The 57,671-nt window shown below is 70.6% G+C and carries 52 protein-coding genes and 2 tRNA genes (2 of these 54 cut by a window edge); 36 read left to right on the top strand and 18 right to left on the bottom strand.

Going from position 1 to position 57,671, the window contains the following annotated elements:
- From EL493_RS09560 to EL493_RS09535, 6 genes are all read left to right on the top strand, one after another.
- Positions 1-45, top strand: the 3' portion of a protein-coding gene (locus EL493_RS09560) for a DUF305 domain-containing protein (RefSeq protein WP_019045389.1). 690 nt of this gene lie to the left of the window's left edge; only the last 45 of its 735 coding nucleotides appear in the window; the start codon falls outside the window, past its left edge; the stop codon is at positions 43-45.
- A gap of 112 nt (positions 46-157) precedes the next feature.
- Positions 158-230, top strand: a tRNA-Arg gene (locus tag EL493_RS09555).
- A 111-nt stretch (positions 231-341) separates the two neighbouring features.
- Positions 342-959, top strand: coding sequence for an Rv0361 family membrane protein (locus EL493_RS09550; RefSeq protein ID WP_022567392.1), 618 nt, complete (start codon positions 342-344; stop codon positions 957-959).
- Positions 960-1,080: 121 nt separating this feature from the next.
- A complete protein-coding gene (locus EL493_RS09545; RefSeq protein ID WP_030200271.1) occupies positions 1,081-2,100 on the top strand; it encodes an iron ABC transporter substrate-binding protein in 1,020 nt (339 codons plus the stop codon).
- On the top strand, positions 2,101-3,660 hold the full coding sequence (locus EL493_RS09540) for an ABC transporter permease (protein ID WP_019045386.1): 1,560 nt from the start codon (positions 2,101-2,103) through the stop codon (positions 3,658-3,660).
- Positions 3,657-4,742, top strand: coding sequence for an ABC transporter ATP-binding protein (locus EL493_RS09535; protein ID WP_019045385.1), 1,086 nt, complete (start codon positions 3,657-3,659; stop codon positions 4,740-4,742). Before EL493_RS09540 ends, EL493_RS09535 begins: the two co-directional genes overlap by 4 nt.
- Before the next feature lie 167 nt (positions 4,743-4,909).
- Here the strand turns inward: EL493_RS09535 and EL493_RS09530 are convergent.
- A tRNA-Cys gene (locus tag EL493_RS09530) sits at positions 4,910-4,981 on the bottom strand.
- Between the two features lie 117 nt (positions 4,982-5,098).
- Between EL493_RS09530 and EL493_RS09525 the strand changes: the two genes are divergently transcribed.
- On the top strand, positions 5,099-5,686 hold the full coding sequence (locus tag EL493_RS09525; RefSeq protein ID WP_051719385.1) for a MarR family winged helix-turn-helix transcriptional regulator: 588 nt from the start codon (positions 5,099-5,101) through the stop codon (positions 5,684-5,686).
- Positions 5,687-5,711: 25 nt separating this feature from the next.
- On the top strand, positions 5,712-6,776 hold the full coding sequence (locus EL493_RS09520; RefSeq protein WP_019045383.1) for an Hsp70 family protein: 1,065 nt from the start codon (positions 5,712-5,714) through the stop codon (positions 6,774-6,776).
- On the opposite strand, the gene EL493_RS09515 is transcribed toward EL493_RS09520, so the two are convergent.
- On the bottom strand, positions 6,773-7,567 hold the full coding sequence (locus EL493_RS09515; RefSeq protein WP_019045382.1) for an enoyl-CoA hydratase: 795 nt from the start codon (positions 7,565-7,567) through the stop codon (positions 6,773-6,775). The two genes, EL493_RS09520 and EL493_RS09515, sit on opposite strands and share 4 nt — an antisense overlap.
- Positions 7,568-7,634: 67 nt before the next feature.
- A complete protein-coding gene (locus tag EL493_RS09510) occupies positions 7,635-8,696 on the bottom strand; it encodes an enoyl-CoA hydratase/isomerase family protein (RefSeq protein ID WP_030200272.1) in 1,062 nt (353 codons plus the stop codon).
- Between the two features lie 93 nt (positions 8,697-8,789).
- Here EL493_RS09510 and EL493_RS09505 point away from each other — a divergent pair, with 93 nt between their 5' ends.
- Positions 8,790-9,341, top strand: a complete 552-nt coding sequence (locus EL493_RS09505) for a hypothetical protein (RefSeq protein WP_019045380.1) — start codon at positions 8,790-8,792, stop codon at positions 9,339-9,341.
- A gap of 1 nt (position 9,342) precedes the next feature.
- Here EL493_RS09505 and EL493_RS09500 read toward each other — a convergent pair whose 3' ends face one another.
- Positions 9,343-10,311: a DUF2157 domain-containing protein gene (locus EL493_RS09500; RefSeq protein ID WP_019045379.1), complete on the bottom strand. Its 969-nt coding sequence runs from the start codon at positions 10,309-10,311 to the stop codon at positions 9,343-9,345.
- A 135-nt stretch (positions 10,312-10,446) separates the two neighbouring features.
- Between EL493_RS09500 and icmF the strand changes: the two genes are divergently transcribed.
- The 3 genes from icmF (at position 10,447) to EL493_RS09485 (ending at position 15,289) form a co-directional block, all read left to right on the top strand.
- Entirely contained in the window at positions 10,447-13,668 is a 3,222-nt protein-coding gene (gene icmF, locus EL493_RS09495) for a fused isobutyryl-CoA mutase/GTPase IcmF (protein ID WP_019045378.1), read from the top strand.
- Positions 13,669-13,749: 81 nt separating this feature from the next.
- On the top strand, positions 13,750-14,832 hold the full coding sequence (locus EL493_RS09490) for an amidohydrolase family protein (protein ID WP_198040782.1): 1,083 nt from the start codon (positions 13,750-13,752) through the stop codon (positions 14,830-14,832).
- Between the two features lie 49 nt (positions 14,833-14,881).
- Positions 14,882-15,289 carry a DUF3224 domain-containing protein gene (locus tag EL493_RS09485; protein WP_019045376.1) on the top strand — a complete coding sequence of 136 codons (408 nt, stop codon included), beginning with the start codon at positions 14,882-14,884 and terminating at the stop codon, positions 15,287-15,289.
- Positions 15,290-15,291: 2 nt separating this feature from the next.
- Here EL493_RS09485 and EL493_RS09480 read toward each other — a convergent pair whose 3' ends face one another.
- A complete protein-coding gene (locus EL493_RS09480; protein WP_019045375.1) occupies positions 15,292-16,041 on the bottom strand; it encodes an SWIM zinc finger family protein in 750 nt (249 codons plus the stop codon).
- Complete coding sequence (locus tag EL493_RS09475) at positions 16,042-18,840, bottom strand: DEAD/DEAH box helicase (RefSeq protein WP_022567390.1); 2,799 nt, start codon at positions 18,838-18,840, stop codon at positions 16,042-16,044. It lies immediately after the preceding gene.
- A gap of 203 nt (positions 18,841-19,043) precedes the next feature.
- On the opposite strand from EL493_RS09475, the gene EL493_RS09470 reads away from it, so the two are divergent.
- Both EL493_RS09470 and EL493_RS09465 read left to right on the top strand, forming a co-directional pair.
- The gene (locus tag EL493_RS09470; protein ID WP_019045373.1) at positions 19,044-19,406 is read left to right on the top strand and encodes a hypothetical protein; all 363 of its coding nucleotides are present in this window, start codon (positions 19,044-19,046) and stop codon (positions 19,404-19,406) included.
- 45 nt (positions 19,407-19,451) lie between these two features.
- Positions 19,452-20,138 (top strand): HNH endonuclease family protein, encoded by a 687-nt coding sequence (locus tag EL493_RS09465; protein ID WP_019045372.1) that lies wholly within the window; start codon positions 19,452-19,454, stop codon positions 20,136-20,138.
- Positions 20,139-20,345: 207 nt separating this feature from the next.
- Here the strand turns inward: EL493_RS09465 and EL493_RS09455 are convergent, their stop codons facing one another.
- A complete protein-coding gene (locus EL493_RS09455) occupies positions 20,346-21,152 on the bottom strand; it encodes a sulfurtransferase (protein WP_197724382.1) in 807 nt (268 codons plus the stop codon).
- Between the two features lie 227 nt (positions 21,153-21,379).
- Here EL493_RS09455 and EL493_RS09450 point away from each other — a divergent pair, with 227 nt between their 5' ends.
- Complete coding sequence (locus EL493_RS09450; RefSeq protein WP_019045370.1) at positions 21,380-22,576, top strand: benzoate/H(+) symporter BenE family transporter; 1,197 nt, start codon at positions 21,380-21,382, stop codon at positions 22,574-22,576.
- Between the two features lie 3 nt (positions 22,577-22,579).
- Here the strand turns inward: EL493_RS09450 and EL493_RS09445 are convergent, their stop codons facing one another.
- A complete protein-coding gene (locus EL493_RS09445; protein WP_126405637.1) occupies positions 22,580-22,915 on the bottom strand; it encodes a hypothetical protein in 336 nt (111 codons plus the stop codon).
- A 10-nt stretch (positions 22,916-22,925) separates the two neighbouring features.
- On the opposite strand from EL493_RS09445, the gene EL493_RS09440 reads away from it, so the two are divergent.
- Complete coding sequence (locus tag EL493_RS09440) at positions 22,926-23,111, top strand: hypothetical protein (RefSeq protein ID WP_030200277.1); 186 nt, start codon at positions 22,926-22,928, stop codon at positions 23,109-23,111.
- A 131-nt stretch (positions 23,112-23,242) separates the two neighbouring features.
- Here EL493_RS09440 and EL493_RS09435 read toward each other — a convergent pair whose 3' ends face one another.
- The 4 genes from EL493_RS09435 to EL493_RS09420 form a co-directional block, all read right to left on the bottom strand.
- Positions 23,243-24,862 carry a restriction endonuclease gene (locus EL493_RS09435; RefSeq protein ID WP_019045367.1) on the bottom strand — a complete coding sequence of 540 codons (1,620 nt, stop codon included), beginning with the start codon at positions 24,860-24,862 and terminating at the stop codon, positions 23,243-23,245.
- Between the two features lie 141 nt (positions 24,863-25,003).
- Positions 25,004-25,297, bottom strand: coding sequence for a HigA family addiction module antitoxin (locus EL493_RS09430; protein WP_019045366.1), 294 nt, complete (start codon positions 25,295-25,297; stop codon positions 25,004-25,006).
- Between the two features lie 13 nt (positions 25,298-25,310).
- On the bottom strand, positions 25,311-25,592 hold the full coding sequence (locus EL493_RS09425; RefSeq protein ID WP_030200292.1) for a type II toxin-antitoxin system RelE/ParE family toxin: 282 nt from the start codon (positions 25,590-25,592) through the stop codon (positions 25,311-25,313).
- Positions 25,593-25,640: 48 nt separating this feature from the next.
- Complete coding sequence (locus EL493_RS09420; protein ID WP_019045364.1) at positions 25,641-26,132, bottom strand: Lrp/AsnC family transcriptional regulator; 492 nt, start codon at positions 26,130-26,132, stop codon at positions 25,641-25,643.
- Positions 26,133-26,302: 170 nt separating this feature from the next.
- Between EL493_RS09420 and pdhA the strand changes: the two genes are divergently transcribed.
- The 5 genes from pdhA (at position 26,303) to EL493_RS09395 (ending at position 32,026) form a co-directional block, all read left to right on the top strand.
- Positions 26,303-27,385, top strand: a complete 1,083-nt coding sequence (pdhA, locus tag EL493_RS09415) for a pyruvate dehydrogenase (acetyl-transferring) E1 component subunit alpha (protein ID WP_019045363.1) — start codon at positions 26,303-26,305, stop codon at positions 27,383-27,385.
- Complete coding sequence (locus EL493_RS09410; RefSeq protein WP_019045362.1) at positions 27,382-28,356, top strand: alpha-ketoacid dehydrogenase subunit beta; 975 nt, start codon at positions 27,382-27,384, stop codon at positions 28,354-28,356. Before pdhA ends, EL493_RS09410 begins: the two co-directional genes overlap by 4 nt.
- Before the next feature lie 15 nt (positions 28,357-28,371).
- On the top strand, positions 28,372-29,694 hold the full coding sequence (locus EL493_RS09405) for a dihydrolipoamide acetyltransferase family protein (protein ID WP_019045361.1): 1,323 nt from the start codon (positions 28,372-28,374) through the stop codon (positions 29,692-29,694).
- A gap of 79 nt (positions 29,695-29,773) precedes the next feature.
- On the top strand, positions 29,774-31,138 hold the full coding sequence (locus tag EL493_RS09400; protein ID WP_019045360.1) for a uracil-xanthine permease family protein: 1,365 nt from the start codon (positions 29,774-29,776) through the stop codon (positions 31,136-31,138).
- 84 nt (positions 31,139-31,222) lie between these two features.
- Positions 31,223-32,026 (top strand): SDR family oxidoreductase, encoded by an 804-nt coding sequence (locus EL493_RS09395; protein ID WP_019045359.1) that lies wholly within the window; start codon positions 31,223-31,225, stop codon positions 32,024-32,026.
- A gap of 4 nt (positions 32,027-32,030) precedes the next feature.
- Here the strand turns inward: EL493_RS09395 and EL493_RS09390 are convergent, their stop codons facing one another.
- Positions 32,031-32,456, bottom strand: a complete 426-nt coding sequence (locus EL493_RS09390; protein ID WP_030200294.1) for an acyl-CoA thioesterase — start codon at positions 32,454-32,456, stop codon at positions 32,031-32,033.
- Positions 32,456-33,406 (bottom strand): AraC family transcriptional regulator, encoded by a 951-nt coding sequence (locus tag EL493_RS09385; RefSeq protein ID WP_022567387.1) that lies wholly within the window; start codon positions 33,404-33,406, stop codon positions 32,456-32,458. Before EL493_RS09385 ends, EL493_RS09390 begins: the two co-directional genes overlap by 1 nt.
- A gap of 80 nt (positions 33,407-33,486) precedes the next feature.
- On the opposite strand from EL493_RS09385, the gene EL493_RS09380 reads away from it, so the two are divergent.
- Positions 33,487-34,332: an NAD(P)H-binding protein gene (locus tag EL493_RS09380; protein ID WP_019045356.1), complete on the top strand. Its 846-nt coding sequence runs from the start codon at positions 33,487-33,489 to the stop codon at positions 34,330-34,332.
- Positions 34,333-34,449: 117 nt separating this feature from the next.
- Positions 34,450-35,712, top strand: a complete 1,263-nt coding sequence (locus EL493_RS09375; RefSeq protein WP_198040784.1) for an MFS transporter — start codon at positions 34,450-34,452, stop codon at positions 35,710-35,712.
- On the opposite strand, the gene EL493_RS09370 is transcribed toward EL493_RS09375, so the two are convergent.
- Positions 35,702-37,402, bottom strand: a complete 1,701-nt coding sequence (locus tag EL493_RS09370) for a nitroreductase family deazaflavin-dependent oxidoreductase (RefSeq protein ID WP_019045354.1) — start codon at positions 37,400-37,402, stop codon at positions 35,702-35,704. The genes EL493_RS09375 and EL493_RS09370 overlap by 11 nt on opposite strands.
- 105 nt (positions 37,403-37,507) lie before the next feature.
- Between EL493_RS09370 and EL493_RS09365 the strand changes: the two genes are divergently transcribed.
- The gene (locus tag EL493_RS09365; RefSeq protein ID WP_019045353.1) at positions 37,508-38,071 is read left to right on the top strand and encodes a TetR/AcrR family transcriptional regulator; all 564 of its coding nucleotides are present in this window, start codon (positions 37,508-37,510) and stop codon (positions 38,069-38,071) included.
- Positions 38,072-38,077: 6 nt separating this feature from the next.
- On the opposite strand, the gene EL493_RS09360 is transcribed toward EL493_RS09365, so the two are convergent.
- Positions 38,078-39,232, bottom strand: a complete 1,155-nt coding sequence (locus tag EL493_RS09360) for a DUF5925 domain-containing protein (RefSeq protein WP_019045352.1) — start codon at positions 39,230-39,232, stop codon at positions 38,078-38,080.
- 97 nt (positions 39,233-39,329) lie between these two features.
- Here EL493_RS09360 and EL493_RS09355 point away from each other — a divergent pair, with 97 nt between their 5' ends.
- A complete protein-coding gene (locus EL493_RS09355) occupies positions 39,330-40,901 on the top strand; it encodes an MFS transporter (protein ID WP_019045351.1) in 1,572 nt (523 codons plus the stop codon).
- A gap of 85 nt (positions 40,902-40,986) precedes the next feature.
- Here the strand turns inward: EL493_RS09355 and EL493_RS09350 are convergent, their stop codons facing one another.
- Complete coding sequence (locus EL493_RS09350; protein WP_019045350.1) at positions 40,987-41,706, bottom strand: hypothetical protein; 720 nt, start codon at positions 41,704-41,706, stop codon at positions 40,987-40,989.
- Between the two features lie 211 nt (positions 41,707-41,917).
- Between EL493_RS09350 and EL493_RS09345 the strand changes: the two genes are divergently transcribed.
- Genes EL493_RS09345 through EL493_RS09315 form a run of 7 tightly spaced genes read left to right on the top strand, consistent with a single transcriptional unit; the run spans position 41,918 to position 48,101 of the window.
- Positions 41,918-42,916: a FecCD family ABC transporter permease gene (locus EL493_RS09345; RefSeq protein ID WP_030200299.1), complete on the top strand. Its 999-nt coding sequence runs from the start codon at positions 41,918-41,920 to the stop codon at positions 42,914-42,916.
- Positions 42,913-43,959, top strand: a complete 1,047-nt coding sequence (locus tag EL493_RS09340) for a FecCD family ABC transporter permease (protein WP_019045348.1) — start codon at positions 42,913-42,915, stop codon at positions 43,957-43,959. The genes EL493_RS09345 and EL493_RS09340 overlap by 4 nt, the downstream gene beginning before the upstream one ends.
- Positions 43,960-43,969: 10 nt before the next feature.
- On the top strand, positions 43,970-44,782 hold the full coding sequence (locus EL493_RS09335; protein ID WP_019045347.1) for an ABC transporter ATP-binding protein: 813 nt from the start codon (positions 43,970-43,972) through the stop codon (positions 44,780-44,782).
- A gap of 45 nt (positions 44,783-44,827) precedes the next feature.
- Positions 44,828-45,823 carry an ABC transporter substrate-binding protein gene (locus EL493_RS09330; protein ID WP_019045346.1) on the top strand — a complete coding sequence of 332 codons (996 nt, stop codon included), beginning with the start codon at positions 44,828-44,830 and terminating at the stop codon, positions 45,821-45,823.
- The gene (gene entS / locus EL493_RS09325; RefSeq protein WP_019045345.1) at positions 45,820-47,046 is read left to right on the top strand and encodes an enterobactin transporter EntS; all 1,227 of its coding nucleotides are present in this window, start codon (positions 45,820-45,822) and stop codon (positions 47,044-47,046) included. The genes EL493_RS09330 and entS overlap by 4 nt, the downstream gene beginning before the upstream one ends.
- Complete coding sequence (locus EL493_RS09320; protein ID WP_019045344.1) at positions 47,043-47,882, top strand: siderophore-interacting protein; 840 nt, start codon at positions 47,043-47,045, stop codon at positions 47,880-47,882. The genes entS and EL493_RS09320 overlap by 4 nt, the downstream gene beginning before the upstream one ends.
- 3 nt (positions 47,883-47,885) lie before the next feature.
- Positions 47,886-48,101: a phosphopantetheine-binding protein gene (locus tag EL493_RS09315; protein WP_019045343.1), complete on the top strand. Its 216-nt coding sequence runs from the start codon at positions 47,886-47,888 to the stop codon at positions 48,099-48,101.
- A 40-nt stretch (positions 48,102-48,141) separates the two neighbouring features.
- Here EL493_RS09315 and EL493_RS09310 read toward each other — a convergent pair whose 3' ends face one another.
- Positions 48,142-49,797, bottom strand: coding sequence for a (2,3-dihydroxybenzoyl)adenylate synthase (locus EL493_RS09310; protein ID WP_019045342.1), 1,656 nt, complete (start codon positions 49,795-49,797; stop codon positions 48,142-48,144).
- Positions 49,798-49,885: 88 nt separating this feature from the next.
- Between EL493_RS09310 and EL493_RS09305 the strand changes: the two genes are divergently transcribed.
- From EL493_RS09305 to EL493_RS09290, 4 genes are all read left to right on the top strand, one after another.
- A complete protein-coding gene (locus EL493_RS09305; protein ID WP_019045341.1) occupies positions 49,886-50,719 on the top strand; it encodes an SDR family oxidoreductase in 834 nt (277 codons plus the stop codon).
- A complete protein-coding gene (locus EL493_RS09300) occupies positions 50,716-51,864 on the top strand; it encodes an isochorismate synthase (protein ID WP_019045340.1) in 1,149 nt (382 codons plus the stop codon). The genes EL493_RS09305 and EL493_RS09300 overlap by 4 nt, the downstream gene beginning before the upstream one ends.
- Before the next feature lie 31 nt (positions 51,865-51,895).
- Positions 51,896-52,552, top strand: a complete 657-nt coding sequence (locus tag EL493_RS09295) for an isochorismatase family protein (protein ID WP_022567384.1) — start codon at positions 51,896-51,898, stop codon at positions 52,550-52,552.
- An 85-nt stretch (positions 52,553-52,637) separates the two neighbouring features.
- A protein-coding gene (locus EL493_RS09290; RefSeq protein WP_019045338.1) for an amino acid adenylation domain-containing protein crosses the window boundary here: on the top strand, positions 52,638-57,671 show its 5' portion. It continues 3,846 nt past the right edge of the window; only the first 5,034 of its 8,880 coding nucleotides appear in the window; it begins with the start codon at positions 52,638-52,640; the stop codon falls past the right edge of the window.

The following is a 57,671-nucleotide window of genomic DNA, read 5'->3' as shown; positions in this document are numbered from 1 at the left end:
AGCATGCTCGCCGCCCGCGGCGTCGCCCCGCTGCCGCTGGGCTGAGCCCCTCGCCGGACCGGGCCAACCGCCCGGTCCGGCACCGTTTTTGGCGCACAGCACACGATGCGATACGCTGTCGCTGCCCGATCGGCCACCGCCGACCGGCATCTATCCCGCCCTCGTAGCTCAGGGGATAGAGCGTCTGCCTCCGGAGCAGAAGGCCGCAGGTTCGAATCCTGCCGAGGGCACACTTCGAGGCCCCGTCCGTTCGGTCGGGGCCTCGTTTGGTTGATCGAGATTGTTCACGCACGGTTCCACTTGGTTTCGGGGCCTCGCCCCGATGACATCAGGAGCGAGGCATGACGAATCCCCCCGAGGGCCAGCAACCCCCCTTCGGTCAGCAGCCGCCCGGCATGCCCGCCGGGCCGCCCGGATACCCGCACGCGGGCTTCGGGCCGGGTCAGACCCCGCCGCCGAACTATCCCGACGGCCCCGACGTGATCCCGCACCAGCAGCCGCCGAAGAAGAAGCGGACGGGGCTGTTCATCGCACTGGGCCTGGTCGCACTGGTCGTCCTCGGCGCGGTGGTCACCGGCGTGGTGCTCACCCTGCAGGGCCGCACGCCACTCTCCTCGGACGAGAAGCAGATCGAGGTCGCCATCCGCGACTTCTACGACACCCTCGACTCCGACGGCTTCATCGCCGCGGCCGAGCTGGCCTGCGAGGCCGACCGCACCGAGATCGCCAACCTCACCCCCGAGCAGCGCCAGCAGTTCGACGTCGCGACCGTCTCGGTGGACATCGACCGGGTCGACGACATCGTGATCACCGGCGACACCGCCAAGGCGACGGTGGTCGGCAAGCTGACCCTCTCGGTGGCGGGCGAGGAGCCCGAGACCGAGGACAGCACCGAGGAGCACCTGAAGAAGGAAGACGGCACCTGGAAGATCTGCTCGGCGCCGGCCAACAAGCACTGAGCGCGCCCGGCGCCGCCCGCCGCGAATCGCCCGTTCGGCCCGGTCCGCGCACATCACGCGAGGTATCTTCCTGAGGCAAGCCTCATCACAGTATGGGGACCCTGTGCGGGAAGGGACGCGTATGCCGCGTAGTTCGAAACCTCTGGCCGGGCTGATGGCGATCGCGGTGGCGGCGCTCGGGGTCAGCGCGTGTTCGTCCTCCTCCGGCGGTGCCGACGAGATCACCGTCTACAACGCCCAGCACGAATCGCTCACCAAGGAGTGGGCCGAGGCGTTCACCGCGGAGACCGGCATCAAGGTCGTCCTGCGCCAGGGTGGCGACACCGCGCTGGGCAATCAGCTCGTCGCCGAGGGCGCCAACTCCCCCGCCGACGCCTTCCTCACCGAGAACTCCCCCGCCATGGCGCTGGTGGAGAACGCGGGCCTGTTCGCCGACGTCGACCCGGGCACGCTGAATCAGGTTCCGGCACAGTACCGTCCGTCGACCGGCAAGTGGACCGGTGTCGCGGCCCGCGCCACGGTGTTCGTCTACAACAAGGACAAGCTGCCCACGGCCGGGCTGCCGGTCTCGCTGCTGGATCTGGCGCAGCCGCAGTGGCAGGGCCGCTGGGGCGCGGGCACTTCCGGCGCCGACTTCCAGGCGATCGTGGCCGGTCTGCTCGCGCTGAAGGGCGAGGACGTCACCCGGGCCTGGCTGCGCGGGATGAAGGCCAACGCCACCTCGCTGCAGAACAATGTGGCCACCATGAAGGCCGTGAACTCGGGCAACCCCGAGGGCGGCGTGATCTACCACTACTACTGGTACCGCGATCAGGCCAAGACCAAGGAGGGCAGCGCGAACACCGCGCTGCACTACTTCAAGAACCAGGACCCGGGTGCCTTCGTCAGCGTGTCCGGTGGCGGCGTGCTGAAGTCGAGCAAGAAACAGGAGGCCGCGCAGAAGTTCCTGGCCTTCGTCACCGGCAAGCGCGGGCAGGAGATCCTGCGCGACGGCACGTCCATGGAGTACCCGGTGGCCAGTGACGTGGCCGCGAATCCGGCGCTGCCGCCGCTGGCCGATCTGCAGGCGCCCGCGATCGATCCGAGCAAGCTGGATTCGAAGAAGGTCACCGAGCTGATGACCGAGGCGGGACTGCTGTAGGTGGTGGCGCTGCGGACCGTGCGCACGACGACACCCCGGGTCGGTCGGCCCGGGGTGTTCGTCACGCTCGTGGCCCTGCTGCTGACGGCGGCGACGTTCGTCCCGCTCGGCTACATCGTCTCGGTGCTGTTCGACACCGGCCTGCGCGAAGCCGCCGACCTGGTGTTCCGCCCCAGAGTCGCTGAGCTGCTGGGCAATACGGTCGCGCTGGTGGTGTGCACCGTGCCGATCTGCGTCGTGCTCGGGCTGGGGCTGGCCTGGCTGGTGGAGCGCACCGACGTACCCGGCCGGGCGTGGTGGGGCCCGGTGCTGGTGGCGCCGCTGGCGGTGCCCGCGTTCGTGAACAGCTACGGCTGGGTGAGCGTGTTCGAGTCGATGCACGGGTTGCCGGCGGCGGTCGTGGTGGCCACGATGTCGTACTTCCCGCTGGTGTACCTGCCGGTCGCGGCCACCTTGCGGCGGCTGGATCCGGCGCTCGAGGAGTCGGCGCGCGCGCTCGGTTCCGGGCGGGCGGAAGTGTTCCGGCGCATCGTCGTTCCGCAGCTGCGGTTGGCGATCCTGGGCGGTGCGCTGCTGATCGGGCTGCATCTGCTCGCCGAGTACGGCGCCTTCGTGATGTTGCGTTTCGACACCTTCACGACCGCGATCTTCGAGCAGTACCAGAGCAGCTTCGCCGGGCCGGCGGGCAGCATGCTCGCCGGCGTCCTGGTGCTGTGCTGTCTGGCACTGCTGGGCGGTGAAGCGCTGCTGCGTGGCAACGCGCGCTATGCCAGGGTCGGCGCCGGCGCGCCACGGGTGGCGCGACCGATCGCCCTGGGCTGGTGGCGGATTCCGCTGTTCGGGGTGCTGGTGGCGGTGCTCGCGGGCGCGCTCGGTGTGCCGCTGTGGACGATCGGGCGCTGGCTGTGGCTGGGCGGTTCGGCGGTGTGGGACGCCGAGGTGATCGGCACCGCGCTGAGCCAGACGGTCGCGCTGGCCGCGGCGGCCGCGGTGCTCACCACGTTGTGCGCGTTCCCGATCGCGTGGATCGCCGTGCGTTCGACCGCCCGGTTCGCCCGCGTGATCGAGGGCGCCAACTACATCACCAGTTCGCTGCCCGGCATCGTGATCGCGCTGGCCCTGGTGACGGTGACGATCCGCTGGGTACCGCCGCTGTATCAGACGGTGCTGCTGGTGGTGCTGGCGTACGCGCTGATGTTCCTGCCGCGCGCGCTGGTGAGCGTGCGGGCCGGGCTGGCGCAGGTGCCGGTCGGGTTGGAGGAGGTGTCGCGGTCGCTGGGCGAGTCGGCCTCGGCCACGTTCATCCGGGTGACCCTGCGGATGACGGCGCCCGCGGCCGCGTCGGCGGCGGCGCTGGTCTTCGTCGCGGTGTCGACCGAGCTCACCGCGACACTGTTGCTGGCGCCCAACGGGACTCGCACGCTGGCCATGCAGTTCTGGGGCCTGTCGGGCGAACTCGACTACGCCGCTGCGGCACCGTACGCGCTGATCATGATCGTTGTCACCGTGCCGGTGACCTACCTGCTGTTCACCCAGTCCAGGAAGGCGGCGGGGATATGAGCCGGCTCGTCGTGAGCGCGGTGTCGAAGAGTTTCGGCGCCACCCGGGTGCTCGACCACATCGATCTGGACGTGCCCGACGGTTCGGCCGCGGCCATCGTCGGCGCGTCGGGCTGCGGCAAGACGACGCTGCTGCGCGTCGTCGCCGGTTTCGAGTCCCCCGACTCCGGAACCGTCCAGCTGGGCGCGGAAACCATTGTCCGCGAACAGGTCTGTGTGCCGCCGCAGCGCAGGCGGATCGGTTACGTGGCCCAGGACGGCGCGCTGTTCCCGCATCTGAGCGTGGCGGCCAATATCGCCTACGGCCTGCGCACCGGCTGGCGCGGCGCGGGCGACCGGCTGCGCCGCCACCGCGACCGCGACCGGGTCGCCGAACTGCTGGCCATGGTCTCACTCGACGCCGGCTACGCCGACCGCATGCCGCATCAGCTCTCCGGTGGCCAGCAGCAGCGTGTCGCCCTGGCCCGCGCCCTGGCCCGCAAGCCCGACCTGATGCTGCTCGACGAGCCCTTCAGCGCCCTGGACACCGGCCTGCGCGCCACCACCCGCCAGGCCGTGGCCGACACCCTGCGCGCCGCGGGCATGACCAGCATCCTGGTCACCCACGACCAGGAGGAGGCACTGAGCTTCGCCGAACAGGTCGCCGTGATGCGCGCGGGCCGCTTCACCCAGATCGGCACCCCCGAGCAGGTCTACCACCACCCCGCCGACCTGTTCACCGCCCAGTTCCTCGGCGACGTCGTCCTGCTGGACGCCCTCGCCGAGAACGACATCGCCAAGTCCGTCCTCGGCCCGGTCCCGGTGCAGGCCGCCGCCCCCACCGGCGAGGTAACCCTGATGCTGCGCCCGGAACAACTCACCGCCGAGGTGATCACCGCCCCCCACCCGCACAGCGGCACGATCCAGGACGTGGATTTCCGCGGCCCGGACGTCATCCTGACCATCGATTTGGCAGAGGGCGCGGGAACGGTAAAAGTCCGCCGAACCGGCATCAACGCCCCAGAAATGAACGACAGAGTCCGCCTGACAGTCCAGGGAAAAGCCACCGCATACGAGAAAGAGGCGCCCCACTCCCACGAGTGAAACGCCCATCCCACAGCGACAACGCCACCCCGAAACCCAACGCCCACGGGTTTTCGGCCGCCTCGCATCCGAGGGGCGATACGTACCGCCGAAGGCGAAGTATCGCCCCTCGGATGCGAGGCACCAGGGGCCGAAAACCCTGCGGCGCCAGCCGCAAATAAACACAGAGCGAGCGGCGGGAATTGAACCCGCGTAAACGGCTTTGCAGACCGTTGCCTCAACCACTCAGCCACGCCCGCCTCGACATAGAGAATGCCGTCGGACCAGCTTCGCGGCCAGGGTTACGCTCGCGGTGATCGAAACTGCCGACGCTCGGCTGGGCGGTGCCGGGCCCTGGTCGTGCGATGATCGAACGCATGTCTCGGCCACGACCGCTTCCGCATGACCCGATCGCCGAAGCGCACCGGCAGTGGACCGGGCACGGGTGGGGCGCGGTCGCCGACGGGATGGCCGTGGTGACCTCGCTGGTGCGGGCCCAGCAGATCGTGATGTCGCGGGTGGACGAGGCGCTGAAGCCGTCGGGGTTGACGTTCTCCCGCTATGAGCTGCTGCAACTGCTCAGTTTCAGCAAGACCGGCGCGTTGCCGATGGCGAAGGCGAGTGCCCGTTTGCAGGTGCATCCGACGAGCGTGACCAATACCGTCGACCGGCTGGAGGCGGCGGGGCTGGTGGTGCGGGTGCCGCATCCGAGCGACCGGCGCGCGACCCTGATCGAGATCACCGACGCGGGAAGGGAATTGGTGGCGGAGGCGACGGCGGCGCTGAACGCGCAGGTGTTCGCCGAGCCCGGGCTGCCCGCGGATCGGGTGCGGGAGCTGCTGGCACTGCTGGCCGAATTCCGGCACGACGCGGGTGACTACGAGGATCCGGGCGCGGAAAACCTCGCATTCCACGCGACCTGGCAACCAACCGGCGAATCACCGCGCGACTCGCTTGGCAGCTAGCGGAAATTGGTCCACCATGTAGCGCATGGTGCTGGTCCTGGGGGTATCGGCGGGTGCGGGTGGTGCCCGCGCCGTGCTGACCCACTCCGATCAGCCGCACCTGCCCCCGGTGGACCGGCTCCGGCTACCGCGCAGGTCGGGCGGATCGGTCGAAGAAGCGGTGTTGTCGGTGCTGCGCCGGATGCGGGTGGCCGCGCTGGCCCGCGGCGAGTGCGTGACCGCCACGGCGGTGACGTGTCGCAGCGAGTCGCACGCCGACGCGATCCGGGCCGCGGTCGGCAGGTCCGAAGTGGGCATCGTCGACGAGCCGCTGGCGCAGCTGCGGTATCTGCGGTTCACCGGCATGCTGCCCGCCACCGATTCGGTGATCCTGTACGACCTCGGCTGCTCCGGCCTGACGGTCACCCATGCCGACTGCCGCACCGACACGATTCTGGCGAGCCGCCGCAGCACGGTCCTGAGCGGTGACGGCTACGACGCGCTGCTGCGCTGGCAGCTGGCCCGCGGCGGGGTGCTGACCGACGCCCGCACCACCAGGGCGCACCGGGAGTCGCTGAGCCGGGCGCGCGTGGTGACCGCCACCGACGCGGGCACCGGTGAGCGCGCGGTGGTGACCCGCAGCGATCTGGCCGAGCTGTGCGAGGCGGGATTGCATCATTCGGCGTCGTTCGTGCGCCAGGTGGTCGAGGAGAGCGGGATACGGCCCGGCGCGCTGGTCCTGCTGGGCGGCTGTACCCGCAATCCGTCGCTGCGGGCCGATCTGGCGCGCCGGATCGGGCTGCCGATCGTCTACGACCCCGAGCCGGACTATGTCTCGGCGCGCGGCGCTGTGCTGCTGGCCGCACAGCGTCCGCCCGCCCGCTTGCGGATGCCGCGGTTGCGGGCGGGCGCGGCGCAGTCGTTCCGGGAGGCCGGGCAGCGGCCCGGTCGCCGAAAACTCCTGGCCGCGGTCGCGGTGACGGCGACGCTCGGCGGCACGGTCGCCGGTCTGCTCGGCACCGACAACACGTCGGCGCGGTCCCCGGAACAGGGCACCGCGCCGACTCCCGCCCAGCTCACCGACGGCTCGCTACGGGTGAAACAGAACTAGCTGTTGGTGAAGTTCGGCGTCCGCTTCTCGACGAAGGCGGCCATGCCTTCCTTCTGGTCGTCGGTGGCGAACAGGGAGTGGAACACGCGACGCTCGAACAGCAGGCCCTCGGCGAGGGTGGTCTCGAAGGCGCGGTTCACGGCTTCCTTGGCGATCATCGCGACCGGCAGCGACATCGAGGCGATGGTCTGCGCGGTCTCGAGCGCGGTGTCGAGCAGCTGGTCGGCGGGCACGATCCGCGAGACCAGCCCGGCGCGCTCGGCCTCCTCGACGCCCATGTTGCGGCCGGTCAGGATCAGGTCCATGGCCTTGGCCTTGCCGACCGCGCGGGTGAGCCGCTGCGAGCCGCCGATGCCGGGGATCACGCCGAGCTTGATCTCGGGCTGACCGAACTTGGCGGTGTCGGCCGCGATCAGGATGTCGCACAGCATCGCCAGCTCGCAGCCACCGCCGAGGGCGTAACCCGCGACCGCGGCGATAGTCGGCTTGCGGAAGTTGGCCAGGCGGTCCCAGCGGGCGAAGAAGTCCGACATGTACATGTCCATGTAGGACTTGGGCGCCATCTCCTTGATGTCGGCGCCGGCCGCGAAGGCCTTCTCCGACCCGGTGATGACGACGGCGCCGATGGAGTCGTCGCCCTCGAGCTCGTCGAGCGCGGCGATGACGTCGTCGAGGACCTGCGCGTTGAGTGCGTTGAGGGCCTTGGGCCGGTTCAGCGTGATCCAGCCGACCCCGCCCTTACCCTCGCTGCCGCCCTTGCGCTCCAGCAGAATCGTCTCGAAATCGGTCACCAGGCACCCTCTTGTTCATCAGTGGTCACGGATGACGCTGACGATACCGAGCCGGGCCGCCGGGCGGCTACGCGGGCAAACCCAGTTCGCGCGCGCCCAGCGGGGCGAAGTAGGCGTCGACCTGGGCCGGGCTCACGTCGGCGAGGGTGGCGGGCGACCAGCGCGGCATGCGGTCCTTGTCGATCACCTGGGCGCGGATGCCCTCGGCGAGGTCGTGGGTGTTCAGCGCGGCGACGGTGATGCGGTATTCGGCGTTGAGCGCGCCGCCCAGCGTCAGCGTGGCGGCCGCGCGCAGCGCGCGCAGGGTGGCTTTCAGCGCGACCGGCGATTTGGCCAGCAGGTCGTCGGCGGCCTTGCTCGCCTCGGGGGAACCGGCGGCGCGCAGCGCGTCGACGATCTCCTCGACCGTGTCGGCCGCGTAGCAGGCGTCGATCCAGTCGCGCTGGGCCGCGAGCTCGGATTCCGGTGCGGCCGTGGCGAATTGGGCGATGGCCTCGTCGGCGGGCGTGGTGCGCAGCGCCTCGAGCAGGGCGGGCAGTTCGGCCGAGGGCACGTAGCTGTCGGCGAAACCGGCCGCGATGGCGTCGCCCGCGCCCATGCGCGCCGTGGTGAGCGCGACGTGGGTGCCGATCTCGCCGGGCGTGTGCGAGAGCAGATAGGTACCACCGACATCGGGCACGAAACCGATGCCCACCTCGGGCATGCCGATCTGCGAGCGTTCGGTGACGATGCGGTGGCTGCCGTGCGCCGAGAGGCCGACGCCGCCGCCCATGACGATGCCGTCCATCACCGCCACGTACGGCTTCGGGTAGCTGCCGATCAGGGCGTTGAGCAGGTATTCGTCGCGCCAGAACGCGGCGGTGCCGGTCTCCAGCGGGCCGGCGGCGCCGTCGAGGACGGCCTTGGCGTCGCGGTGGATGGCGACGATGTCGCCACCCGCGCACAGCCCGCGCTCGCCCGCGCCGACGATCGCGACGGTGGTGATCGCGGGATCGGTGGCCCAGGCGCGCAGCGTCTCGCCGATCGCCAGGGTCATCGAGTGGTTGAGCGCGTTGATGGCCCGCGGCCGGTTCAGGGTGATCAGACCGAGCCCGTCGCGTACCTCGAACAGCACTTCCGCTTCACTCATGATCGCCACGATAGGGACGGCGCGGCGGACCCGGGACACCCCAGCGGGCCGTTGTGACACAAGACACCGTGTCGCCTGGGGCACAATCAGGCCATGAGCACCGACCACTTCGCGCGGATCACCCGCCTGCGCGCGCTCATCGAGCACGACGCCACCGGCGCGGACGAACGGGCGACGGCCCAGCGCATGCTCGACCGGATCCTGCGGAAGTCGCACGGCGACCACGTCACGCGCGCCGCGGCCGACCGCGTCTACGGCGCGCGGCACGACCGGCCGGGCAGGCACGCGAGCACGGCCTCGATCGTCGAGTCGGTCCGCGACGACATCGCCTTCGCCCGCAATTTCGCGGTCGTCGGCGGGCCGGGCGAGCTCACCGTGCACAGCCCGCTGGCGGCGGCGCCCGCGGCGCTCACGGTGTCGGTGAGCACGCCGTTCGCCGATCAGATCGTGGTCACCATCGACGACATCCCGCAGGACTGGGGCTGGGAGTCCGACGAGTACGACCGGATCGCGGCGACCGAGGACCTGCGCAGGCTGGCCGCCGAGCTGGCCGAGATCATCGACAGCTACAACCACGACGGCGCCGATGTGGGCCCGCGTTTCTTCCGCACCATCCGCGCGCAGCAGACCACCCTGATCCGCTGACTCATCCCGCCCGTTTCGGCGCGGTCAGCAAGACGACCAGCCCGACCGTGAGCACCAGCGCCCCGATCGCCAGCACCACGCTCGCGGCGACCGGCCCGCCGTCGGTGTACTCGGCCACCGTCTGGGCGACCGCGATCGCGATCGCCGCCGCACCGCCGAGCACCAGCACCGGCTCGCGACGCAGCGCGTACAGCGCCAGGGCGAGCACGCCGATGAGCGCGGTGAGGCCGGGCCGCCACAGTGAATCACCGGGCGTCACCGTTTGCGCGCCGCCCACCGCGATCGCCCCGCCGATCAGGTAGCCCGCCCACTCCGCGACGAACAGCCGCCGCCAGGCGAGCAGCGACCACAGCGCCCCGAACAGCAGCAACAGCACGCCGGACCACGCCGACCGGTAGCCGAACAGCTCCGAGGTGGCACTCACCACGGCGCCGGTGCCGAAGGCGCCCGTCACGACCATCCCGAGCACGGTCGGCACCAGCAGATAGCCGAGCACCGCGGTCGCGAATCCGGCGAACGCCGCCGCGATCTCGACACCGTCGTCGCCGTGCCCGCCGAACGCGGTGACCACCGCGCCGCAGACCGCCCCGGCGGCGAGCGCGAGCAGCACGGCCGCGAGCCGGGTCCGGCCCGCCGACGCGATCGGCACCCGCCGGAAGACCCCGTCGCACCCGCCTGCCAGCAGCACCCCACCCGCCGTGGCGCACCCGGCCACGACCAGCAGCAGCACCACCCGCCCGGTCTGCGCCACCTCCGACCACGCCCGCCCGAGGAACAACGCGACCCCGGCCGCGATCAGCCCGGCGCCCAGATAGGCGACGACCTCGGCGATCATCCGTCCCGCACCCGCCCGCTCGGCTCGCTCCTCGGCGTCGACGGCCCGCAGCACCGCTGTCCGCTGGTCTCCGCTGAGCACACCCGACGCCACCAGCCGCTCGAGCGCCACACCCACCCTGTGTTCGCGAACCATTCGTCGAGTATGTCGACGTGGCCGCGATTTCCGCCGAAGGATCGATGGCCGCGTTTCGCGCCGGAGTGACGCAGTTCATACTAGAATTAGTTGGACGTCCTAGTATTGGCCGTAACAGCAACTGCGGAGGCAGTCATGAGCGAGTCCGGCGCGCTGCACGTTCCCGTCCATCCCGTGCGATTCGTGACCTCGGCGGCGCTGTTCGACGGGCACGACGCCGCGATCAACATCATGCGGCGCATCCTCCAGGCCCAGGGCGCGGAGGTGATCCACCTCGGCCACAACCGCTCGGTCCGCGAGATCGTCGACGCGGTGCTCGAGGAGGACGTGCAGGGCGTCGCGGTGAGCTCCTACCAGGGCGGCCACCTCGAGTTCTTCGAGTACCTGGCCGAGTCGCTGCGCGCGGCGGGCGCGGGGCACGTGCGGATCTTCGGCGGTGGCGGTGGCGTGATCGTCGCCGAGGAGATCGAGCGGCTCGCGCGCTGCGGCGTACGGATCTTCTCCCCCGAGGACGGCCAGCGCCTCGGTCTGCCCGGCATGATCAACGAACTGATCCGCACCTGCGACGTCGACCCGGCCGCCACCGGCCCCGATCTCGACGCGCTCTACACCGGCGACCGCCGCGCCCTGGCCCGCACCATCACCTGCCTCCAGCAGGGCGCGCTACCGGAACCGGACCGGGCCGCGATCGTGGCCGCCGCCGCCAAGCGCCGGGTGCCGGTGCTCGGCATCACCGGCACCGGCGGCTCCGGAAAGTCCTCGCTCACCGACGAATTGGTGCGCAGGCTGCGCACCGACCAGCAGGACAAGCTGCGCGTCGCGGTGCTCGCCGTCGACCCGACCCGGCGCCGCGCGGGTGGCGCGCTGCTCGGTGACCGCATCCGGATGAACGCCCTCGACGGCGACCACGTCTACTTCCGGTCGCTGGCCACCCGCGGCAATCACGAACTGCCCGACGACATCGACACCATGATCGCCGCCTGCCGGGCGGCGGGCCACGACCTGGTGATCCTGGAGACTCCCGGCATCGGCCAGGGCGACGCGGGCATCGTCGACCACGTCGACGTGGCGCTCTACGTGATGACACCGGAGTTCGGCGCAGCCTCCCAGCTGGAGAAGATCGACATGCTCGACTACGCCGACGTGGTCGCGGTCAACAAGTACGAGCGCCGAGGCGCGGCCGACGCGGTGCGCGACGTGGCCCGCCAATTGATCCGCAACCGTGCGGAATTCGGCGCCTCCCCCGCCGACATGCCCGTCTTCGGCACCAGCGCGGCCACCTTCGACGACGACGGCGTGACCGCCCTCTACCAGCACCTCACCGGCTTGCTCAGCGAGCACGGCCTGCCGCTGGAACCGGGCGCGCTCCCCCGGGTGGACACCAAGGTCTCCACCCGGTTCGCCCAGCTGGTGCCGCCGGCGCGGGTGCGCTACCTGGCCGAGATCGCCGAGACCGTGCGCGCCTACCACGCCGACACCGCCCGGGAAGTCGCTGCGGCGCAACGGGTTCAGCGTCTCGACCTGGTGCACGCGGAGCTGCCCGACGACGCGGCTGTCGCCGATCTGCTCGCCCGCGCCCGCGCGGAACTGTCGGCGGATTCGGCCGCGCTGCTGGCCGAGTGGCCCGCCCTGGCCGACAGCTACCGGGGCGCCGAACAGGTGGTGCGCGTGCGCGACCGCGAGATCCGGACGCCGCTGCGTCGCGAATCCCTGTCCGGCTCCAGCATCTCCCGCGTCGCGCTGCCGCGCTACACCGATCACGGTGAGCTGCTGCGCTTCCTGCGCGCCGAGCACCTGCCGGGCCGATTCCCGTTCACCGCAGGGGTTTTCCCGTTCAAACGCGACAACGAGGACCCGGCCAGGATGTTCGCCGGCGAGGGCGACCCCGCCCGCACCAACCGGCGCTTCAAGGTGCTCAGCGCGCATGCCGAGGCGACCCGGCTCTCCACGGCGTTCGACTCGGTCACCCTCTACGGCCACGACCCCGCCGAACGTCCCGACATCTACGGCAAGGTCGGGACCTCGGGGGTCTCGGTGGCCACCATCGAGGACATGCGCACCCTGTTCGACGGCTTCGACCTGTGCGCGCCGACCACCTCGGTCTCGATGACCATCAACGGCCCGGCCCCCACGATCCTCGCGTTCTTCCTCAACACCGCCATCGACCAGGCGTTGGACCGCTTCACCGAGGACCACGGCCGCGAACCCACCGGCGCCGAGGCGGCCGGGATCAGGGCGCGCACGCTGTCGACGGTGCGCGGCACGGTGCAGGCCGACATCCTGAAGGAGGACCAGGGCCAGAACACCTGCCTGTTCTCCACCGAATTCAGTCTGCGGATGATGGCCGACATCCAGGAATGGTTCGTCCGCAACGACGTGCGCAATTTCTATTCGGTGTCCATTTCGGGCTATCACATCGCCGAGGCGGGTGCGAACCCGATCAGCCAGCTGGCCTTCACCCTGGCCAACGGATTCACCTACGTCGAAACCTATCTCGCTCGCGGACTCGCCATCGACGACTTCGCGCCGAACCTGTCGTTCTTCTTCTCCAACGGCATGGACCCGGAGTACACGGTGATCGGCCGGGTGGCCCGGCGGATCTGGGCGATCGCCCTGCGCGAGCGCTACGGCGCCGGGGAACGCGCGCAGAAACTGAAGTACCACGTGCAGACCTCCGGCCGTTCGCTGCACGCGCAGGAAATGCAGTTCAACGACATCCGCACCACGCTGCAAGCCCTGATCGCCGTCTACGACAATTGCAACAGCCTGCACACCAATGCCTTCGACGAGGCGGTGACCACCCCCACCGAGGATTCGGTACGCCGCGCGCTGGCGATCCAGCTCATCATCGCCAAGGAATGGGGCCTGGCGATGAACGAGAACCCGTTGCAGGGCAGTTTCGTCATCGACGAACTCACCGATCTGGTCGAAGAGGCCGTGCTGCTGGAATTCGAGCGGATCAGCGAACGCGGCGGGGTGCTCGGCGCGATGGAGACCGGCTATCAGCGCGGCCGCATCCAGGACGAATCCATGCGCTACGAGCAGCGCAAACACGACGGTTCGCTGCCGATCGTCGGGGTGAACACCTTCCGCGGCCACGGCGACGACGGTGCGCACGGACCGCTGGAACTGGCGCGCGGTACCGAGGCCGAACGCCGCTCACAGCTGGCGCGGCTGCGCGAGTTCACCGACGACAACGCCGAGCGGTCCCATCGCGCGCTGGCCAGGCTGGCCGAGGTGGCGCACACCGACGGCAATATTTTCGAGGTGCTGATGGACGCGGCCCGGGTGTGCAGTCTCCAGCAGGTCACCGACACTTTCTTCGCCGTCGGCGGCCAGTATCGACGAACCGTCTGAGGCGATAGCCGCGGCCGCGAATCCGTACACGCCCGGTGACGGCGTGTGACAATTGCCGCCAGCACACTGCCAGCGGCGGCGATGGGACGCACAGCAATGGACCTGACCGAGCTCGACATCATCGATGCGCACATTCACCAGTGGGACCCGCACACGACGCCACGGCTGTTCAGCCCGCACGCCAAGCTGCTGCGCTACCTCCCGATCTCGGTCGATATCGCGGCGAAATTCATGCCGCGCCGGGATCGCGAATTCGTCGGCGACCCGATCGCCTACATGGGCCCGTATCTGCCCGCGGATTACCGGTCCGACCAGGGCGGCACCGCCGTGCGCGGCATCGGGCACGTGGAGGCGGAGTGGTCGGCCTGGAAACCCGACGAGACGCGCTGGGTGGCCAGCCTGCCGTTCGGTGTCGATACCCCGGCGCTGGCCTCCGTCGTCGGCGGCGCCGATCCCGCCGCGGCCGACTTCGCCGCGGTCCTGGACGCGCACCAGTCCGCCTCCCCGCTGCTACGCGGAATCCGCTCGACGGTCGCCTACCACCCCGATCCGGCGGTGAAGTCGTTCGCCGCGCACGACGGCAGGCTCACCGATCCGGCCTTCCTCGACGGGTTCGGCGAGCTGGCCGAGCGCGGGCTGTCTTTCGACGCCTGGCTGTACTCGGGTCAGCTGCCCGAGGTGACGGCACTGGCCGAGCGGTTCCCCGAGGTGCCGATCGTGCTCGACCACCTGGCCACCCCGGCCGGCATCTTCGGTCCGGTGGGCAAGGACACCGGACACACGGTGGCGCAGCGCCAGGCGCTGTTCGACCGCTGGCAGCACGACCTGACCGATCTGGCCGCGCAGCCCAATGTGGTGGCCAAGGTCAGCGGTCTGATGATGCCCGTCCTCGGTCACCCGGTGCCCCGGCGCGGCGTGCCGACGCCGGTCCCCACCCTGGTCGACCGGGTGCGGCCACTGCTCGCGCACGCGCTGGCCGTCTTCGGGCCCGACCGGCTCGTCTGGGGTTCCAACTTCCCGGTCGACCGGCCGATCACCAGCCTCACCGGGGCGGTGCACACGGTGGCCACCGCGCTCACCGACGCGGGCGCGAGCGACGACGACCTGCGGAAGGTGTTCGGCGGCAACGCCGTCCGGGTCTACCGCATCGACCCGGCCGAGTGATCCGGCGCGGAGGCCCGGATCTGTCGGTGGCCCGGTCTAGCATCGCCGCATGAAGGCAACCGGCACATTCGAGCTCACCGCGTTCGACCCCACCGACCTGCAACCGCAGCCACCCATCGCCACCGCGCTGCCCGTCGGCGTCACCCTGATGACCAAGGAGTACGCGGGCGAGATCACCGGCCGCTCGGCCACCCTGTTCACGGCGGCCTTCGACATCGCCGGCGGCGCGGGCACCTATATCGCCATGGAGTCGTTCGAGGGCGCCCTGCACGGTAAGGCGGGCGCGTTCAATTTCGTCCACTCCGCCACCACCGCGGGCACCGATCGCACCGACGAGTTCTTCCACATCGTCCCCGCCAGCGGCACCGCCGACCTGGCAGGCATCACCGGCACCGGCGCGCTGTCCGTCGACGCCACCGGCACCCACCACATCTGGTTCGAGTACGAACTCCCCTGAGCTCAGCTCTCGAATTCCGGGTAGAGGGAACGTAATTCGCGTAGACCGAGGGCGGCGGCCTGCTCGTCCTCGGTCGTCATCCGCAGGGCGCGGCGGAGCGGGACGGGATCGAGGTCGTCGATGACGGGGTGGAACTCGACGCGGGGCAGCTCGGGCAGGACCAGGTCGTCGCCGTAGGGGTCGGCGGATTCGGTGGCGCGGGTGGACTTCTCGACGCCGCCGATGAGGGTGTCGAGGTCCAGGCCGCGCAGGGTGAGGATATCGCTGGGTTGCTCGTCGAGGCGCTCGGCCAGCAGGTAGCAGACGGCGGCGACGTGTTTGCACGGCCAGCCCATGTCGGGGCAGCTGCAGGAGAAGTCCAGCTCGGAGGCGGTGGTCGGCAGCAGGTGTGGGCCGAGCGCGGGCGGCAGTGCGCCGGAGGCGATCTCGGCGAGCATGCCGGGCGCCTCCCTGATCTCGGCGAGCAGCAGGTCGATCTCCTCCGCGCGCAGCGGGCGCAGGGTGAGCACCGAGGTGAAGGGGCTGGGCTGGCTGCCCTGCACCTCGGCGGTGACGGCGCCGCGCTCGATCCGGTAGTTCACCACCTGCCCGGCCCTGGCATAGGTGCGCCCGCGCGAGAGCCTGCCCGCGTCGGCGACTTTCTCCACCGCGTCGAGCAGCGCCTTGCCCCACCAGGTGCGGCCGAACCCGCCCCTGGCCGCCGCACCGCCGGTGACCGGCCTGCGCGGCCCGAACTGACTGAAATCGGCCATCTACTCCCCCACCGCCTCGGCGCCCAGGGTGAACAGGTCGCGCAGTTCGTCGGTGCTCAGCTCGGTGATCCAGTTCTCGCCCGCGCCGACGGCCAGGTCGGCCAGCTGCTTCTTGCCGCTGATCATCTCGTCGATCCGCTCCTCGATGGTGTCGACGCAGACCAGCTTGCGGACCTGCACCGCGCGCTGCTGGCCGATCCGGAACGCGCGGTCGGTGGCCTGGTTCTCCACCGCCGGATTCCACCAGCGATCCAGGTGGACAACATGATTGGCGGCGGTGAGATTGAGCCCGGTGCCGCCCGCCTTGAGCGAGAGCAGCATCAGCGGCGGGCCGTTCTCGGTCTGGAAGCCGGTGACCATCTCGTCGCGGCCCTTCTTGGACACCCCGCCGTGCAGGAACGGGATCGGGGTGCCGAACCGTTCGGTGAGATACGGCAGCACCAGCTCACCGAATTCGCGGAACTGGGTGAACAGCAGGGCCTTCTCGCCGTCGGCGACCACCGCGTCGAGCACGTCCTCGATCAGGGCCAGCTTGCCGGAGCGGTGGCTGCCGCGCCGCAGGATCGGGGAACCGTCGCCGAGGAAATGCGCCGGATGATTGCAGACCTGCTTGAGCCGGGTGAGCGCGCCGAGCACCGCGCCCTTGCGCGCCATGCCTTTCGCGTCCTTCAGCTTGGCCAGCATGTCGTCGACCACGGCCTGGTACAGCGCCGCCTGCTCGACGGTGAGGTTGGCCCGGACCGTCATCTCCAGCTTCTCCGGCAGATCGCTGATGACGGCCGGGTCGGTCTTGAGCCTGCGCAGCACGAACGGGTCGGTGATCAGCCGCAGCCGGTCGACGGCCTGCTGATCGCGTTCCCGCTCGATCGGCACGGCGAACTTGGCGCGGAACGACTGCGGGCTGCCGAGCAGTTTCGGCATGGCGAAGTCGAACAGCGCGCGCAGTTCCTCCAGCCGGTTCTCCACCGGGGTGCCGGTGAGCGCCAGCCGATGCCGGCCGGGCAGGGCGCGCGCGGCCCGGGACTGGCGGGTGGCGGCGTTCTTGATGTGCTGCGCCTCGTCGAGCACGATCCGCTCCCACCGCTGCTCGCTGAGCAGGGTCGCGTCGCGGGCGAGCAGGGCGTAGGTCGTCACGACCAGGTCCGAATCCGCCACCGCAGCGGCGAATTCCGCGCCGGTCAGGCGGCCCGCGCCGTGGTGGACGAGCACTCGCAGATCGGGGGTGAAGCGTTGCGCTTCGCGCTGCCAGTTGCCCACCACCGACATCGGGCACACCAGCAGGGTGGGGCCGACGGCGTCGCCGGCGGCCTCGCGTTCGTGCGCGAGCAGAGCCAGTACCTGCACCGTCTTGCCCAGGCCCATGTCGTCGGCCAGGATCGCACCGCAGTTCAGCTTGCTCATCGTGGCCAGCCAGCTCAGGCCGCGTTCCTGGTACGGGCGCAGCTCCGCCTTCAAGCCGATCGGCACCGGGACCGGCTCGGGTTCGCCCTCCCTGGCGAACAATTCGGCGGCCCAGCCGTCGGCGGTGACCTCGGTGACCGGCACATTGTCGACCCGTTCGGCGGCGAGCTCGCCGATCATGTCGGCCAGGGTGATCGGGGTGTCGTCGGCGTGCAGCGCGACGTAGCGGGCCGCCGCGGCGAGCGCGCGATGATCGGCCTGCACCCATTCCCCGCGCAGCTGGACCAGATTCGACTTGCTGCGGATCAGCCGTTCCATCTCGGCCTTGGTGAGCACCAGGTCGCCGAGTGCCAATTCCCAACGGTAGGACAGCAATCCGCTCAACCCGACGGTGGATTCGGCGGCCGCGGGACTGCTCACCCGCAGCCGCATGCTCGGCTCGACGATGTTCCAGGCGCGCGGCAGCAGTAGCCGGATACCGGCCTCCTGCAGCGCGTGCGCGCCGTGCGCGACCAGGTCGGCGACCACCTCGGTGGGCAGCAGCAGGTCGAGGCCGCGCGGGTCGACGGGCAGGTCGCGCAGTCGCGGATAGGCCTTGCGGGCCTGCCCGAGCTTCTCGGCGGCGGTACGCACCAGCACCGGATCATCATCGAGGGCAACGGGTTTGGGCGCGTCGTCGACCGGGCGCAGGCATACCTGCAACCGCCACAGCGCCACCGTTTCGTCGACGGCGCCGAACTCGCCGTCGGGCTCGCAGAGCCGCAGCACCAGTTCGGGCTCGTCGGCGGCGTACCCGGCCCGCCACTGCGACAGCGTCTCCGCCAGCCGGTAGGAGCCCACCTCGAGCGGGGTGTCGTCGACCAGCGATCGCAGCAGCGGATGGGTGAGGGTGCGGTGTGCCAGGAACTCGCGGGCGATCGGGTCGGTGAGCTCGGTGACCAGGTCGTCGAGCACCGCGGCGGGCGATCCGGCGACCCGCAGCGCCGCGGGCATGGCTGCGGCCAGTTCGGCCAGCCACGCGCGCTGCCGCTGTCCGCCGACCAGCCGCCAGCGCACCCACCACTGGCCGTCGCCGCGCTCCACCTGCGGCACCACCCGGCCGGCCCGCACCCAGCGTTCCACCCCGCGCGCGACGTGGCCGAGGAAGCGCAGGTCACCGGAGATGTGCTCGCGCGCCAGCCGGCTGCGCAGCACGACAGCCGCCGTAGGTGGCGCGAGCGCGTGCGCGCGCACCTCGGCGGTGTCGGTCTGCCCCGTGGCGTCGACGACGAGCACCTGGGCGCGGTGCCGGAAGCGGGCGCGCTCGAGCAGCTCGCCGAGCACCGACCCCACGGCGACCGGTTCGGCGTCGTGCCACAGCAGCAGGCCCGACCCGGGGGACCACAGACCGTGCAGCATGGCCACCATCCAAGCAGGTGGCACCGACATGACCGGCGTCCGGCCCGCACCCCCTGGATTTCTGGCCGATCCCGGAACATACTTGGGATATCCCCTGGTCACGGGCCGGACCACCCACCGGCGACAACTACATAACGACCCAGGCGAACCGGGCTCGCTCCGGCTCGGCCGATGAACCCCTTGTATTCGTGCGGAGGGCAGTGATGACGATTCTGCTCCAGGTTCTCGAGCAGAGCTATACCCCGACAACCCCGTGGGAACGGCGCAAATTCACGTTCATCGACGCAGGCAAGATCGTCGGCATGCGGCTCGACGGCCAGTCCGGCGTGTGGCTGGACCTGTCCAGGCCGGGCGAGTCCCAGCGCCTGGCCCACACCGCCGATCCGCGCGATTCGATCACCTTCCTGCTGACCGTCTTCGCCAAGATCGCCGAATGCGAGGATCGGGGCGGCTCGTGGCTGGTCGGCCACGACGGCAAGCACATCTCCTCGATCGCGGCGACGCGGTTTCCGCCGAATTCCAGCGAAGTCGCCGCCGACGACATTCTGGCCCGCGCCTGGCTGTAGCCCCGCCGCGATTGTTGTCGGTACCTCCGGCTACAACTCCCAGGTATGGCGAAGTCGGCGTGGCTGCTCGTGCTGGTGCTCGCGCTCGCGGGCTGTGGCGTCCTCGTCCCGGACGAGCCGGTTCTTCCGGCGCCCGGCAGTCCCACGCGCGCCGAGGTCACCGCGCTGCTCGACCGGGTGCGGGTGATCGACGCCAGGCCGCGCCCCGGCGGCTACGAACGCGGCTGCAAGGTCGGTCAGGCCTGCGTGTTCGGCACCGCCTGGTCCGACGACACCGACGCGCCGGGCGGCCACGACGGCTGCGACACCCGTAACAACGTCCTGGCCGCCCAGCTGCGGGCGGTGATCCTGCGCGGCCGGTGCGTGGTCGTGGAGGGCGTGCTCACCGACCCGTACACCGGCGGCGACATCGCGTTCCGCAAGTCCGACGGCGGCCGCGTCCAGATCGACCACGTGTACCCGCTGGCCGCCGCCTGGGACATGGGCGCCGCCACCTGGCCACCCGCCCGGCGCCTGCGTTTCGCCAACGACCTGTCGGTCAACCTGCTCGCCACCGGCGCGTCCACCAACCAGTCCAAGGGCGACGACACCCCCGCCGACTGGCTCCCACCCGCCCGCGCCAACCACTGCTTCTACGCCGCCAAATACCTCACCGTCGCCCTCGACTACGACCTCCCCATCACCGCCGCCGACAACGCCACCCTGCACACCATCGCCCGCGGCTGCCCGTGAACCAACCACCCGGCACCCGAGGACATCGGGCGCCGCGACCTTCTGCTCGGCGCCGCCGGAGCGCACGGCCACGAATACGCGATCGACGCGATGGTGAGCGCCACCGCGTTGGCGGCGCCGGGCCCGGCGGTGATCCTCACCTCCGACCCCGACGACATCGCGATGCTGTGTGGCCCGGGTGTGACCGTCTGGAAGGGGCCCGGGAGCTCAGGCGCCGGTGGCGACCCGGCGCTTGGGGTCGTTGGACCATTGGGACCAGGAGCCCGGGTAGAGGGCGGCGGGGATGCCTGCGACGGCGAGGGCCGCGATCTGGTGGGCGGCGGTGACACCGGAGCCGCAGTAGACGGCGACCGGGCCGTCGCCGTAGGCGGCGAAACGGGCGCGCAGGTCGTCCGGGGTGCGGAAGCGGCCGGTGGGGTCCAGGTTCTCGGTGGTCGGGGCGCTCACGGCGCCGGGGATGTGGCCGGCCTGGGGGTCGACGGGTTCCACTTCGCCGCGGTAGCGTTCGCCGGCCCTGGCGTCGAGAAGGACGCCCGACCAGCTGCCCGCCGCGTCGGCGTCGATCACCGGCAGCGCGCCGGGGCGCACCACGAGGTCGCCGGGTTCCGGGTCGGCCTCGGCGCCGGTGGCCGGCTCGCCGCCCGACGCGATCCAGGCGGGCAGGCCGCCGTCCAGGATGCGCACGTCCTCGACCCCGGCCCAGCGGAGCAGCCACCATGCCCTGGCGGCGGCCATGCCCCCGGTCGCGTCGTAGACGACCACCGGTTCACCCGCGCTCAGACCCCAACTGCGCGCGCACTTCTCGAAGGTCCCCGGATCGGGCAGCGGATGCCTGCCGCGCGCGGGCGAGGGCGCGGCGGCCAGTTCGGTCTCCAGGTCGACGAACACCGCGCCGGGAATATGCCCGTCCAGATAGTGCTGCGGCCCGTCCGGATCCCCCAGTGCCCACCGCACATCGAGCAGATGGATCTTCCTGTCCGCCAGTTCTTCCCGGAGCCCTTCCGGGGAGATCAACACCGCGCCCACGCCCACTCCTCATCGCCGTCGAAACCGCTGCCGCCACCCTACTGAGGACCGCCCGGTCGCGCGTCCGAACTCGCCTCTCCCCGGGGTCCGAACGGGCCCGCGTTCGCCTCGACGGGCTACACAGCCCTGGTATCGGCAACTGGCAGGCTTCGATCAGGCCACTTTCGCGGCACTGGCAGGCGACAGCCGGGGGCTCGGCGGGCATCATCGGCACAATGTCGCAGGTCACCACCACGTCACCCGATGAGGCCGCCGAGGCGCGGAGCGGGATCGGTCAGCCGCTCGGGGCGGGGGCGATCACCGCGCTGGTCGGGTTCACCAGTTCGTTCGCGGTGGTGCTCAGTGGACTGCGGGCGGTGGGCGCGAGCCCGGCGCAGGCGGCATCGGGCCTGATGATCCTGTGTTTCACCCAGGGCATCGGGATTCTGCTGCTGAGTTTCCGGTACCGGATCCCGATCACGCTGGCCTGGTCGACACCGGGGGCGGCACTGCTGGCGAGCACCGGGCTGGTGGCCGGTGGGTGGCCGGGCGCGGTCGCCGCGTTCGGGGTGACGGGCGTGCTGATCGTGATCACCGGGTTGTGGCAGCGACTCGGGTCGCTGGTCGCGGCGATCCCGGTGCCGATCGCGCAGGCGATGCTGGCCGGGGTCCTCGTGCCGCTGTGCCTGGCGCCGGTGCAGGCGCTGCGCACCTCGCCCGCCGTGGTGGTGCCGGTCATCCTGGTATGGCTGGTGCTGCAACGGTTCGCGCCGAAGTGGGCGGTGCTGGTCGCCTTCGCCACCGCGGCGATCGGGACGGGGATCTACATCGCGGTCGGCCATCGGCACCTGGAGCCGGCCGCCATGGTCCCGACGGTGGAATTGACCGTGCCGCAATGGCATTGGCAGGCGATCATCGGCATCGCCGTGCCGCTCTACATCGTGACGATGGCCTCGCAGAACATCCCGGGCGTTGCCGTGATGCGCTCGTTCGACTATCAGGTGCCGTGGCGGGCGTCGATGCTGGTCACCGGCGTCGGCACCATCGCGGGCGCCGCGGCGGGCGGGCACGCGATCAACCTCGCCGCGATCAGCGCGGCGCTGTCGGCGGCGCCGAGCGCGAGCCCGGACCCGAAGCGCCGCTGGATCGCCGCCGCCACCGCGGGCGGCAGCTATCTGATCCTCGGGCTCGCGTCCGCCGCCCTGGTCACCCTGATCGCCGCCGCCCCCGCGGGCACCCTCGAAACCGTGGCGGGCCTGGCGCTGCTGGCGACCCTCGCCGCCGCGCTCACCGGCGCGCTCAGCGACCCCGAGCACCGGATGGCCGGACTGGTCACCTTCCTGGTGGCCGCGTCCGGCACCACCCTGTTCGGCATCGGTGGCGCCTTCTGGGCGCTGGTCGCCGGACTCGTGGTCCGGCGGGTCCTGCCGTGACGCTCAGAACGCGGGCACGCTGCTGGTGCTGGCATTGCCGCCGATCGAGGGCTGCAGGGTGATCTCCCAGTCCGAGCCGGCGTCGAAGGGGTCGTCGAACTTCTGGAACTTGCGGTCCCGGGTGAACCCGAGCGTGGCCTGATCCCAGTCGGTTCCGGTCTTCAGATACACGTAGTAGGTGCCGTCGATGCCGCTGAGCGTGGCCTCGGAATTGCCCTGCACGTAGATGATCGCCTGCGGCGCGGCGGGATTGCCGTTGGTCACCACCACGGCGAAGTCGGCGCTGTTGCCGTTGTCGATCCGCAGGGTCCCCGCCCCCGACAACCCGTCCTGCTGCACGATCTCACCGTTGTCCGCGCGCCGGTTCAGCACCGGCGCGGGCGGCACGACGGGCGCCGCCGACGCCGACGTGGTCGACCTCGACGACGTGCCGGCCGAACTCGTCGACCCCCCACCCTCACACCCAGCGAGCACCACCGAGCCCACCACCGCGACCACCACGAACAACTGCCGTTTCATCATGCGTCCCACCTGATTCCAGGGCACGAAGCCACCGAATCGGCTCACGCGCAACCGCATAGCGTCGCACGGCCGCCCATACTGCGCAAGAGATCACGGCATGGCGTCATTCGACGATCGCTCTCGCCGGCAGACAGGATTGCAGGGCTATGGCGTCGAGCTGGGGTCGACGAGTGGGGGTGGGTTGTTGCGCGGCGGCCGCGGCCGCCTGATGCCGATCACGACATCCTTGCCGAGATGTTCTTTGATGAGCGGAACAAGCTGCTGGCCATCGATCAACTCCATGCGCCCGTGCTCACGCGCCTTCTTCGCGCATCCGCTGGTGAACCAGGACGTGGTTATCAGGATCCCCCACGCAGCCTTCTTCTCCTCGATCGTCCCCGCGAGCTCACGGAGGTGATTCACGCCGATGACGCGCTGATATTGCTTCGCTTGGACGATCGACAATCCACCGACCAGCGGCGTCCTTTTCGCGATCACCGCATCGACACCATCGTCGTTGGATTGCTGCGTCGTCCAACCCTCGGCACCCTGCGCTTGGAAAAGCTGCCGCACGAGGTGCTCGAACTCGGTGGGCGACATGGCCATGAGATCCGGGCGTGAGTCGAGTGTCGCGGCGGCATCGAACTCCTTGGCGAACCGATATCGGCCCCAATCGAAATCCAGGGTCGACGCGATGGGTTCGACCTCGTACGGGTGCGCAGAGATCAGCGTGTCGAAGCTGCGGAGGCACGCCTGAGGTTCGACATGACGCAAGTTCTCATCCGAGGGCATCTGTTCTCGTTCGACGGTGGTGCTGATGATCGTCGGGGCGTCGAGCGCGCCCGTCGCCGGGTCACGACGTTGCACATAGCCATCGAGATGGACGGACTGGACCGCCTGGTCCGCACCGAACAATGCGCGAATCGCGAGCAGCGCGGTCTGCGCGATGGTTTCCCGGTAGAGGTCGCTGAGCTGGGCCTTCGTACGCGCAACCGCGCGTTCCTCGTCTTTCGTAGCGATGTACCGGAATTCACGCTGCTCAGGGACGATCGTGTGTGGCGGGAGCTCGAACCGCACAACGAGCAGCTCCGCACGCGGATCGAAGGCAACCTCGACAGCCCGCGGGAACTGGGCGGGCAACGCCAACTGAGCCAGTGCCTCGCCGGCGAGCCAGATGACGTCATCGGGGTGGCGGTCGCCGATCCCCGCCGCCCGTGCGTCGACAGCCGCGTTCTCCGCCGCGACCTGACGTTCCCATTCCTCGAGCCGCACGTCGTGTTCTGCCGCTTCGCGCGCCGCCGCCGCTCGGCGGTCGGCCTCTCTGATCTGGTGGGCTCGCCTCTCGGCCTCGAATTGGGCGCGAGCTTCGTCCACTCGCGTTCGATGACGTTGAGCGCCACCGAACATCCGTGCCAGCTTGCTCGGGATCTCGGGCTCATCCCACTGCGGCGCGGGTTCAGCCCGGGCGTAGACGCCGAGGTCCAGCACGGGAGCGACCAACCGACTCCGGTGCCTGCCAAGGTCAACCTCTACCGGGTAATCGAGACCGCCTGTCAACAACGACGTGAGCGTCTCAACCCACTCCGCCAAGCTGCGATTGACTTTCTCGACATTGTGCTTGCGCGACTCGATGTAGTCGGCTCGAGCCTGCCTCTGGTACCCGGCGACAGCTCGCTCCGCTTGTTTGCGTTCCCGTTCCAACGCGCGCTGCTGCCGAGCCTCGGCCTGTTCGGCCAATCGCTGCCGGTGTTCCAGCTCTTGGAAAAAGCCCCGTTTCGACCCCACAACCGCCCCTCCAGATCGCACTCGATAGTAAAGCGCTACAGCGTGATTGCGCCTTCAACAGTACGACTGCACACCGACAGGTGCCGCCCATGGCCGGTATTCGCCCGACGGCCCCGATCGGCTGCCGCCCGACTCGGATCGCTACGCCACGCGCAACGGCTGAATGGCTGCCAAGGCGGCACCGATCGCGTCGCGCTCGATCTCGAGGTCGTAGCGATTCTGGAGGTTCAGCCAGAAGATGTCGCTGGTGCCGAAGTAGCGCCCGAGGCGCAGGGCCGTGTCCGCGGTGATGCGCCGCTTGCCGTGCACGATCTCGTTGATCCTGCGCGGGGGCACACCGATCGCCACCGCGACTCGATGCTGAGTGATGCCGAGCGGCTCGATGAAGTCTTCCTTCAGCACCTCACCGGGATGCACCGGAGCCAGTTTGCCCATGTCGCCACCTCCTTCAGTGGTAGTCCACGATCGCCACCTGTTCGGGTCCCGCATCGGTCCAGACGAAACAGATTCTCCACTGCTCGTTGATCCGAAGGCTGTATTGCCCTTTGCGATTCCCCTTCAACGCCTCCAGCCGGTTGCCCGGCGGAACACGAAGCTCGCCCAGCGACACCGCAGCGTCCAAAATCGCGAGCTTGCGCAACGCCACCCGGAGGATCCGGGAATCGAACGTCTTCACATGCTCGCGATGCCACAAACGCTCAGTGTCCCGGTCTCCGAATGACCTGATCACCTACCCAGGATAACGCATTGCGTTAATAACGCCACGCGTTAAGGATACTCACCCCGGGCCGGCCAGGCGGTCGAGGAGGGGGGCGGTGCGGGGGCCGACGAGTTCGCGCATGACCAGGGCCATGTTGGTGCGTTCGACGCCGGGGATCTTGAGGATCTGGCCCGCGATGCGGTAGAGGTCGTCGGCGTCGCGGGCGACGATGCGGACGGTGAGGTCGGTGGAGCCGGTCATGCCGCAGACCTCGGTGACCTCGGGGACGTCGGCCAGCTCGTCGACGACCGCGTCGAGCTGGTGCTGGTCGACGACCACCGCGACGAAGGCTGCCAGCGGATAGCCGAGGGCGCGCGGTTCCACCCGGCGCTCGAAGCTGCCGAGGACACCGCCGCTGTCCCAGCGCGCCAGCCGCGCCTGCACGGTGTTGCGCGACAAGCCGAGGCGCGCGGCCAGCTCCACCCCGGTGGCCCGGGGGTTGGCGATGAGTTCGCGCAGCAATCGGGCGTCGGTCGCGTCGAGGGTCACGTCGGGTTCGCGACTGGTCATACAACGCAGTATGACAGCGCTCGACGGGTCCAGACCGCGCATTCTGCGCACCGCCGTGTCGGTCGCTTGCGCAGACGGCTTTATCGTGGATGCTGAGTGATACACATCGCACTCAGCGATTGTCGTACTTGCACCAGCCCACAAGGCACGGTGGTGAGGAGGCGATCTCGATGCCGGAGAAGCAGACCTACCCGGTCCAGCTGGTTCAGCCGGACGGCAGACGCGTGTTCGATCGGGAACACGCCGCCCTGGTGGCCGATGTCGATGCCGAACGATTGCGGCAGCTCTATCAGGACATGGTCGTCACCCGCCGCATCGATCTCGAGGCCACCGCGCTGCAACGTCAGGGCCAGCTCGGTCTGTGGCCGCCGCTGCTCGGCCAGGAGGCCGCCCAGGTGGGCTCGGCGCACGCCCTGCACCCCGACGACTACGTGTTCTGCTCCTACCGCGAGACGGCGGTGGCCTACTGCCGGGGCGTCGCGCCCGAACAGCTCACCACCCTGTGGCGCGGCGTGGCCCACCACTGCTGGGACCCGGACTCGGTGAACATGACCAACGCCAACATCGTGGTCGGCTCGCAGGGTCTGCACGCCACCGGTTACGCCTACGCCGCGCATCTGGACGGCGCCGACATGGCCACCATCGCCTACTTCGGCGACGGCGCGACCAGCCAGGGCGACATCGCCGAGGCACTCGGGTTCGCGGCGGCCTGGAGCGCGCCGGTGGTGTTCTTCTGCCAGAACAACCAGTGGGCGATCAGCGAACCGGTCGCGGTGCAGAGTCACGTGCCGCTGGTCCGCCGGGCCGACGGCTACGGGATCCCGGGCGTACAGGTGGACGGCAACGACGTACTCGCGGTGCTCGCCGTCACCCGGCAGGCGGTGGAACGCGCCCGCACCGGCGGCGGCCCCACCTTCGTCGAGGCGATGACCTACCGGATGGGCCCGCACACCACCGCCGACGACCCGAGCCGCTACCGCACCGCCGCCGACACCGAGTACTGGGAACACCGCGACCCGACCGAACGCCTGCGCCTGCTGCTCGACCGCGAGGGCCTGCTCGACCCGGAGTTCCAACGCCGGGTCACCGAGACCGCCGACGACGTGGCCCGCCGCGTGCGCACCGCCACCACCGAGATGCCCGACCCGGATCCCCTGCGCATGTTCGACAACGTCTACGCCACCGAGCACCCCCTGCTGGCCGAGGAGGCCAGGCAGTTCGCGGCCCACCTCGCCGAAGGAGCGCAGTCATGATCACCACCTTCGCCGCCGCCCTCAACACCGGCCTGCGCCGCGCCATGGAAGACGACGCCAAGGTGGTGCTGCTCGGCGAGGACATCGGCAGGCTCGGCGGCGTGTTCCGGGTGACCGACACCTTGCAGAAGGACTTCGGCGACAACCGGGTGATCGACACCCCGCTGGCCGAATCCGGCATCGTGGGAACGGCATTCGGCATGGCGCTGCGCGGCTACCGCCCGGTGGTGGAGATCCAGTTCGACGGCTTCGTCTATCCGGCCTTCGACCAGATCGTGTCCCAGGTCGCCAAGATCCACTACCGCACCGGCGGCAAGGTGAAGGCGCCGTTGACGATTCGCATCCCGTTCGGCGGCGGCATCGGCGCGGTGGAGCATCACTCCGAATCGCCGGAGGTGTATTTCGCGCACACCGCGGGCCTGCGGGTGGTCTCGCCGAGCACCCCCGCCGACGCGTATTCGATGATCCGCCAAGCCATCGCGCTCGACGACCCGGTGGTGTTCTTCGAACCGAAACGCCGCTACTGGGACAAGGCCGACGTCGATTTCGACGGTGATCCGGACCTGCCGCTGCACCGCGCCCGGGTGTGCACCCGCGGCGCCGACGCGACCGTGGTGGCCTACGGCGGCACCGTCGCCACCGCGCTGACGGCGGCGAAGATCGCGGCCGAGGAGGGACATTCGCTGGAGGTGATCGATCTGCGCAGCCTCTCGCCGATCGACGTCGACACCATCGCGGAGTCGGTCGACAAGACCGGCAGGCTGGTGATCGTGCACGAGGCGCCGGTGTTCGCCGGGCTCGGCGCCGAGATCGCGGCTCGGATCACCGAACGCTGCTTCTATCACCTGGAGGCTCCCGTGCTGCGCGTCGGTGGCTACGACATCCCCTACCCCCCGGCTAAGCTCGAAAAGCACCACCTGCCCGACCCCGATCGCATTCTGGCGGCGGTCGACCGGACTCTCGCCGCGTGATGAAAGGTGCCCTCAGTGCCGGAACGAGCCGCCGACGACGGTCATGTTCTCGAATTCCGCCTGCCCGACCTGGGCGAGGGCCTCGCCGACGGTGACCTGGTCTCCTGGTCGGTCGCCGTGGGCGACACGGTGGAACTGAATCAGACCATCGCCGAGGTGGAGACCGCCAAGGCGGTGGTGGCGCTGCCGTCGCCGTTCTCCGGGGTGGTGGTGGAACTGCTGGCCCAGCCCGGCGACACGGTGCCGGTCGGGGCGCCGCTGATCCGGGTGCGCAACGATCTCGAGGTCACCGCGCCACCCACCGCCGACAGCGTCGCCCGCAACGACGTGCTGGTCGGCTACGGTCCCGAGGCCGAATCCACTTCGCGCAGGCGCAAATCCGCCCCGTCGGCGGCGATGGCGTCGAATACGCCGAGCACCCATCGCGCGGCGGCCACCCCGGCCGCGCGCAAGCTGGCCAAGGAACTCGGCATCGATCTGTGGTTCGTCGCGGGGTCGGGCCCGGAAGGCGCGGTGACCGTCGACGACGTGCGCTCGGCGGTCCCGGTGACGGCGCCGCGCACCCAGGCCCGGGCGGTCGCGCCCGCGCGGGCGAACGGCCACGCCGATCCCGACCGCGGGCTGATCGAACCGGCCGCGCGCGAGGAACGCACGCCGGTCGCCGGTATCCGCAAGCGCACGGCCGCGGCCATGCTGGCCAGCGCCCGCACCATCCCGCAGGCCAGCACCTTCGTCACGCTCGACTGCACGGCGTCGATGGAACTGCTCGACCACCTGCGCACCACCAAGTCGTTCGAGGGCCTCACCCTCACGCCGCTGGCGCTGGTGGCCAAGGCGGCGCTGGCCGCCATCGCGGAGTATCCCGGGATCAACGCCGCGTGGGACGAGCAGAACCAGGAGATCGTCACCAAGCACTATGTGAACCTGGGGATCGCGGTGGCCGCGGACCGCGGGCTGCTGGTGCCCAATCTCAAGGAGGCGCAGACGCTGAGCCTGCGCGAGCTGTGCCGGGAGATCAGCTGGTCGGCCGAGACCGCCCGCGCGGGCAACGCCACGCCGGCGGACCTGCGCGGCGGCACCTTCACCATCACCAATGTCGGCGTCTTCGGCGTCGACACCGGCGTCCCGCTGGTGAACCCCGGCGAGGCGGCGATCCTGTGCCTGGGCTCGATTCGCAAGCGCCCCTGGGTCTTCCGCGACGAACTCGCCGTGCGCTGGGTGACCACCCTCGGCCTCAGCTTCGACCACCGGCTGATCGACGGCGAACTCGGCGCCCGCTTCCTCGCCACCACCGCCGGCTTCCTGGAAGACCCGCTGACCCTGCTCAGCCGCGTCTGAAGCGGATATATCCGACCCGTCACACCGGCGAAACACCGCACCCATCGGCGGTAAAAATGGCGGGCTACAAACAGGGGGCATGAGCGAGACACACCCTGTCGACACCCGACTGCCGTTCGCGCGCCAGCTGGCATTCGGCGTCCAGCACGTCCTGATCATGTACACCGGTTGCATCACCGTGCCCCTGGTATTCGGCGCGGCCGCCGGTCTCGACCGCGCCACGATCGGCCTGCTGATCAGCGCGGATCTACTCGTCGCCGGCATCATCACGCTGGTCCAGAGTCTCGGGGTGGGCAAGCTGGCCGGCGCGCGGCTGCCGATCGTGTGCGGGGCGACCTTCGTCGGACTGAATCCGATGATCTTGATCGCCAAGGAGTACGGGCTCGACGCCGTGTACGGGTCGATGCTGATCGGCGGTGTGGTCGGGATCGCGCTGGCCTGGCCGTTCGCCCGGGTGGTCCGGTTCTTCCCACCGCTGGTCACCGGGACGGTGCTGACCGTGGTGGGAGTTTCGCTGATCGGGGTCGCCGGGGGCCTGATCATCGGTACCGACCCGAAGGCGCCGGGTTTCGCCGCGCCCTCGAACATCGGGCTGGCGGCGGTGGTCGTGCTGATCGCGGTCGGATTCGTGTGTCTCGGCCGCGGGGTGTGGTCGCAACTCGGTGTGCTGATCGCGCTGCTCGCGGGCATCGCGATCGCGGTGCCGATGGGCCTGGTGACCACCTCGGGCCTGGGCGAGGCGGACTGGCTCGGCGTTCCCCAGCCGTTCCATTTCGGGGCACCACAGTTCCCGGTGACCGCGGTGGTGGCGATGAGCATCGTGATGGCGGTGGTGTTCGCCGAGTCGACGGCCAGCATGCTGGCGATCAGCGAGATCACCGGCAAACCGATCGGCAGAGGCGAGCTGGCGCGTGGTCTGGTGGGCGACGGCCTTTCGGGTGTGCTGGGTGGGGTGTTCACCGCGTTCGTCGACACGATCTTCAACCAGAACGTGGGCGCGGTCGCGGCGACGCGCGTCTACAGCCGGTACGTGACCGCCGTCAGCGGCGCGATCCTGGTGGTGCTGGGGTTGGTGCCACGGATCGGCGACGTCGTCGCGGCCATTCCGAAGCCGGTGGTCGGCGGGGTCGGGCTGGTGCTGTTCGCGACGGTAGCGGTGGTCGGGATCGACACGCTGCGCCGGGCCGACCTGCTCGACCGGGTGAACGCCACGATCGCCGCCACCGCGATCGGTCTCGGGCTGCTGCCGGAACTGACCAGCGGCATGTTCAGCAGGTTCCCGGCCTCGGCGCAGATCCTGCTCGACAGCGGCGTCACGCTGGGCGCAGGCGCCGCCTTCCTGCTCAATCTGGTCTTCAATCACACTCGGCTCGGGACGGTGGCCCGCGCCGCGCTGCCGCCGGCACGGCCCACCACCGAACCGGCCGGGACCGTCACCGCCTGAGGGGGCGAATCGGTGTGAAACAGCCCGATCTCGGTGTACCGCAATCAGGTACCTACCGGTACGGAACATCGTTAGGGTGCGGGCATGGAGATTGCAGACAAGGTCGCCGTCGTCACCGGAGCGGGAGCGGGGATCGGGGCCGCGCTCGCCCATCGCCTGGTCGCGGGCGGCGCGCGGGTGGTGGTGGCCGACATCGACGCCGACACGGCGGCCAAGGTGGCCGGTGAGCTGGGCGAGAGCGCGGTCGCGGCCGGTGGCGACGTGGCCGACGAGCAGGTGATCGCGGAACTGATCGCGACCGCGGAGCGCAGCTTCGGGCCCGTCGATCTGTACTTCGCCAACGCAGGCATCGGCGGCGGCCCCGGGCTGGACAGCACCGAGGCGCAGTGGGCGGCCACCATCGACGTCAATGTGATGGCGCACGTGCGCGCGGCGAAGCTGCTGGTCCCGGGTTGGGTCGAGCGCGGCGGCGGCTACTTCGTGTCCACCGCGTCGGCGGCGGGCCTGCTGACCCAGATCGGCTCCGCGCCGTACTCGGTGACCAAGCACGCGGCCGTCGGCTTCGCCGAATGGCTCGCGGTGACCTACGGCGAGCAGGGCGTTCGGGTGAGCTGCCTGTGCCCGATGGGCGTCGACACCAGGCTGCTCAGCGGCGACCTGATCCCCGACGCCCCGGAAGCCGCCGCCCTGGCCATCAAGGCCGTGACGACGGCGGGCGCGGTGCTCTCGCCCGAATCGGTCGCCGACACGGTGATCGAGGCGATGGCCGCCGAGCAGTTCCTGATCCTGCCGCACCAGGAGGTGCTGCAGATGTACCGGGGCAAGGGCGCCGACTACGACCGCTGGATCACTGGCATGCAGCGCTTCCAGGGCATGCTGCGCGGCTGAGGGCTCAGCCGGTGACGAGCTCGGCGGCGGCCGCGCGCACGACGTCGGGAATCGGCACCGGCTTGCGGGTCTCGGTGTCGACGTAGACGTGCACGAAATCGCCGGTCGCGGCCAGTTCGAGCCCGGCCTCGGTCTCCTTGAAGATCGCCAGATCGTAGGTGATGCTCGAGGTGCCGAGGCGGGCGATGCGCAGTCCCACCCGCAGCTGGTCCGGGAAACTGACCGACCCGTGGAAGCGGCACGCGGTCTGGGCGACGACACCGAGCGCGGGCAGCGCGGTGATGTCGGTGCCGGTGGCCCGCATGAGCCAGGCGTTGACCGCGGTGTCGAAGTAGGAGTAGTAGGTCACGTTGTTCACGTGGCCGTACTGGTCGTTGTCGGCCCATCGGGTCGGCATCGGCCACAACACGGGGTAATCCATGGGTGTCATCATGCCGAAGTCGACAGCGCGCCCGCACTCCCCTGCCGGTGGTCGCGAGGGCTCACCCCGAAGTGCCGTTTGAACGCGGTGCTCAAGGCGAAGGCGCTGCCGTAGCCGACCTGACGGGCGACCGCCTCGACCGTGACATCGGACTCGGCCAGCAGATCGGCGGCCATCGACAGCCGCCACTCGGTCAGGAAGGTCATCGGCGGCTCGCCGACCAGTTCGGTGAACCGGCGGGCCAGCGCCGCCCTGGACATGCCGACCGCCTCGGCCAGCGCGACCACCGTCCACGGGTGCGCCGGATTGTGCTGGAGCAGGCGCAGGGCCTTGCCGACCAGCGGATCACTGTAGGCGTGGTACCAGGCCGGGGCGTCGTCGCGAGCGAACCAGGCGCGCAGTGCGGCGATGAGCAGCAGGTCGAGCAGGCGATCGAGCACCACGGTCTGCGCGGGCAGGTCCTTGGTGGCCTCGTCGACGAGCAGGTCGAGCAGCCGGGTGTCGAGCTCACCGCGCGGCAGCACCGCCACCTGCGGCAGCGCCCGCAGCAGCCGTCGGCTCACCGCGCCCGCGGATTCGTAGGTGCCGGTGACCATGAGCGTCTCGCCGTCGGCGTCGGTTCCCCACTGCCGGACACCGAGACTCAAAGTCTCACACAGGATCTCACCGTCCGGCGTGGTGGTGACCTGGCCCGGCTGGATGATGATCTGCGGCTCGGTCGCCGGATCGTCGGCCACCGTGTAGGGCCGCGGTCCGCGGAACACCGCCACGTCGCCCGCACCGAGCTGTCGCGGCGGCGTGGAATCGGTACTGATCCAAGCCTTTCCGCGAATCATCGCCAGCACCGTCAACGGCGCCTCGTCCTGGATTCGCAGCGACCACGGCGGATTCAGCAACGAACACATCAGGAAGGCACCGCGGGCGCGTGGCCCCTCGAGCAGACCGGCTAACGCATCCACGCCTCCACAGTAGACGACGGCGTATGTTCGCGAGCGGCACGACGATGTCGCTCGCAGCCCAGGGCCGATGTACTTGTCTCATGACAAACACCACCTCTCACCAGCACCTTTCCCTCGTCACCGGCGTGACGGGCAAGACCGGAAGCCGGGTCGCCGCCCTGCTCGCCGCGGCGGGTCACCCGGTCCGGCCCGGCTCGCGCACCGCGCCGATCCCGTTCGACTGGGCCGACCGCGCCACCTGGGCGCCCGCCCTGGCCGGGGTGGACTCGGTCTACCTCGCCTTCCAGCCCGACCTGGCGGTGCCGGGCGCCCCCGACACCATCCGCGCGTTCACCGCGGCCGCCGTGGCGGCGGGCGTGCGCTCGGTGGTGCTGCTGTCGGGCCGGGGCGAGCCCGAGGCACTGGAATGCGAGGAGATCGTGCGGGATTCGGGCCTGACCTGGACCGTCGTGCGGTGCAGCTTCTTCGCGCAGAACTTCAGCGAGGGCGCCTTCGTCGACGATGTGCTCGCGGGCGCCGTCGCCCTGCCCAACGGCGATGTGCCCGAGCCGTTCGTGCACGCCGACGACATCGCCGAGGTGGCGGCGGCCGCGCTCACCGACGCCCGGCACGCGGGCCAGGTCTACGAGCTCACCGGTCCGCGAGCGCTGACCTTCGCCGAGGCGGTCGGCGAGATCGCCGCGGCCACCGGCCGCGAGATCGCTTTCATCCCCGTCACCCGGCCGGAATTCGTTGCGGCACTGAGCGAATACCAGGTCCCCGGCGAGGTGATCAGTCTGCTGGACTACCTCTTCGGCACGGTCCTCGACGGCCGCAATTCCGCCCCCGCCGACGGTGTGCGGCGCGCCCTGGGCCGTGCGCCCCGCGATTTCACCGACTACGCGAAGGAGGTCGCGGCCACCGGCGCCTGGGCGCCTCGGGCATGAAACCTTGATCACCGCGCTCCCACGGCCATCCGGGGTGGACCCGGGGCCGTTGGAGCGTGGCGCGATCGAGACGTGCGGCCCGGGCGAGTCCGCGACGATCCCCGTACCGTCGAATCGGTGACCCCAGCGACGATCGACCGCAAGTTGCGCGCGGCCAGGGCCGCGGTGTTCGGCACGTTCACGCTGAACGGATTCCTGCTGGCCATGTGGGTCGTGCACATCCCGGCGATCACCGACCGCACGGGGGTATCGGCCTCACTGCTCGGCATGTTCGTATTGCTGCTGGCGAGCGCGGCGATCGTCGGGATGCGGCTGGCGGGACCGGCCGCCGACCGGTTCGGCAGCCGCACCCTGGTGGCGCTGGCCGCCACCGGCATCTCGGTGACCGTGCTCGGACCCGCACTGGCCACCGGCCCGGTCACGCTGGCCGTCGCGCTGGCCTGTTTCGGGCTCGGCAACGGCGCGCTCGACGTGTCGATGAACACCCAGGCGGTGCACGTCGAGCGGGCCTACCACCGGCCGATCATGTCGGCGTTCCACGCCATGTTCTCCGGTGGCGGATTCGCCGGCGCGCTCGTCGGCGCGGCCACGCTGCGGATGGGCTGGTCACCGCAGCTCACGCTGGCCTGCGCGAGTGTCGCCGGACTCGCGGTCACCGCACTGGTCGTCCCACGGCTGCTGCCCAGCGGTGAACCCGAAACAGGCTCGCGTGCGGAGCGTTACGACACCACCGCCGACCCGGACGAGACGTCGACCGGCCGCGTGCGGGATCAGGACGACACCGCGAAACCGACGCACACACCCACCGGCGACACCCGGCAGGCCCGCGACCGGCACCGGCGCACCACCCAGGTCGTCGCGCTCGGCACCATCGCCTTCGTCCTGCTCTTAGCCGAGGGGGTCGCCGCGGACTGGAGCGCGCTGCAGGCCCGCGAGCACCTCGACGTCTCCGAATCCGACGCCGCGCTGGCGTTCGGCGCGTTCTCGGCCACCATGACGCTGGGCCGCTTCCTGGCCGACCGGGTGAGCGGGGCGTTCGGGCCGGTCGCGATCGTGCGGTACGGCAGCCTGCTCGCGGCGGCCGGGTTCGCGGTGGTCATCGCGTCGCCGTGGCTGCCGGTGACCCTGATCGGCTGGGCGATGTGCGGATTCGGGCTGGCCGGCGGCGTGCCCCAGATCTTCACCGCCGCGGGCAATCTCGGTGGGTCCACGGCCGCCACCGACATGTCCCGGGTCTTCACCATCGGCTATCTCGGGCTGCTCGCGGGACCGGCCGTGATCGGCTGGCTGACCGCGCTCGTCCCGCTCACCGCGGCGCTGGCCGTGCCCTTGGTGCTGACCCTGGCCTGCGCCGCGCGCGCCGAGGTGGTCAGTCGGTGAAGGTGATCCGCACCGAGACCGGGGTGCTCTGCAGGGCGCGGAAGGTCGCGGCGGTGAGTCCGGCGAGCACGGGATTCGGCGCGAAACTGCGGGCCCGGGCGACGACATCGTCGGCGGGCCGCAACTCGGCGGTGCCGGTGCGCCACCGATCACCCTGCCGCACCCGGACTTTCGGCTCGGCGACGATATTGACCGCCCAGCCCGACCTGGTCCCGTGCTGGCTGATCACCCATGCGCCGGTGTCGTCGAAGGACACCGACACCGGGACGACCCGGGGCTGGCCGGACTTGCGGCCGGTGGTCTCCAGTTCGGTCGCGAACGAGGTGCGGATGCCGACCCGGCTCAGCGCCCGCACCGCCGGGTTGGCGACATAGCGCCCGAAGGCCCGTTCGATCTCGAACTTGCGCCGCATCGGGTCTTTGGCCTGCTGGTTCACCGGTGTGCTCCTTCTGCTCCGGAATGCGTCCACGCCATGGTGTTTCAGCATGGCGGCGGCGGTCAGCCACGGGGTGCGGCCGGGATCGGGGTCGGCGCCGGACCCGATCAGGTGCAGCTGATCGGTATGCCACTGCAGGTCGAGGGCACCTTCGAGACTCTTGACATTGGCCAGCGTCGACACGCGGGCGGGCAGGCCGAGCGTGATCCGCGGGGAATGCAGCCGCGCGGTGCGCTCGTGCAGGATGTCGCCCGCGGCGCCGGGCGTGACCGCGCTGGGCCGCCCGAGCCCGACGACATCGCACTCCCCCGACTCGACCGCGTCGACCATGGCCACCCGGGACCGGAATCCGCCGGTGACCGCCAGCGGCACCGCGCCTGCGGCGTGGCGCACCGATCGCGCGTAGTCGAGGAAGTACGCCTCGCGCGCGGCCGTGCTCGCCGACTGCGCCACCGGCCTGCCCATCATCGCGGGTGATTCGTAACTGCCACCGCTGATCTCGATCAGGTCGAGCCGTTCGGCGGCCAGGCGGCGTACCACCGCGCGGGACTCGTCCTCGGTGAAGCCGCCGCGCTGGAAGTCGGCGGAGTTGAGCTTGATGGCGACGGCGAACCCCGGCGACACCTCGGCCCGGATGGCCCGGACCACCTCCAGGACGAAGCGCGACCGGCGCTCCGGATCGCCGCCCCAGCGGTCGTCGCGCTGGTTGGCCAGCGGCGAGAGGAACTGGGAGACCAGGTACCCGTGCGCGCCGTGGATCTGCACGCCGTCGAAGCCGGCCCGCTCGGCGATCCGCGCGGTGGTGGCGAAGCGTCCCACGATGTCGACGACCTCGTCGTCGGTGAGCGCGCGCGGCGCGGGGATACCGGGCAGGCCGAGGCCGATCGCCGACGGCGCCACCGGCTGCGTCCGCGTGGCGAGCGGATTCGCCTGGCGGCCGGGGTGATTGATCTGCATCCAGAGCTTGGCGCCGCCGGTCTTGGCGGTGCGCGCCCAGCGGGTCAGGTCGTCGAGGTGACGCTCGTCGTCGATGACGACATTGCCCGGTTCGCCGAGATGGTCGCGGTGGACCATCACATTGCCGGTGACCACCAGGCCGAATCCGCCCGCGCTCCAGCGCCGGTAGAGCCGGTCGAGCCGCTCGTCGGGCGCGCCCTCGCTGGTGCCGAGGCCCTCGCTCAGCGCGGCTTTCATCAGGCGGTTGGGCAGCACTTGGCCGCACGGCAGGGCGAGCGGTTCGCTCAGGGCTGTCATGGTCGGCTCCTCCGCGGGTCACCTCGACTACACCGATCGGTGTACTTGCCCGAACGGTAGTACACCGATCGGTATACTTCAACAAGACCGACCGAAAGGACGCCGATGGCCGCACGCGACGGACTCGTGCAGAGCGCGATCGACCTGGTCCGCCGCAACGGTGTGACCGGGACCGGAGTCGCGCAACTGCTCGACCACAGCGGGCTCTCCCGCCGCACGATCTACCTGAACTTCCCCGGCGGCAAATCCGAGCTGATCACCGAGGCCACCCGGGTCGCGGGGCGGGCGATGACGACGCTGATCGAGACGTTCAGCCAGGGCGCCGAGCCGGAGGCGACCATCTGTTCCTTCACCGACGCCTGGAAACAGGTCGTCGAATCGAGCGACTTCCTCGACGGCTGCCCGATCGTCGCGGCCGCGCTCGGCCGCTCGGAGGCACCGGCCGCCGCCGACGCCGCGGGCGAGGCGTTCGACGACTGGGAACGGGCCCTGGAAACGCGATTGCGCGCGGAGAACGTCGCGCCCGAGACCGCGCGCTCGCTGGCGACGACGGTCATCGCCACCATCGAGGGCGCGGTGGTGATGTCGCTGGCCAAGCACAGCACCGAGCCGCTGGACCGGGTGGGCCGTCACCTCACCGAGCTGGTCAGGGCACACGTTCCCGGCTGAGCGCGGTCACAGATACATGCCGACCTCGGCCGGTTCCCTGGTCACCGACTGGATCAGGATCTCGCCGTCGCGCCGCGCGACCAGCTCGGCCAGCGTCGCCCCGCCCTGCTCGACCGGTTCACCGGGCGGGCAGTCCTGCCGGGCCAGCCAGTCCCGCGCCTCGGCGGGCGAGAGCCTGCCGACCTCGAGCTGGGCCAGGCAGCGGCCGGGCCGGACCACCGCCGGATGCAGCCGGGACAGGTCCTCGTTGGTGGTCACCGCGATCAGTACGTTGCGGCCCTGCCCGAGCATGCCGTCGGTGAGATTGAGCAGCCGCGAGAGTTTCTGCCCCGCGGCCTCTTTCGCCTCGCCGCGGATGAGCTCGTCGCAGTCCTCCAGCACCAGCAGGCGCCAGCGGCTGCCGTCGTCGCCGTCGGCGCCCGCGGCCACCTCCATCAGGTAGCCGGGATTGCTGAACAGTTCCTCGGGGTCGACCACGCAGTCCACCTGACACCACGACGACCAGGCCCGGGCGAGCGCGCGCAGCGCGGTGGTCTTGCCGGTGCCCGGCTCGCCGTGCAGCAGCACCAGCCTGCCCCTGATGTCGGCGACCTGCAGCGCCATCAGCCGATCCATGCTCGCCGACACCGCGGCGGCGTAGTTGCCGCGGATCTCCGACCAGGCCGGGGCCGCGATCTGGCGGCGCCTGCGCAGCGGCCGCCGCACGTCCATGTGCCAGAAGCCCATCTCCACCGTGGCGTCGGCGCCCGGCGGCAGCACCGCCTCGGCGGTCGCCTGGGCCAGCACGTCGACGGCGAGTTCGTCGCTCACTGCGGTCACCTCGACGGTGGCCGAGCCGCCCGCCCAGCGCACGGCCCGCAACGACCAGCCCTCCCCCGCGACGAGCGTCGCGCTGCTGTCGTCGTCGGCCACCGAGCGCACCACCCGCGAATCGGCGGGCCGCAGCGAGGCCTCGGGGCGCACCCGGTCCAGGTGGGCCTGCCGGGCGAAGGACTGATCGCCACGCAGGAACGGGGCCAGTGCCAGCGCGTCGATCGCGTCGCGGGTGGAATAGGTGGAGTCGATGGCCGCCGACCACGGAAACCGCTCGCCCGGATCCTCCGGCTGCCGCTGCGGATCGACGAGCCTGAGCTGTTCGTTTCGTGTGGACACCGCGCCCATCCTGACGGGATCGCCCCACCCTGTCCACCGACTTCCCGGCGCGCGGGCCGGAAAAACCCGTGGCACGCGCCCATGAACCGTCGGTAACGTCGAGGTCGTGACTTCCACCGAGAGTGCGCGGACCGCCGTCGAACCGACCGGAACGGCCGGCCTCAAAGAGTGGATCGGGCTGGCGGTGCTCGCCCTGCCCACGCTGCTGATCTCGATGGATCTGAGCGTGCTCTACCTGGCCATCCCCAAAATCAGCGAGGCGCTGGAACCGAGCAGCTCGCAGCTGCTGTGGATCCTGGACATCTACGGCTTCCTGGTCGCGGGCTTCCTCATCACCATGGGCACGGTCGGCGACCGGATCGGCAGGCGCAAGCTGCTGATGATCGGCGCGCTGGCCTTCGGTATCGCCTCGGTGGTCGCGGCGTACTCGACCAGCGCGAGCATGCTCATCGGCACGCGCGCGCTGCTCGGTATCGCGGGCGCGACGCTGATGCCCTCCACCCTGGCGCTGATCCGCAACATGTTCCACGACGACCGCCAGCGCACCACCGCGATCAGCGTGTGGATGACCAGCTTCATGATCGGCATGGTCATCGGGCCGCTGGTCGGCGGCGCGATGCTGGAGAACTTCTGGTGGGGTTCGGTGTTCCTGGTCGCGGTGCCCGCCATGGTGCTGCTGCTGGTGACCGGGCCGATCCTGCTGCCCGAGTACAAGGACCCGAATCTGGGCAAGCTGGATCTGCTCAGCGCGCTGTTGTCGCTGCTGGCGGTGATGGGTGTCATCTACGGCATCAAGGAACTGGCCAAGGACGGATTGTCGGTCGAGGCGGTCGGGGTACTGGTCGCCGGTCTCGCCCTCGGTGTGGTGTTCGTTCTGCGCCAACGGCGGCTGACCGATCCCCTCATCGATCTGAACCTGTTCGGCAATGTCCGGTTCAGCGGTTCGCTGGCCGCGCTGATGGTCGCGATGCTCGCGATGGGCGGGCTGTTCCTGCTGCTGGCCCAGTATCTGCAGCTGGTCCTCGGGCTCTCGGCGTTCGAAGCCGGACTGTGGACGGTGCCGCAGGCGGCCGCCATGGTGGTGGCCGCGGGTGTGGTGAGCGCGCTCGCCCCGCGGGTACGACCCGCCTACCTGATGGCGGGCGGGCTGGTGCTCGCGATGGCCGGGTACGCGCTGTTCACCCAGCTCGCGGGCACCGACGATCTGGCACTGATCGTCACCGGCATGGTGGTGTTCTCACTCGGTCTCAGCCCGATGTTCGTCCTCGGCCTCGACCTGATCGTCGGCGCGGTCGATCCGGCGAGGGCGGGCGCGGCCTCGGCGATCTCGGAGACCGGGCAGGAACTCTCGGCCGCCCTCGGCGTCGCGGTGATCGGCAGCATCGGCACCGCGGTCTATCGCGGGCAGATGGCCGACACCCTGCCCGCAGGTCTGCCCGCCGAGGCCGCGCGGGCCGCCGAGGACACCCTCGCCGGCGCGCTGCACGTGGCGGCGATGCTGCCCGAAGCGCTGTCCGCCGAGCTCAGCACCGTCGCCCGGCAGGCCTATACCCAGGCGCTCCAGGTCAATTCACTCGTCGGCATCGGACTCACCGGGATCGCCGCCGTCCTGGTCATGACCCTGCTGCGGCACATCCCGGCGCCGGACGAGAAGGCCGCCGACGCCGAATCACACTGAGACAGACCGAGATCCCGCCCGATCGTGATCGGGCGGGATCTCTCCTCGTCGAGTTGTCCCCCTCCACGAGTGTTCCGGTGGCGGCCTACTTGGCGGGCGCCGGGTTGTTCGGCATCGGCGAGTTGATGGTGGTGAAGTACTGCACCGCGGCCATGATCGCGACGGGGGCGGTGATGAAGATCTGGCCGGCCAGGGTGCCCAGCGCGCCGATGGCCATGATGCCCGCGACGCAGCCGACGGCCGCGGCCGGAATGAACGGGCCGAACATGCCGACGATGGTGGCCGAGGCGATGGTGGCGCCCGCGATGCCGCCGAGCACGCAGCCCACCGCGCCGCCGCCGAGGCCGCCGACCAGGGTCGCGATGCTGGCGCCGAGGGAGATGGTGCTGCCCAGGCGGCTCCACGCCGCCTGCTCACGGTCGTACTCGTTCTTCCACGGCGCCTTGTCCTCGTACGGCAGCGCGACTGGCTTGTAGGTGGCGTGCGCGAGGTCGAACTGCGGGGTCAGGGTGGCGGTGCGGCCGGCGATGTCGGCGGCGATCGGGAACACGAAATCGTCGACGCGGAAGGACAGTTCGCTGCCCGCGACAGTGGTGCCGTCGACGGCCTTGATCTTGAAGACCCCGTCCTCGACCACGAGCGAGCCGGAGTCGGTCCCGATCACGGTGTTGGTCTCGGTGGTGGTGGCGGTGTAGTTGATCGGCGCGCTCGGGTCCGCGGCGGGCGCCGCGTGACTGGTGCCTGCCGCGATGCCGAGGGCAACGCTGACGGTCGAGGCCAGCAGGGCGAACTTGGTGATTTTCACGGGGGTGAACCTTTCGTGTTCCTCGTGGTGAACTGCGCGGCGCAGAGGCTGCGGACCGAACGAACCGGAACCATAGCTAGGTAAGGCTCACCTATCAAGACCTTGCCTTGTCTAAGCTCTTTGTGCATTAGTCAGGCAAGGCTCACCTATCTAAAGGTTTCTTAGGCTAACCTCCCAAGAGACTTGGTTCTACGTGAAAGAGATTCCCCTAATGAGAAGTCCGCGCTGGTGCGGCTGGTTGCTGACGGCCGCGTTGCTGATCGCGGCCTGTTTGCTGAGCCTGCTGGTCGGCACGAAATCGATCCCGGTCGGCGAGGTCTTCCAAGCGCTGACCGGCCCGGTCAGCACCCCCGACCATGTCACCGTCACCGAGTACCGGCTGCCGCGAACGATTCTCGGGCTGCTGTGCGGATTGGCGCTCGGCGTCGCGGGCTGCCTGATGCAGGCCCTGACCCGCAATCCGCTCGCCGATCCCGGTTTGCTGGGCGTGAACGCGGGCGCGGCCTTCGCGATCACGATCGCGGTGGGGTTGCTCGGCGTGAGTGAGATCACCTCCTACGTGTGGTTCGGGTTCGCCGGAGCCGCGCTGGTCTCGGTGGTGGTGTACCGGCTCGGTACCGCGGGCCACACCGGCACCGACCCGATCCGGCTGACCCTGGCCGGCGTCGCCGCCACCGCGGTGCTCGGCGGTCTCACCCGCGGCCTGATCCTGATCGACCCCAAGGCCTTCGACGAGATGCGGCGCTGGGACGCCGGTTCGCTCACCGGTCGCGGGTTCGACATCATCACCGGCGCCGCGCCGTTCATCGTGGCCGGGCTGGTGATCGCCGCGATCTGCGCGCGTTCACTCAACGCCGTCGCCCTCGGCGACGAGCTGGCCCGGTCACTGGGAGTGCATGTCACCCGGACGCGGCTGCTCACCGCGCTGGCCCTGGTGCTGTTGTGCGGCACCGCGACCGCGGCGGTCGGTCCGATCGCCTTCGTCGGGCTCGCCGTGCCGCACATCGCCCGCTGGCTGGTCGGTCCCGATCAGCGCTGGATCTTCGGGTACTCGCTGGTGCTCGCGCCGCTGCTGGTGCTCACCGCGGACGTCCTGGGCCGCATCATCATCCGTCCCGACGAGGTACCCGCGGGCTTGGTGACGGCGTTCCTCGGTGCGCCGATGCTGATCTGGCTGGCGCGACGTTCGCGAGTGGGAGCCACGGCATGATCGACTTCGGACGCACCATGCTCGTGCTGCGCGTACCGCGCCTCGGTCTCACCACCAGGATCGGCGTGCGCACCGTGGTGGTGTGCGCGATCCTGCTCGCGATCGCGCTCGCCACCGCCGTATTCGCGCTGGGTACCGGCGATTTCCAGATTCCCGCGCCGCGCGTGCTGCGCGCGCTGTTCGTGGGCGACGAGCGCTTCGACCGGCTGGTGGTGTGGGACTGGCGGCTGCCGCGCATCCTGATGGCCTTGGCTCTCGGCGCCGCGCTCGGCGTCAGCGGCGCGATCCTTCAATCGGTCACCCGCAACCCGCTGGGCAGCCCGGACATCATCGGGTTCAGCACCGGCGCCTACACCGGCGCCCTGCTGGTGATCCTGATCCTCGGTGGCGGCAGCTTCCAGACCGCGGCGGGCGCGATGATCGGTGGCCTCGGCGCCGCCCTGGTGATCCACCTGCTGGCCTTCCGGCACAACGTGACCGGCTTCCGGCTCATCATCGTCGGCATCGGCGTTAGCGCCATGCTCGCCTCGGTCAACACCTGGCTGATCATGCGGGCCGACCTGGACGCGGCGATGTCGGCGGCGGCCTGGGGCGCGGGCTCGCTCAATGGGCTGTCGTGGCCGCAGGTCGCGCCGACGATGATCATCCTGGCCGTGCTCGCGCTGGCGCTGATACCGGCAGCGTCCCGGCTGCAGATCCTCGAGCTCGGCGACGACACCGCGCGGGCCCTCGGCCTGGACGCGAGCAAGGCGACCGGCTGGCTGATCGCGCTCAGCGTCGGTTTCACCTCGCTGGCGACGGCGGTGGCCGGGCCCATCGCCTTCGTCGCGCTGGCCGCGCCGCACCTGGCGCGCAAGCTCACCCGCACACCGTCGATCGCGCTGGTTCCGGCCGCAGCGATGGGCGCGGCCTTGCTGATCACCTGCGATTGGATCGCCCAGCACGCCTTCGCGCCGACCACCATCCCGGTCGGCATCGTCACCGGCTCGGTCGGCGGCCTGTACCTGGCGTATCTGCTCGTCGCCGAGGCGCGACGGAAATAGGGAAAGCGATATGAACGACTCTCACGCCGCGCGGTTGCGCGCCGACCAGGTCCGGCTCGGCTACAAGGGCCGCACGATCAGTGATCAGCTCTCTGTGGATATCCCGGACGGCAAGTTCACCGTGATCATCGGCCCGAACGCCTGCGGCAAGTCCACGCTGCTGCGCGCGCTGGCCCGGCTGCTGGCCCCCGAGTCCGGCACGGTCCTGCTCGACGACAAACCGGTGACCGACTATCCGGCCAAGGAACTGGCCCGCCAGGTCGGCCTGCTGCCGCAGACCTCGACCGCGCCGGACGGCATCCGGGTCGCGGATCTCGTGGCGCGCGGGCGCTATCCGCATCAGAGTTTGCTGCGCCAGTGGTCGCGCGCCGACGAGGAGGCCGTCGCGGCGGCGATGGCCGCCACCGGCGTCGCCGAGTTGTCGGCGCGGCCGGTCGAGGAACTGTCGGGTGGTCAGCGGCAACGCGTGTGGATCTCGATGGTGCTGGCCCAGCAGACGCCCATCATCCTGCTCGACGAGCCGACCACCTATCTCGACATCGCCTACCAGATCCAGCTGCTCGACCTGTGCCGCTCGCTCCAGCGCGAGTCGGGCCGCACCGTCGTCGCGGTCCTGCACGACCTCAACCACGCCTTCCGCTACGCCGACCACCTGATCGCCATGCGCGACGGGCGGGTCGTCGCCTCCGGGCTACCGGCCGAGATCGTCACCGCCGACCTGGTCCACGAGGTGTTCTCGCTGCGGTGCCGGATCGTCGACGACCCGGAAACCGGTACCCCACTGGTCATCCCATTGGCGGAGAACGCCGCCCAGGTGCACTGAGGCGGCATCGCGCCGCCATCGTCAGAAATGAGGAATTCCCCGTCCATGTTCACCAACCGATCGTCGGGCCGCCTCCGGGCCGCCCTCGCCCTCCTGGTTCTCGCGCTGGTCGCGGTGCTCACCGCGTGCGGCAACTCGTCCTCCGACACCGGCGAGACCGGCCCGCGCGAGGTCCCGTCGGCGAAGGGCCCGGTCAAGGTGCCCGCCGACCCGCAGCGCATCGTGGTGCTCAACGGCAACCTGGCCGGCTACCTCTACGACCTCGAGGCCACCGTCGTCGCGGCGGATCCGCGCCTGCTCGGGGTGCCCAACAAGCCGGGCGAGTTCCCGGCCGGCTGGGCCGAGGACGCGAAACGTCAAGGCACCCAGGCCGTGCCGTCGGGTGAGAACATCAATCTCGAGTTCATCGCCGCCCAGCGTCCCGACCTGATCATCGGCGGCGGCCAGGGTTACCCCGGCCAGCAGTCGGTGAACGCCTACGACCAGCTCAGCGCCATCGCGCCGACCGTACTGCTGCCGACCGAGACCACCTACTGGCAGGACCAGCTGCGCTTCATCGCCGCGACGGTGAACAAGCCGGCCAAGGTCGACGCGCTGATCGCCAACTACCAGGCCAAGCTGGCCGAGGCCAAGAGCAAGATCAAGCCGCCGGCCGGGGCGACCGCGGTCATGCAGTCGATCAAGAGCCAGAAGCCGACCCTGTTCGTGCCGAGCGCCGCGCTGCCCACCCTGCTCTCCGAGGTCGGATTCACCCTCGACACCGCGGTGGAGGCCAAGGCGGGCAACCCCGCCAAGGAGCAGAGCGCCGACTTCATCAGCTTCAGCCCCGAACTGCTCGCCACCGTGATCGACGCGCCCGTGCTGTTCACCATTCCGCTCAGCGGCGGCCGCTCGCTCGACGAGCTGCGCGCCGACCCGATGTACGCGGCGCTGCCCGCGTTCGCCGGGAACAAGGTCTTCGAACTGCCCGCCACCAGCTCGCGGCCCGACTACCGCACCGTCATGGCCACCCTCGATCTGCTCGTGGAACGCTTCAAGTGACCGCCCCAGGGGGACTGCTGCTCGACCTCAGCCCACTGCGGGCCTCGCGCCCGTTCCGGTGCGCGTTCGCGGCGCGGCTGGTGTCGGTGCTCGGCATCGGCCTGCTCATGGTGGCGTTGCCGCTACAGGTCTACGAGCTGACCGGTTCGAGCGTGCAGGTCGCCGGAGTCGCCACCACCACCGCGGCGGCCCTGTTCTTCGGCAGCCTGGCCGGCGGTGTCGTCGCCGACCGCTACGACCGCCGCACGGTGATCCAATGGTCGCGCAGCGCGGCGGGTCTCGGGTTCCTGGTGCTCGGCGTGAACGCCGTGCTGCCGGACCCGATGCTGCCCGCGATCTACCTCGCCGCCGTCATCGACGGCCTCGCGGGCGGGGTCAGCGGTTCGGCGCTGATGGCCATGGTCCCGGTACTGGTCGGGCGGGAGAAGGTCGCGGCCGCGGGCGCGCTGGTCTCGCTGACCACCGACCTCGGCACGATGCTCACCCCCGCCGTCGCCGGTCTGCTGGTCGCGAAGACCGGAGTGGCCACGGCCTATTTCCTCTGTGCCCTGGCGACCACCGCCACCGTCGGGCTGATCACCGCGATCGGGCCGTCGCCGCCGCCGCAACGCGATCTGGAGAACCCGATTCGCGAGCTGGCGGCGGGCATCGGTTTCGCGGTGCGCCACGAATCCATCCGGCTCATCCTGCTGACCGGCCTGATCGGGATGCTCGTCAGCGGCCCGCTGGTGCTGCTGCCCGCCTTCGCGGATGTCGAACTCGGCGCGGGCGCGGGCACGCTCGGGCTGCTCTACGCGGCGCCCGGCGCCGGTGCCGTGCTCGGCACGCTCACCAGCGGCTGGATGAGCCGCGTGCACACCGGCCGGGCGCTGCTGCTCACGCTGGCCTTGATGCCGATCGGCGTGATCGCGGCCGGGCTGTGGTCGCACGCGGCGCTGGTGTTCCTCGGGCTGGCCGGGTTCGGCCTGGCCAGAGCGGTGAACATGGTGCTGCGCTACGCGATGCTCCAGCAGGCCACGCCCGATCACATGCGCGGGCGCATGTCGGGCCTGCTGATGGTGCAGTCGGTCGCCGGTACCGCGGTCGGCTCCATGGTGGCCGGTGTGGTCGGCCAGCTGTTCGATCCCGGACGCGCGCTGGTGCTCTACGGCGTCGCCGTCCTGATTCTCACCGGCCTGATGGCGCTGGGCGCCGGGCCGCTGCACAGAAAGGAACAACGATGAAGGATCGCACCGCCTATCGCGAGAACATCGCCGAGGTGCTCGCCGGCGACCACTACGCCAAGGTGCCGTACCCGATCGGCTTGCAGGAGGTGGAGGTGTTGCGGGTCGCGCCCGTCGGCGCGGCGCTGCTGCGGATCACCTTCGGCGGCCCGGACATCGCGAAGTTCCACAGCTATGTGCCGGACGAGCATGTGCGCCTGATCTTTCCGGGCGAGGACGGCGTGCTGCGGCTGCCCAAGCTCGAGGGCACGATGCTGGATTGGGGCAACCCGCGACCGGTCTCGCGCGAGTACACCGTGCGCCGCCACAGCGTCGAGGACGGCGAACTCGACATCGATTTCGTCATCCACCCTGGTGGACTGGCCTCGGATTGGGCCGCCTCGGTCACCCCGGGCACCAAGGTGCACATCGCCGGTCCCCCCGGCGGCGTCGCCATCCCGGAGACCTACGACGACTACCTGCTCGCCGGTGACATCACCGCCGTACCCGCCATCGCCCGCTGGCTCGAGCGCATGCCGCGCACCACCACCGGCTGGGTGTTCATCGAGGTGGCCGGGCCCGCCGAGGAGATCCCGCTCGATCAGCCCGCCGGGATGCGGGTGCGCTGGCTGCACCGCGGCGAGCTGGAACCGGGCACCAGCGACGTGCTCGAGCAGGCCGTGCGCGAGGTGGAAGTGCCTGCCGGACACCGCGTTTACGCGTGGGTGGCGGGTGAGGCGGGCTGCCTGCGCGGGGTCCGCAAGATCATCCGCAACGACCTGGGCATCGGGCCCAAGGACTCGCTCATCGCCGGCTACTGGAAGCGCGGCGTCGCCGATTTCGATCGAGAGGAATGACAGATGACCGACGAACAGGTGATCGGCGACGTGGCCACCGCGCTGGGCGTGGAGCCCGGCGAACTGACCGCCCAGACCGATCTGCTCGACGCCGGACTCGATTCGGTGCGCATCATGTCCCTTGTCGAGAAATGGCGGTCGGCCGGTCATGCGGACATCGACTTCCCCACGCTCGCGGGCGATCCCGTCCTCGGGTCCTGGATCGAGCTGCTGGCCTGAGCCACGGGGTGGCGTGCCCGGCACGCCACCCCGGGCACGTTCAGTTCTGGTGCGCGCTGTCGGCCAGCAACCGCCGCAGTTCCTTGCGGCTGGTCTTGCCGACGCCGGTCTCGGGGAACTCGTCGACCACGACCACCGCGTCGGGCATCTTCCACGCCGCGACCCCGCGCCCGCGCACGAACGAGCGCACCGCGGTCAGGGTGGGCCGCCGGACCGGGTCGACCGGTTGGACGAACGCGCAGATACGCTGGCCGAGAACAGGATCGGGGGTGCCGACGATCACCGCGTCGCGCACGTCCGGATGTTCGAGCAGGTGCGCCTCGAGCTCCTCGGCCGAGACCTTCTCGCCGCCGCGGTTGACCCAGTCGCCCGCGCGGCCCGCGACCACCAGATTGCCGTCGGGCCGCACCGCGACGATGTCGCCGGTGCGGTACCAGCCGTCGGCGGTGAAACTGCGGGCATCGGCCTCGGGATTGTCGTAGTAGCCGCGAATCGTGTACGGGCCCTGGGTGATCAGGTTGCCTTGCGTTCCCGGCGCCACCTCGGCGCCGTTGTCGTCGACGACCGCGATCTGGTCGAACATCGACATCGGCCGCCCCTGCGTGCTCACCACCACGTCGATCGGATCGTCGAGTCGGGTGTAGCACACCAGTCCCTCGGCCATCCCGAACACCTGCTGCAGGGTGACACCCAGCGCCGGGCCGATCCGGCGGGCCAGCTCGTCCTGGCAGCGGGCGCCACCCACCTGGAGCACCCGCAGGCTGGACAGGTCAGGAGTCGGGCCCGCTTCGGCCCGCTCGGTCCACAGCCGCGCCAGCGGTGGCACCAGGCCGGTGATGGTGACGCCGAAGCGCTCGATGAGCGGGAAGGCCGTCGCCGGCGTGGGATCGGGCGTCATCGCCACCGCGCCACCGGCCCACAGCGCGCCGAGAATGCCCGGCGAGCTCATCGGGAAGTTGTGCGCGACCGGCAGGGTCGCGAGATAGACCGTGTCGCTGTCGAGTTCGCAGATCTCGGCGCTGCGGCGCACGCTGTAGAGGTAGTCGTCGTGGGTGCGGGCGATGAGCTTCGGGATGCCGGTGCTGCCGCCGGACAGCTGCAGGAAGGCGACGTCGGCGGCGTGCGGGCCCGGCAGTTCCGCGGGCTCGTCGCGGAATTCGGCGATGTCGCGGGCGCCCTCCGGCGCGGCCTGCCCCTCGTCGAGCACCAGCAGCACGTGCCGCAGGCCGGGCACCTCGGCGCGCACCGATTCCGCCAGCGCGGCGTAGTCGAAGCGCTGGTGGGTGCCGCTGGTGATCATCGCGGTGGCGTCGGCGGCCCGCGCGATCGGCACCAGTTCGGCGGCGCGGTGCGCGGGCAGGCAGAACACCGGCAGCGCGCCGAGTTCGAACAGCGCGAAGATCACTTCCACGAATTCGGCGCGGTTGGGCAGCTGGACCAGGACCCGGTCGCCGCGCGCGATGCCGAGGCGGGCCAGGCCGGTGGCCAGGGAACGCGCCCGGTGGTGGAGTTCGGCGTAGGTCCAGCGGTTCGCGGTGTCGAGGACCGCGAACCGGTCCGGGTTCGCCGCGGCGCGCGCGGCGAGTACCGCACCGAATGTCTCACCCGCCCAGAGGTTCTGGTCTCGGTAGCGTCGCGCCAGGTCAGCGGGCCACGGGGTGAAGCCGGGGAGTACGGGTTCGGGCAAGTCGAGCACCTCTTTCCAGCGGGCGGATCCGGTGTTGCGACCGAAGGTCTTGAGGGAAGCTAACCATTCGGCGGCATATTCAGGTTAGGCTAACCTCATGTCTAATGGTGTTCCCCGTGGGCGGATCGTCGTCGTCACCGGCGCGGCCGGGGGTATCGGAGCCGCGATCGCCGCGCGTTTCGCGACCGAGGACCGCGTGGTCGCGCTCTGGGACCTCGATCCCGCGGTGCACGCGACCGCCGCGGCGCTCACGAAGGCCGCGCAGGACCGCCTTGGAAGCGGAAGTGTAAGTGACACAACGGCTTTCGTACAGAGCGACGTCGTCGACATCACCGATCCCGCCGCCGTGGCCGCCGCGTTCGACCGGCTCACCGCCGAGCACGGCACCGTCGAGGTGCTGGTGCACGCCGCGGGCGTCATGGTCGGCGGCAGCCCGCTCGAGCTAGGTCCGGCGGACTGGACGCGCTGTCTCACCGTGAACGCCACCGGCACCATGCTGGTCACCCAGCGCGCCGCGACCGACATGGTCGCGGCGGGCCACGGCGCGATCGTGGTGGTCTCCTCCAATGCCGCCGCCACACCCCGGGTCGGGATGGCGGCCTACGGCGCCGCCAAGGCCGCGGCCACCGCGTTCACCCGCTCGCTCGCCCTCCAGGTGGCCCCGCTCGGCGTGCGCGTCAACCTGGTGTCGCCCGGCTCCACCGACACCGCGATGCTGCGCGACATGTTCGGCGGCAGCCCCCTCGACGATGCGGCCGAGACCGCGCTGCTGGACGGCGATCCCGCCGTCTACCGGCTCGGCATCCCGTTGCGCCGCATCGCGGCTCCCGCCGACATCGCCTCGGCCGTCCACTTCCTGGCGTCCGACGGCGCCCGCCACATCACCATGCATGACCTGCGGGTCGACGGTGGCGCAACGCTAGATATGTGACCGAAAGGGTGATCACCATCAGTACCGACAGTTCAGACCCCGCTTTCGTGCTGTCCCGTCCGCAGCGGACCGTGTCCGCGAGCGCGGGCGGGACGATCTTCCGATCGGCACACGAGGCGGTGACCGCGCTGCGCAGCGGTCGCATCAGCCACATCGTCGGCGCACTACCCTTCACCCCCGGCGCGCCGACGGCACTGTGGGCGCCCGATTCGATCACCGTCACCGAAGCGCCGCACCTGCCTCGCTCTGGGGTCGCGGTGCCGCGCTTCGAACTCGACGAAGCGGTGCCCGCCCCGGCCGAGCACCTGCGCCGCGTCGCCACCGCCGTCGAACTGCTCGACAACCCCACCCATCCGGTGCGGAAGGTGGTGCTCGCCAGGGCACTGCGCGCGGTGTCGGCCACGCCGGTGCGGGCACTGGACATCCTCGACCTGATGGTCGCCTCCGACCCGCTGTCCAACGGCTTCCTGGTCGACCTGGCCGCGGCGGGCGGGCGATATCCCGGGCGACATCTCGTCGGCTCGAGCCCGGAGATCCTGGTGCGCCGCACCGGCAACGAAGTCCTGAGTCACCCGCTGGCGGGTTCGGCCCGCCGCGTCCTCGACGACCCCGCGGCGGACCGTCTGGCCGCCGACACGCTGCTCACCTCGGCCAAGGATCACGCCGAACACCGCTATGTGGTGGACCAGGTGACCGCCGTCCTCAGCGACCGGTGCGCCGAAGTCGACACCCCCGCACCGGAACTCACCGCGACGCCGGCCATGTGGCACCTCGGCACCCCCATCTCGGCGACCGTGCCACTGGCGGGCCCGTCCGCACTGGAACTCGCCATCGCCCTGCACCCGACGCCCGCGATCTGCGGCACCCCCACCGGCGCCGCGGCTCGCCTGATCGCCGAGCTCGAGGGCGAGCGCGGCTTCTACGCGGGCGCGGTCGGCTGGTGTGACGCCGACGGCAACGGCGAGTGGATGGTGAGCATCCGCTGCGCCGAACTGTCCGCGAACGGCACCGCCCTGCTCGCGCACGCGGGCGGCGGCATCGTCGCCGCGTCCGATCCCGCCGCCGAACTGGCCGAGACCACCGGCAAATTCCAGCGCATCCTCGGTCCGCTCGGTATCGCGGACCTGCCCGTCACCGTCGGCTGACGCCGACTTTCCACCGGAACGAGAGATCGTCATGCCTATCCCCCCGATCGCGCCCTATCCGATGCCCGGCGCCGACGAGTTCACCGCCGACCAGGTCGGCTGGACCGCCGAACCCGGGCGCTGCGCGCTGCTGATCCACGACATGCAGCAGTACTTCCTCGACGCCTACGACCAGCACCGCGATCCCGCCCGCACCCTGATCGCCAACATCGCCCTGCTGCGCGACCGCTGCCACGAGCTCGACATCCCGGTGATCTACACCATGCAGCCCGGCAACCAGCACCCGTCGCGGCGCGGCATTCTGGCCGACTTCTGGGGCAGCGGGATGTCGGAGGGCGCCGATACGAAGGTCGTCAACGCCATCGCCCCGGAGCCGCAGGACATCCAGGTGACCAAGTGGCGCTACTCGGCGTTCCAGCGCACCGACCTGCGTGAGCTGCTCGGCTACTACCAGCGCGATCAGCTGCTGGTCACCGGCGTCTACACGCACATGGGCTGCATGCTCAGCGCCGCCGAGGCGTTCATGGGCGATGTGCGCCCGTTCCTCGTGCACGACGCGACCGCGGACTTCAGCCGCGAGGAGCACGTGATGGCGCTGAACTACGTCGCCCGGCGCTGTGGCGCGGTCACCGGTACCGCCGATCTGCTGCGTCAGCTGACTCCGGCCCGGATCGAAGCCGACGCCTGACCCGACCCGCGTCACCGGTACCGCGCGGCGGAATCCGGTGACGCGGGCCGCTTTACCACGAACCAACGTTGATGAAGGAGTTGCTGTGAGCTCGGTGGAACGGGACGACGTGAGCGCCGGCCATCCCGGATTACCGCTCACCGGAGCGCAACTGGGCATCTGGAACGCCCAGCGCCTTGACCCCGACTCGCTCAGCTACATGGTCGGCGAGGTGCTCGAGATCTCCGGCCCGGAGCCCATCGACGTGGCTCTGCTGGACACCGCGATCCGGCGCACCATCGCCGAGACCGACACCATGCGGTTGCGTTTCACCGACTCCGCCGACGGGCCGCGTCAGCGGATCACCGACCACGAACCCGACCTGCGCCCGCTGGTCGACCTGCGCGGCGAGGCCGACCCGGTCGCCGCGGCGCACCGGCTGGTCGCGGCCGAGCGGGAACGTTCGGCCACGTTCTGCCGCGCGATGGTCGACCGGCAGCTCTACACCTACACGCTGCTGCGCCTTACCGACAGCGACGTGTGGTGCATCCAGCTCTACCACCACCTGATCATCGACGGCTACAGCGCCGCCATGGTCTCGCGCCGGGTGGCCGCCCACTACACCGCGCTGCGCCGCGGCGGGGACGTACCGCGCCTGCGCTGGGGCTCGATCCAGACGCTGGTGACCGAGGACCTGGAATACCGTGCGAGCCAGGCACATCAGCACGATCGCGACTACTGGCGCGACCGCCTCACTCCGCTGCCGCCGCTGGACGGGCGCGGCAAGGCACCCGAGGGTGTAGTGGAGCGGACCCACGAGGTCCGCGCGGTACTCGACGCCGAGCAGGTGGCCCGGATCAAGGAGGCGGCCACGGCGGCCGGGATCACCTGGGCCGATGTGCTGGTCGCCGGGTATGTGGGCTTCGTGCACCGGCTGCTCGGCGAGACCGATGTGGTCATCGCGCTGCCGGTGATGGCGCGCGTGGGCAAGACCGCGCTCACCACCCCGTCCATGGCGGTCAACGTGCTGCCGCTGCGGGTTCCGGTCTCCAGCCAGGATCGCCTGGGCGACCTGGGCAAGCGGGTGGCCGACGCGCTGCGGGAGATGCGCGCCCACCAGCGATTCCGCGGTGAGGACCTGGCCCGCGAATTCGGCGGCGCCCAGACCGGAGCGCTGCTGCACGGCATCGGCATCAATCTCAAGGCCTTCGACTTCGCGCTCGATTTCGACGGCGCCACCGGCACGCTCCGCAATGTCGCCGGCGGGCCACCGGAAGACCTGGGCCTGACCGTGACGCCACTGGCGGAGGACCGGATCCAGCTCGGCTTCGAGGTCGACGCCCGCTCGCTGGACGCCGCCACGGTGCGGCGGCGGATGTCGGCGCTGGTCGCGCTGATCACCGACCTGGTCGACAAGGCCGATCGGCCGATCGGCGCGATCACTCTGTATCCCAGCGAGATCGGCGCCGATCGCGCCGCTGCCGCCCTGCCCGGCGCGCCCGAGGACGCGGTCGAGGTCTTCGACCGCATGGTCACCGCCCGACCGGACGACATCGTGCTCGTCGACGGCGCCCACCGCCTCACCGCCGCCGAACTCGGCGCCCGCGTGCACCGCCTGGCCCGCTACCTGCGCGGCCGCGGCGCGGGCCCCGAGGACATCGTCGGCATCGCCCTGCCGCGCACCGTGGACCTGGTCGTCGCCCTGCTCGCCGTCCGCCACGCGGGCGCCGCCTACCTGATCCTCGACATCAACCACCCGGCCCAGCGCTTGGCCGACATCGTCGACGACGCCGCACCGGTACTGATCTTCACCGACGATGCCGTGGCCGACGCGGTGTTCGCCGATCACGCGCAGCGGTCGACCCCGGACACCGACCGGGCCGCGGACACAGTGTCGGCAGACCGGTCGCTGACCAGCGGTTCATCGACGGACCGCACGCCGCGTACTGCGTCGGCCGACCAGGCGTCAACTGCCGGTCCGGCGGACGCGCCCGTGTTGATCCGGCTGTCCGACAATGCCGTTCGCGCGGAGATCACGGGGCTCGCGGATGGTCCGCTGACCACCGCCGACCTCGCGGCGCCGCGTTCGGTCGAGCATCTGGCCTATGTCGTCTACACCTCCGGATCCACCGGGAAGCCGAAGGGCGTGCAGATCTCCTGCGGGGCGATGGCCCAGCTGCTGCACCACCACCGGTCGACCGTGTACGCCGAGACCGCCGAGCGGGTGGGTGGGCGGCAGCTGCATGTCGCGCACACCTACTCGTTCGCCTTCGACGCGGCGCTGGATCAGCTGCTGTGGTTGTGGTGCGGGCATCGAGTCCACCTGTACGACACCGACATCCAGAAGGACGCGGCCGCGCAGATCGCCGCGCTGATCGCCGATCGCATCGATGTCGTCGACACCACCCCGTCGATGGCGACCGCGCTGATCGACAACGGCCTGCTCGGCGACGCGCACCGGCCGGAGCTGCTGCTGCTCGGCGGCGAGGCGACCCCGCCCGCGCTGTGGTCGCTCATCGTCGGTTCGGGGGTGGCCGCGCGCAATATGTACGGCCCGACCGAGGCCACCGTCGACGCGCTCAGCGCGCCGGTGACCGGGGCGCTTCCGCACGTCGGCGGTCCCCTCGACGGCACCCGCGCGTACCTCCTCGACGGCGCGCTGCAACTGGTGCCCGACGGCGAGATCGGCGAACTCTACTTGGCCGGGCCGCAATTGGCGCGCGGCTATCTCGGCCGCGTCGCGGTGACGGCGGACCGGTTCGTCGCCGACCCGTTCGCGGCGGGCGAGCGCATGTACCGCACCGGCGACCGGGCCCGCTGGCTACCCGGCCGAGGCTACGACTACCTGGGCCGCGCCGATCAGCAGATCAAGGTGCGCGGCTACCGCGTGGAACTCGGCGAGGTCGAGGCCGCCCTCGGCGCGCTCCCCGGCGTGACCGCCGCCGCCGCGACCATCCGCAAGTCCGGCGACAGCACCCGCCTGGTCGGCTACCTGGTCCCCGAGGCGGGCCGCGCCCTCGACGCCGACCAACTGCGGCAGCGCCTGACCACCCTGGTCCCCGACCACCTGGTGCCCTCGGCACTGGTGATCCTCGACGCCTTGCCGACCACCGTGAACGGCAAGCTCGACCGCGCCGCCCTCCCCGCACCCCAGTTCACCTCCACCGGGCGGGCGCCCCGCACCGAGCAGGAACGGGCGCTGTGCGGCGTGGTCGCCGACGTCCTGGGTGTGGCTCAGGTCAGCGCCACCGACGACTTCTTCGGCCTCGGCGGCGACAGCATCACCGCCATCGGCGTGAGCAGCCGTCTGCGCGCCCTCGGCTGGGAGGTCCAGCCGAAAACCCTGCTGGCCCAGCGTGACCTGGCCACCATCGCCGCCGCCGCCCAACCGGCCGACCAGCAGGTGGGCACCCCCGCACCGGACGAGGCGACCGGCCCCGTCCCCACCCCACCCATGGTCGCCGCCCTCCTCGCCGCGAACCCGGACCGCACGGCAGTCGCCGGCTACGCCCAATGGACCGCCCTCACTCTGCACGAGAACCTCACCCTCGACCACCTCACCACCGGCCTGCAAACCCTCCTCGACCGCCACGACGCCCTGCGCCTGATCCTCGACGATGCGAACCGCCTCGAAGTCGCGGGCATCGGCACGGTTCGTGCCACCGACCTGGTACGCGAGATCGGTCGCGCCGAGCTCGATGCGAGCCACGCCGTCCCCTCCGCATCGGCCACGCACGACCGGCCCGGCGCACGACCGGCCGGCGCCGGCACCGGCAGCGGCGCAACAGACTCGCTGGACGCAGCACAGGAACCGACCGGACTCGCCGCGGCATCGCGAGGCACGGACGGCGACCCGACACCGCTGCGCACGGACGCGCCGCATCCCGAATCGGCACCGGCATCCGGCGAGTCGGTCGACGGCCTGATCGGATCGCTGGCCACCGCACTCGCGGCCGAGCTGGACCCCGCCGCCGGTGTCCAGATCCGCGCGGCCCTGGTGCGCACCGGTCCCGGACTGCCCGATCTGCTGGTGCTGGTGGCCAATCACCTGGTGGTGGACGGTGTTTCGTGGCGCATCCTGGTGCCCGAGCTGTATGAGGCGTGCGTGGCGGCGCGGGAGGACCGCCCGGTGCGGCTGTCCGCCAAGGGGAGTTCGTGGCGGCGGTATGCCTCGCTGCTCGCCGAGGCGGGCACGGCGGGTGACCATCGCGCGGAACTGGCGCACTGGGAGCGCGCGCTCGGTGACGGCACTGTCGCTCCTCTCGGCGGCCGGCCCCTCGACCACGCGGTCGATCTGGTCGAGAGTGCCGAGCAGACACGGACTTACGCGGCCCCGGAGATCTCCGACGCGCTGCTGACCACGCTGCCCGCCGCCTATCGGGCCAAGACCGACGACGTCCTGCTCGCGGCGCTGATGCTGGCGCTCAATGCCTGGCGGCACGAGAACGGCGAGACCCTGGAAACAGGCAGACCCGTCACCGTCGAAGGACATGGGCGCGAAGCACTGCGCGCCGACACCGATTTCGCGGGCACCATCGGCTGGTTCACCAGCGAATTCCCCGTGTGGACCCCCGCGACCGGCATCGACGACCCGGACGGGCTCGCCGAGGCGCTGGCCGGTGGCGCCGCGGCCGGGCGTCTGTTGCGGGCGGTCAAGGAAGCCAAGCGGGCGGTGCCCGGCAACGGTGTGGGCTACGGCGTGCTGCGCAGGCTCGATCCGGAGACCGCGCCGCGCTTCGCCGACCGCCGCGCCCCCGAGGTGCTGCTCAACTACCTCGGCCGCTTCGGCGGTGGAAGCGCCGGAGCCTGGAGCCTGCCGGAGCACGACGCGTTCGCGGTGACCGAGCCGCCGCACAAGGCACTCACCGAAGTACTCGCGCTCAACGTCTTCGTGCACGAATCCACCGCACAGGCGCCCCGGCTCGCCGTCGAGTGGACCGCCGCGAGCCGGATCCTCGGCGCGCACCAGGTCGCGCGGATCCAGTGGCACTTCGCGTGCGCGCTCGAGGCGTTCGCCGCGCACGCGCGCCTGTTCCCCGGTGGGCTAACCCCGTCGGACTGTGCCGGGCTGCCCGTCACCCAGGAGACGGTCGACGCATTGGAGGCCGTGCACGGCCCGTTGGCCGAACTGCTTCCGCTG

This window comes from Nocardia asteroides (genome assembly GCF_900637185.1).
GTDB classification, from domain to species: domain Bacteria; phylum Actinomycetota; class Actinomycetes; order Mycobacteriales; family Mycobacteriaceae; genus Nocardia; species Nocardia asteroides.
This window is presented reverse-complemented; position numbering and strand designations above follow the sequence as displayed.

Coding starts and splice junctions, on each gene's coding strand:
- EL493_RS09550 (WP_022567392.1), top strand. CDS start 342: ATGACGAATCCCCCCGAGGGCCAGCAACCCCCCTTCGGTCAGCAGCCG.
- EL493_RS09545 (WP_030200271.1), top strand. CDS start 1,081: ATGCCGCGTAGTTCGAAACCTCTGGCCGGGCTGATGGCGATCGCGGTG.
- EL493_RS09535 (WP_019045385.1), top strand. CDS start 3,657: ATGAGCCGGCTCGTCGTGAGCGCGGTGTCGAAGAGTTTCGGCGCCACC.
- EL493_RS09525 (WP_051719385.1), top strand. CDS start 5,099: ATGTCTCGGCCACGACCGCTTCCGCATGACCCGATCGCCGAAGCGCAC.
- EL493_RS09520 (WP_019045383.1), top strand. CDS start 5,712: ATGGTGCTGGTCCTGGGGGTATCGGCGGGTGCGGGTGGTGCCCGCGCC.
- EL493_RS09510 (WP_030200272.1), bottom strand. CDS start 8,696: ATGAGTGAAGCGGAAGTGCTGTTCGAGGTACGCGACGGGCTCGGTCTG.
- EL493_RS09505 (WP_019045380.1), top strand. CDS start 8,790: ATGAGCACCGACCACTTCGCGCGGATCACCCGCCTGCGCGCGCTCATC.
- EL493_RS09500 (WP_019045379.1), bottom strand. CDS start 10,311: ATGGTTCGCGAACACAGGGTGGGTGTGGCGCTCGAGCGGCTGGTGGCG.
- icmF (WP_019045378.1), top strand. CDS start 10,447: ATGAGCGAGTCCGGCGCGCTGCACGTTCCCGTCCATCCCGTGCGATTC.
- EL493_RS09490 (WP_198040782.1), top strand. CDS start 13,750: ATGGGACGCACAGCAATGGACCTGACCGAGCTCGACATCATCGATGCG.
- EL493_RS09485 (WP_019045376.1), top strand. CDS start 14,882: ATGAAGGCAACCGGCACATTCGAGCTCACCGCGTTCGACCCCACCGAC.
- EL493_RS09480 (WP_019045375.1), bottom strand. CDS start 16,041: ATGGCCGATTTCAGTCAGTTCGGGCCGCGCAGGCCGGTCACCGGCGGT.
- EL493_RS09475 (WP_022567390.1), bottom strand. CDS start 18,840: ATGCTGCACGGTCTGTGGTCCCCCGGGTCGGGCCTGCTGCTGTGGCAC.
- EL493_RS09470 (WP_019045373.1), top strand. CDS start 19,044: ATGACGATTCTGCTCCAGGTTCTCGAGCAGAGCTATACCCCGACAACC.
- EL493_RS09465 (WP_019045372.1), top strand. CDS start 19,452: ATGGCGAAGTCGGCGTGGCTGCTCGTGCTGGTGCTCGCGCTCGCGGGC.
- EL493_RS09450 (WP_019045370.1), top strand. CDS start 21,380: ATGTCGCAGGTCACCACCACGTCACCCGATGAGGCCGCCGAGGCGCGG.
- EL493_RS09430 (WP_019045366.1), bottom strand. CDS start 25,297: ATGGGCAAACTGGCTCCGGTGCATCCCGGTGAGGTGCTGAAGGAAGAC.
- EL493_RS09420 (WP_019045364.1), bottom strand. CDS start 26,132: ATGACCAGTCGCGAACCCGACGTGACCCTCGACGCGACCGACGCCCGA.
- pdhA (WP_019045363.1), top strand. CDS start 26,303: ATGCCGGAGAAGCAGACCTACCCGGTCCAGCTGGTTCAGCCGGACGGC.
- EL493_RS09410 (WP_019045362.1), top strand. CDS start 27,382: ATGATCACCACCTTCGCCGCCGCCCTCAACACCGGCCTGCGCCGCGCC.
- EL493_RS09400 (WP_019045360.1), top strand. CDS start 29,774: ATGAGCGAGACACACCCTGTCGACACCCGACTGCCGTTCGCGCGCCAG.
- EL493_RS09395 (WP_019045359.1), top strand. CDS start 31,223: ATGGAGATTGCAGACAAGGTCGCCGTCGTCACCGGAGCGGGAGCGGGG.
- EL493_RS09390 (WP_030200294.1), bottom strand. CDS start 32,456: ATGACACCCATGGATTACCCCGTGTTGTGGCCGATGCCGACCCGATGG.
- EL493_RS09380 (WP_019045356.1), top strand. CDS start 33,487: ATGACAAACACCACCTCTCACCAGCACCTTTCCCTCGTCACCGGCGTG.
- EL493_RS09370 (WP_019045354.1), bottom strand. CDS start 37,402: ATGACAGCCCTGAGCGAACCGCTCGCCCTGCCGTGCGGCCAAGTGCTG.
- EL493_RS09365 (WP_019045353.1), top strand. CDS start 37,508: ATGGCCGCACGCGACGGACTCGTGCAGAGCGCGATCGACCTGGTCCGC.
- EL493_RS09360 (WP_019045352.1), bottom strand. CDS start 39,232: ATGGGCGCGGTGTCCACACGAAACGAACAGCTCAGGCTCGTCGATCCG.
- EL493_RS09345 (WP_030200299.1), top strand. CDS start 41,918: ATGAGAAGTCCGCGCTGGTGCGGCTGGTTGCTGACGGCCGCGTTGCTG.
- EL493_RS09340 (WP_019045348.1), top strand. CDS start 42,913: ATGATCGACTTCGGACGCACCATGCTCGTGCTGCGCGTACCGCGCCTC.
- EL493_RS09335 (WP_019045347.1), top strand. CDS start 43,970: ATGAACGACTCTCACGCCGCGCGGTTGCGCGCCGACCAGGTCCGGCTC.
- EL493_RS09330 (WP_019045346.1), top strand. CDS start 44,828: ATGTTCACCAACCGATCGTCGGGCCGCCTCCGGGCCGCCCTCGCCCTC.
- EL493_RS09320 (WP_019045344.1), top strand. CDS start 47,043: ATGAAGGATCGCACCGCCTATCGCGAGAACATCGCCGAGGTGCTCGCC.
- EL493_RS09315 (WP_019045343.1), top strand. CDS start 47,886: ATGACCGACGAACAGGTGATCGGCGACGTGGCCACCGCGCTGGGCGTG.
- EL493_RS09305 (WP_019045341.1), top strand. CDS start 49,886: ATGTCTAATGGTGTTCCCCGTGGGCGGATCGTCGTCGTCACCGGCGCG.
- EL493_RS09295 (WP_022567384.1), top strand. CDS start 51,896: ATGCCTATCCCCCCGATCGCGCCCTATCCGATGCCCGGCGCCGACGAG.